This window comes from Pseudoramibacter faecis (genome assembly GCF_036289405.1).
Taxonomy (GTDB): Bacteria; Bacillota; Clostridia; order Eubacteriales; family Eubacteriaceae; genus Pseudoramibacter; species Pseudoramibacter faecis.
The window spans coordinates 1-43,560 of the sequence record NZ_JAYFFI010000018.1; the positions used below are offsets into that span (position 1 = coordinate 1).

The 43,560-nt window shown below is 54.0% G+C and carries 38 protein-coding genes, 1 tRNA gene and 3 pseudogenes; 22 read left to right on the top strand and 20 right to left on the bottom strand.

Annotated features, from left to right (window positions below; genetic code table 11):
* Positions 1-19: 19 nt before the first annotated feature.
* The 9 genes from V3C63_RS09880 to V3C63_RS09920 form a co-directional block, all read right to left on the bottom strand.
* Positions 20-1,204 carry a sensor histidine kinase gene (locus V3C63_RS09880; protein WP_329887621.1) on the bottom strand — a complete coding sequence of 395 codons (1,185 nt, stop codon included), beginning with the start codon at positions 1,202-1,204 and terminating at the stop codon, positions 20-22.
* A 94-nt stretch (positions 1,205-1,298) separates the two neighbouring features.
* Entirely contained in the window at positions 1,299-3,851 is a 2,553-nt protein-coding gene (locus V3C63_RS09885) for a glycyl radical protein (protein WP_329887622.1), read from the bottom strand.
* A 342-nt stretch (positions 3,852-4,193) separates the two neighbouring features.
* Positions 4,194-5,498 (bottom strand): MATE family efflux transporter, encoded by a 1,305-nt coding sequence (locus V3C63_RS09890; RefSeq protein WP_329887624.1) that lies wholly within the window; start codon positions 5,496-5,498, stop codon positions 4,194-4,196.
* Positions 5,499-5,545: 47 nt separating this feature from the next.
* Entirely contained in the window at positions 5,546-5,830 is a 285-nt protein-coding gene (locus V3C63_RS09895; protein ID WP_329887626.1) for a hypothetical protein, read from the bottom strand.
* Between the two features lie 133 nt (positions 5,831-5,963).
* Complete coding sequence (locus V3C63_RS09900) at positions 5,964-8,342, bottom strand: glycyl radical protein (protein WP_329887627.1); 2,379 nt, start codon at positions 8,340-8,342, stop codon at positions 5,964-5,966.
* Between the two features lie 506 nt (positions 8,343-8,848).
* Positions 8,849-9,754: a YitT family protein gene (locus tag V3C63_RS09905; protein WP_329887628.1), complete on the bottom strand. Its 906-nt coding sequence runs from the start codon at positions 9,752-9,754 to the stop codon at positions 8,849-8,851.
* Between the two features lie 152 nt (positions 9,755-9,906).
* Complete coding sequence (locus tag V3C63_RS09910; RefSeq protein ID WP_329887629.1) at positions 9,907-10,614, bottom strand: AraC family transcriptional regulator; 708 nt, start codon at positions 10,612-10,614, stop codon at positions 9,907-9,909.
* Between the two features lie 32 nt (positions 10,615-10,646).
* Complete coding sequence (locus V3C63_RS09915) at positions 10,647-11,435, bottom strand: glycyl-radical enzyme activating protein (RefSeq protein ID WP_329887631.1); 789 nt, start codon at positions 11,433-11,435, stop codon at positions 10,647-10,649.
* 388 nt (positions 11,436-11,823) lie between these two features.
* Positions 11,824-13,044, bottom strand: a complete 1,221-nt coding sequence (locus V3C63_RS09920; RefSeq protein WP_329887633.1) for an NAD/NADP octopine/nopaline dehydrogenase family protein — start codon at positions 13,042-13,044, stop codon at positions 11,824-11,826.
* Positions 13,045-13,355: 311 nt separating this feature from the next.
* Here V3C63_RS09920 and eutH (V3C63_RS09925) point away from each other — a divergent pair, with 311 nt between their 5' ends.
* Complete coding sequence (eutH, locus tag V3C63_RS09925; RefSeq protein ID WP_329887635.1) at positions 13,356-13,670, top strand: ethanolamine utilization protein EutH; 315 nt, start codon at positions 13,356-13,358, stop codon at positions 13,668-13,670.
* 65 nt (positions 13,671-13,735) lie between these two features.
* Here eutH (V3C63_RS09925) and V3C63_RS09930 read toward each other — a convergent pair whose 3' ends face one another.
* The 4 genes and pseudogenes from V3C63_RS09930 to V3C63_RS09950 form a co-directional block, all read right to left on the bottom strand.
* Positions 13,736-14,149: a phage holin family protein gene (locus tag V3C63_RS09930; protein ID WP_329887637.1), complete on the bottom strand. Its 414-nt coding sequence runs from the start codon at positions 14,147-14,149 to the stop codon at positions 13,736-13,738.
* An 88-nt stretch (positions 14,150-14,237) separates the two neighbouring features.
* A pseudogene (locus tag V3C63_RS09940) lies at positions 14,238-15,488 on the bottom strand (hypothetical protein); the annotation flags it as partial.
* 172 nt (positions 15,489-15,660) lie between these two features.
* A complete protein-coding gene (locus V3C63_RS09945) occupies positions 15,661-16,044 on the bottom strand; it encodes a VOC family protein (protein ID WP_329887638.1) in 384 nt (127 codons plus the stop codon).
* A 106-nt stretch (positions 16,045-16,150) separates the two neighbouring features.
* Positions 16,151-16,528, bottom strand: a complete 378-nt coding sequence (locus V3C63_RS09950; protein WP_329887640.1) for a winged helix-turn-helix transcriptional regulator — start codon at positions 16,526-16,528, stop codon at positions 16,151-16,153.
* A gap of 181 nt (positions 16,529-16,709) precedes the next feature.
* Between V3C63_RS09950 and V3C63_RS09955 the strand changes: the two genes are divergently transcribed.
* Complete coding sequence (locus V3C63_RS09955) at positions 16,710-17,000, top strand: hypothetical protein (protein ID WP_329887642.1); 291 nt, start codon at positions 16,710-16,712, stop codon at positions 16,998-17,000.
* 60 nt (positions 17,001-17,060) lie between these two features.
* Here V3C63_RS09955 and V3C63_RS09960 read toward each other — a convergent pair whose 3' ends face one another.
* Positions 17,061-17,540 (bottom strand): hypothetical protein, encoded by a 480-nt coding sequence (locus V3C63_RS09960; RefSeq protein ID WP_483434130.1) that lies wholly within the window; start codon positions 17,538-17,540, stop codon positions 17,061-17,063.
* A 342-nt stretch (positions 17,541-17,882) separates the two neighbouring features.
* On the opposite strand from V3C63_RS09960, the pseudogene V3C63_RS11855 reads away from it, so the two are divergent.
* A pseudogene (locus V3C63_RS11855) lies at positions 17,883-17,939 on the top strand (hypothetical protein); the annotation flags it as partial.
* A gap of 21 nt (positions 17,940-17,960) precedes the next feature.
* Here the strand turns inward: V3C63_RS11855 and V3C63_RS09970 are convergent.
* Positions 17,961-19,628: pseudogene (locus tag V3C63_RS09970) on the bottom strand (DUF4368 domain-containing protein); the annotation flags it as partial.
* A 24-nt stretch (positions 19,629-19,652) separates the two neighbouring features.
* On the opposite strand from V3C63_RS09970, the gene eutH (V3C63_RS09975) reads away from it, so the two are divergent.
* A complete protein-coding gene (gene eutH / locus V3C63_RS09975) occupies positions 19,653-19,892 on the top strand; it encodes an ethanolamine utilization protein EutH (RefSeq protein WP_329887644.1) in 240 nt (79 codons plus the stop codon).
* A 76-nt stretch (positions 19,893-19,968) separates the two neighbouring features.
* Here eutH (V3C63_RS09975) and V3C63_RS09980 read toward each other — a convergent pair whose 3' ends face one another.
* Positions 19,969-21,162 carry a hypothetical protein gene (locus tag V3C63_RS09980; protein ID WP_329887645.1) on the bottom strand — a complete coding sequence of 398 codons (1,194 nt, stop codon included), beginning with the start codon at positions 21,160-21,162 and terminating at the stop codon, positions 19,969-19,971.
* Between the two features lie 174 nt (positions 21,163-21,336).
* Here V3C63_RS09980 and V3C63_RS09985 point away from each other — a divergent pair, with 174 nt between their 5' ends.
* On the top strand, positions 21,337-22,182 hold the full coding sequence (locus V3C63_RS09985) for a Cof-type HAD-IIB family hydrolase (protein ID WP_329887646.1): 846 nt from the start codon (positions 21,337-21,339) through the stop codon (positions 22,180-22,182).
* Positions 22,183-22,246: 64 nt separating this feature from the next.
* Here the strand turns inward: V3C63_RS09985 and V3C63_RS09990 are convergent, their stop codons facing one another.
* On the bottom strand, positions 22,247-22,684 hold the full coding sequence (locus V3C63_RS09990; RefSeq protein ID WP_329887648.1) for an Rrf2 family transcriptional regulator: 438 nt from the start codon (positions 22,682-22,684) through the stop codon (positions 22,247-22,249).
* Positions 22,685-22,782: 98 nt separating this feature from the next.
* Positions 22,783-23,682, bottom strand: a complete 900-nt coding sequence (locus tag V3C63_RS09995; RefSeq protein ID WP_329887650.1) for a LysR family transcriptional regulator — start codon at positions 23,680-23,682, stop codon at positions 22,783-22,785.
* Positions 23,683-23,866: 184 nt separating this feature from the next.
* On the opposite strand from V3C63_RS09995, the gene V3C63_RS10000 reads away from it, so the two are divergent.
* From V3C63_RS10000 to V3C63_RS10025, 6 genes are all read left to right on the top strand, one after another.
* Positions 23,867-24,892, top strand: a complete 1,026-nt coding sequence (locus V3C63_RS10000; protein ID WP_329887652.1) for a YeiH family protein — start codon at positions 23,867-23,869, stop codon at positions 24,890-24,892.
* A 146-nt stretch (positions 24,893-25,038) separates the two neighbouring features.
* A tRNA-Arg gene (locus V3C63_RS10005) sits at positions 25,039-25,115 on the top strand.
* A gap of 234 nt (positions 25,116-25,349) precedes the next feature.
* Positions 25,350-26,366, top strand: coding sequence for a biotin synthase BioB (gene bioB, locus V3C63_RS10010; protein WP_329887654.1), 1,017 nt, complete (start codon positions 25,350-25,352; stop codon positions 26,364-26,366).
* Between the two features lie 118 nt (positions 26,367-26,484).
* Complete coding sequence (locus tag V3C63_RS10015) at positions 26,485-27,045, top strand: biotin transporter BioY (protein ID WP_329887656.1); 561 nt, start codon at positions 26,485-26,487, stop codon at positions 27,043-27,045.
* Positions 27,046-27,403: 358 nt separating this feature from the next.
* Positions 27,404-28,471, top strand: a complete 1,068-nt coding sequence (locus V3C63_RS10020) for a P-loop NTPase fold protein (protein WP_329887658.1) — start codon at positions 27,404-27,406, stop codon at positions 28,469-28,471.
* A gap of 287 nt (positions 28,472-28,758) precedes the next feature.
* On the top strand, positions 28,759-29,184 hold the full coding sequence (locus tag V3C63_RS10025; protein ID WP_425355381.1) for an Hsp20/alpha crystallin family protein: 426 nt from the start codon (positions 28,759-28,761) through the stop codon (positions 29,182-29,184).
* Between the two features lie 466 nt (positions 29,185-29,650).
* On the opposite strand, the gene V3C63_RS10030 is transcribed toward V3C63_RS10025, so the two are convergent.
* Both V3C63_RS10030 and V3C63_RS10035 read right to left on the bottom strand, forming a co-directional pair.
* Entirely contained in the window at positions 29,651-30,715 is a 1,065-nt protein-coding gene (locus tag V3C63_RS10030) for a response regulator transcription factor (RefSeq protein ID WP_329887661.1), read from the bottom strand.
* Positions 30,716-30,722: 7 nt separating this feature from the next.
* Positions 30,723-32,000 carry a sensor histidine kinase gene (locus tag V3C63_RS10035; RefSeq protein ID WP_329887662.1) on the bottom strand — a complete coding sequence of 426 codons (1,278 nt, stop codon included), beginning with the start codon at positions 31,998-32,000 and terminating at the stop codon, positions 30,723-30,725.
* Between the two features lie 362 nt (positions 32,001-32,362).
* Here V3C63_RS10035 and V3C63_RS10040 point away from each other — a divergent pair, with 362 nt between their 5' ends.
* From V3C63_RS10040 to metK, 11 genes are all read left to right on the top strand, one after another.
* Positions 32,363-32,722 carry a cupin domain-containing protein gene (locus V3C63_RS10040; protein ID WP_329887663.1) on the top strand — a complete coding sequence of 120 codons (360 nt, stop codon included), beginning with the start codon at positions 32,363-32,365 and terminating at the stop codon, positions 32,720-32,722.
* Between the two features lies 1 nt (position 32,723).
* Positions 32,724-33,254, top strand: a complete 531-nt coding sequence (locus V3C63_RS10045; protein ID WP_329887665.1) for a flavin reductase — start codon at positions 32,724-32,726, stop codon at positions 33,252-33,254.
* Between the two features lie 23 nt (positions 33,255-33,277).
* A complete protein-coding gene (locus V3C63_RS10050) occupies positions 33,278-33,841 on the top strand; it encodes a DJ-1/PfpI family protein (protein ID WP_329887667.1) in 564 nt (187 codons plus the stop codon).
* Between the two features lie 25 nt (positions 33,842-33,866).
* A complete protein-coding gene (locus tag V3C63_RS10055) occupies positions 33,867-34,049 on the top strand; it encodes a hypothetical protein (protein WP_329887668.1) in 183 nt (60 codons plus the stop codon).
* Positions 34,050-34,400: 351 nt separating this feature from the next.
* On the top strand, positions 34,401-36,992 hold the full coding sequence (locus V3C63_RS10060; RefSeq protein WP_329887670.1) for a glycyl radical protein: 2,592 nt from the start codon (positions 34,401-34,403) through the stop codon (positions 36,990-36,992).
* A 23-nt stretch (positions 36,993-37,015) separates the two neighbouring features.
* Entirely contained in the window at positions 37,016-37,948 is a 933-nt protein-coding gene (locus V3C63_RS10065; RefSeq protein WP_329887672.1) for a glycyl-radical enzyme activating protein, read from the top strand.
* 282 nt (positions 37,949-38,230) lie between these two features.
* Entirely contained in the window at positions 38,231-38,362 is a 132-nt protein-coding gene (locus tag V3C63_RS10070; protein WP_329887674.1) for a hypothetical protein, read from the top strand.
* Entirely contained in the window at positions 38,331-39,632 is a 1,302-nt protein-coding gene (locus V3C63_RS10075) for an aldehyde dehydrogenase (RefSeq protein WP_329887676.1), read from the top strand. Before V3C63_RS10070 ends, V3C63_RS10075 begins: the two co-directional genes overlap by 32 nt.
* Before the next feature lie 213 nt (positions 39,633-39,845).
* Positions 39,846-41,066, top strand: a complete 1,221-nt coding sequence (locus tag V3C63_RS10080; RefSeq protein WP_329887678.1) for a sensor histidine kinase — start codon at positions 39,846-39,848, stop codon at positions 41,064-41,066.
* Entirely contained in the window at positions 41,059-42,084 is a 1,026-nt protein-coding gene (locus V3C63_RS10085; protein WP_329887679.1) for a response regulator, read from the top strand. The genes V3C63_RS10080 and V3C63_RS10085 overlap by 8 nt, the downstream gene beginning before the upstream one ends.
* A complete protein-coding gene (gene metK, locus V3C63_RS10090) occupies positions 42,068-43,300 on the top strand; it encodes a methionine adenosyltransferase (protein ID WP_329887680.1) in 1,233 nt (410 codons plus the stop codon). Before V3C63_RS10085 ends, metK begins: the two co-directional genes overlap by 17 nt.
* Positions 43,301-43,560: the final 260 nt, after the last annotated feature.

The following is a 43,560-nucleotide window of genomic DNA, read 5'->3' on the forward strand; positions in this document are numbered from 1 at the left end:
CTCCGTTTGCTTTTGTGCTTCAGCCATCCGTACTGCGAGAACCGCCCGACGACTGCGTTAAAAGATTGGGAACGCGAATCAGCCAGCCCTCTCCCCTTTCGAGGGAGAGCGCCTCGACTTCACAGATCCCTTCGCCAAAGATCGCTTCCAACTGCTTTTGAATCAAGCCGGCGTTTGGAAGCGGGGCTGAGGTGCATGTCGAAAGAGCCGCATAACATTGCCGGGGTTGATCCTTATAAGGCGGGGTGTGAATGCGTCTCAACACGATCTGATCCCCTGCCAGAGCCGCCTCGATGCGCAGACTGCCGCCGGCCATCAGAAGCGGCCCCGCTGTGTTGGCCATAAAGGCCAGCCAAATGCCTGCCGGGATCTGGCAGAACGCGAGATCCTCCGGAACTTGCAGATCAATCTGCAGCCTATCCCCCAGGCGGACACCCTGCAATTTGAGAAAATCGGCAATATGCGCGGTTTCTCTTTCCACGGTCCAATAGGTTTCGTCGCCGAAAATGGCCGTTTTGATAAAATCCGACAGCTGCACCAGATACGCATTGGTTTCCACGGCCCCTTCGATAATCGCCAGATTTGCCGCGGATATCAGGCTGTCTAAAATCATTTGCCGCATCGCCGGCTGCTCCGGGTGCGACTTGCTACTGCGCGGTTGTGCTTTGGCGCCTTGTCTTGCCGGTTTCAAACAGACCTGCTGACAAAATTGCGAGATCAGCTTCTCAATTATTTTGGCCAGCGCGCTACACTGGGCATAGCCCATGGTCGGTATTTTGCTGCAGAGTGCTTGTTCCGCTGCCGTCAGCGCCAGGGTTGGGCTTTGGGTCAGGCGGTTCACCCGGATCATCTCCGAGGGCGCATCCGGGCAGTGAACCTGCCCGGTGATAAAACCGCCCAGATACCGGTTGTCGACCACAATGGGAACGGCGATTTCCAAAAGCCCCACGTGGCAGAGATAAAGGTGACTTTGCAGGTCAATGCTGCCTTGAACACAGCCGTAGGCGTCGGAGGCCATGCAGCTGGTCAGTCCGTCCCGGCGTTTGCGCATTTCGCAGCAGAAGGGACAGAAGCCTACCAGCTCGGATACCGGCTTGCCCTGCGCGTTAACAATGACGTTGGCCATGCCTGTCGCATCAGAAATGAGCTGCTGCAGCACCAACAGTTCTTCGCCCCGCTCTGTCATCAGTTGGGTGATTTCCATGACATGATCCCTCGTTTCATTTTGATGTTTTCATCATATCATGGTCCGGCGAGGATGTAAAATCGCCCAATCGTTTTTGCCGGCGCTTGCCGCCTTAGAAGGACTGCTCTGTCCGGTGGATGATATCGTTCTGCACTTCCTTGGCCAGTTCGACAAACATGGCGCTGTAACCGGCGACGCGGACCACGAGATCTCGATATGCTTCCGGATGTTCCTGAGCATCCAGCAATTTGTCGCGGTTGACGACGTTAAACTGAATGTGCTGACCTTTGTGGGCAAAGTAACTGCGCACCAGCCCGGCGAAGTTCTTGAGGCCCTGATCTCCATCGACGCTTTCCGGCAGTAATTTCATATTGTAAAGGCTCCCGTTAGAAACCAGCTCGTGTTCCAGCTTGGCCACGGAGTTCGCCGCAGCCGTCGGGCCGTTGGTGTCCATTCCCGCTCTTGGCGAGCAGCCGTCGGCCAGAGGCTTTGTCGCCAGGCGGCCGTCGGCCATGGCACCGACATCCTTCCCGAAGAGCACATTGGCCGAGACCGGATAAATCCCCGCCTGGAACTGACCGCCTCTTGGGTTCTTGTATTTTTGAACCTCGTAGCAATAGGCCTGTCCCACCTGCCGCGCGACCATATCCGCCGCGTCGATATCGTTGCCGTACCAGTCGGTGTTTTCCATGATGCGCTTGATCCGTTCGTATGGATTGTCACCGGCCGCCGCCGCGGGTTCGGATTTTATGGCGCCGCCTGCATCGATGGTGCCGCCTGCATCGCCGATCACCTTGATGATCGTGTCGTAAATCGTCTGCTGGAGGTCGGCCGGCGCCTGGGTGGTGATGGTTTTGACGTTCGGGCAGCAGGCGATCGGTGTCAGCTCGCTGCTCACCGGATAACCGAAGTTGTGATCCAGCGCATCTTTGAGCTCTTCAAAGGTGACGTCTTTCTGCTCGAAGACGTGTTTTTTGATCGCGCAGAGAGAATCCCCGGCATCGGCCACCCCGAAGGCCTGCGGACCGCTGAAGTTATACTTCGCGCCGCCGGCGTTGATATCCGTTCCCCGGGCAATGCAGTCGGCCACAAAACCGGAGAGGAAGGGCAACGGCACCCGTTCCCGATGGGCGTAGTCCATCGAGTTGATGGCGTTGACCACCTGGCGGACGAAAAAGGCCAGCTGTGCTTTGAAGGCGGCGACAAAGGACTCGTAGGTTTTAAAGTCGCTCACTTCCCCGGTTTTCGGACCGATCTGATCGCCGCCGACCCGGCCGTTGTTCATGGTGATCTCGAGCACCTTGGCCACGTTGAAGAATCCGGCGTCGTGCCAGCCCTGTTCTTTTCCGGGAACCGAAGGCTCTACACAACCGATCAGACCGAAGTTTCTGGCGTCGTAAAGGTCGATGCCCCGGTTGACCAGCGCCGGGATGATAACCTCGTCGTTATACATGGCCGGCAGGCCGTAGCCCAGGCGGCAGAGCTCGCAGGCGCGGTATAAGAATTCGTCCGGGGTGCCCTCCCACACGCGGATAGAGAACGACGGCGCGCTCAGCCGCAGATGGGCCACCGTTTCGATCATCATGTAGGAAATGTCGTTGGTCGCGTCCTGGCCGTCTGCCGTCTGTCCGCCGGCGCCGATGTTCTGGAATACCTGATATCCGGCGAAAGCCTGAGCCGAGACCGCGTCGCGGACCTTGTTCAGATCGTTCAGCTTGACAAAAACGCAGTCGAGCAGCTCCTGGGCCTGATCGCGGGTCAGGCTCTGGTCGGCTTTAAAATACGGATACATATACTGGTCGAAGCGCCCCGGCGAGACAGAGTGTCCGCTGGATTCAAGCTGCACGATCATCTGGGTGAAGATGAAGGCCTGGCAGGCTTCCCAGAAGTTTTCCGCCGGATATTCCGGAACGCGGCGGCAGTTGGCGGCGATACGTTCGAGTTCCGCCTTGCGGGCCGGATCCGAACAGCCGGCCGCCAGGCTCTGCGCTTTGTCCGCATAGCGGTGGGCAAATTTGATGGCCGCCGAGAAAATAATGATTTCCGCCTTCAGGAAGGCCGCCTTTTTCTGATAATCTGGATCCTGGGCTTCCAGCTGCTGCAGCACGGCCGCCGCTTCTTCGACGATGGCCCGGTAGCCCATGCCGATGGCTTTGGCGTAATCGATGATGATGTGACCGATTCCCGTGAACCAGTAGTTGCCGATGTTAAAGACCGAATGGTTCATGCTGTTTTTGCTGTCTTCTTCCATGTAACTGAGGGTCAGGTCATTGATCGTCTTGCCGTCCCAATAGGGCAGCACGTCGCGCAGAATCTGCTTATCCGCTTCTTCAATGACGAATTTGTCCGTCATTCGGTCGGCAATGGTGTCGAATTCTTCGATCAGCCATTTGTATGAGAATTCCGGATAAACCTGGCAGGAGCGGGTATGGCGGGTCAGCGTTCCGACGAGGAGTTCGTCGTCGCGGATGACCACCGGCAAATGGGTCAGGATGTGATCCATCGCCTTGGCCCGGCGCAGCACCATGGGCTCGTTTTCCGTGCGCCTGTAAGATTCCGTCAGCAGTTTTGCCCGATCGGATTCGATATGCGGGACCGCATCGATAATTTGGTTTCTCAGCCGTTCAATACGTTCTGTGGGCTTACTGAAGCCTTTTGCAATCATACTATTACCTCCTCAAATGTGTCTGACACACCGATTATTTTGTATGATCATTATAGAAAGTCCGTCGGCAGTCATACAGACACAATAAAGACTAAATTCTTGCCAATTCGTCGACAGCGGCTGTCGTAAAATCGGTACGATCGAATACCGTCAGGTTTGAAAGCGATGGTTTCCGGGATCAGTTGTGTTGTCCCAGATCAAGCTGTTCAATCCAAACCATTCATTGACGGGAAGATAGTTTGGATTTTATCGAGCTTCGGCGTTTTTTGTCCCCCTTTCGCCAGGCTCGGTTCGTTCCAACACAAAAAAAGCACGGCGTATCCGTGCTTTTTTCGCGGAGAATTATCGGAGATCCGACGGGGAAGCGGCGGCCTGAAAGGTTTTGTTGCGTTTCCACAGTCCGCTGAAATAATAGATCGCAAAGCTCGTGGCGGCGATGCCCCAGGTGGCGGGGAAGACGATGCCGACAATTTGATTCAGGGTGTGCAGATAACGCAGGGCGATGTTGAGAATGAGCACTCTAAAGCCGCAGAGAGTCACCATCGTAATGACCATTGGCGAAGTGGTGGTGCCCGATCCGCGGATGGCTCCGGCGAGGACCTTCACAATGGCATAGAGGAAATACAGGCCATAGGCCGCGCGGCCGGTGCGCACGGAAAGCTCGATCACCCAGGGATCGGCCGAAAAGGCGCGAAAGATCGGATAGGCGGCGAGCATCGCGATGCCGGAGGTGATCAGCGTGATGCCGATGCCCATCGCCAAGGCGACCTTGGTGCTGCGCTCGGCGCGTTTTAAATTGCCGGCGCCGAGATTTTGACTGACAAAGGTGGTGTTGGCCTGCCCGACGGACCATTGGGGGAAATAAATGAAGCCCTCCACCTTGCCATAGGCGGCGTAGGCGGCCATGCTGGAGACGCCGAGACCGTTGATCCCCGTTTGAATCAGGATGTTGGCGAAGGTCATGAGCATGCTGCGGATGGCCTCGGGAACGGCCAGCTCCATGATACGCTTTGCCAGCGTGCGGTCGATGGTGATTCTGCGAGCTTCCAATTTCCATTGATCCGGCAAGTGGATGAGGTAGCGCAGGGCGAGCATCGCGGAAAGACCCTGGGAGAGCACGGTGGCCAGCGCCGCGCCGGCGATGCCCCAACGCAGGCCGAGCATAAAAAGGGCATCGGCGCCGATATTCACAAGTCCGCCGATAATCGCGTAGATCAGCGGGGAGCGGGCGTTGCCCAGCGCCCGGATGATGCCGGTGGCCACGTTGTAGCAGACGATGGGAAACATCCCCAAAAGATAAATGCGGATATAGGTCAAGGCCAGATCCATGATGCGCTGGGGCACCTGCATCCAGCGCAAAAACAGCGAACAGCCCAGAAGGCCGATGGCCATGGCGACGACCGACAAGATGATGACCAGTCCTATGGCGGTGTGGATGATGGCTTTGAGTTCTTCATCCTGCTTGGCGCCAAAAGCGTGGGCGGAAAGGACGCCGACGCCGACGCCCATCCCCATGAAAAAGCCGAGAATGCATACCGTGAGCAGGCTGGTGGAGCCGACGGCCGCGGAAGCCCCTTTGCCGACGATGTTGCCGACGAACATTAAATCGACGGTGTTGTAAAGCTGTTGGATCAGGCTGCTGCCCAAAAGCGGTAGGGAAAAGAAAAAAAGACCTTTAAAGATGGATCCCTGGGTCAGGTTTTTGCTTTGGTTGGCGATGGCGGGACCTCCTTTGGGATTTTTCGGCAGACGCCGCGGCGGGCGGCGCCGTCGGTGATGTAAATCAGATGGCGGGTATTCAGAGCGGATACGTCTGCACAGCAGACCTGGCATCCGCAGATCACATAAACGACGTCATAGGGGACGCCGGGTGCGGCGATTTCGACGGGATCGGGCAGACGGGCCATGAGCTGTTCGGCGCAGGCCTTGCGATCGTATTGCGGATTGCAACCGCCGCAGAATTTGATACCGGTTGTCATAAGGGCCTCTTTTTGTCGTTGCGGAATACACGAAAGAACAGCCAGAAAACAACGGTCATTTTCTGGCTGTTCTTCAAGAAGGAGCGCGGAGATGTCCGGCACCATCTTTCGCGCATGGGCTTAAAGCTGCAGATTACCAGGAGCCGATTTCGGTTCGCTGGATGATATCGTCTTGAATGTCTTTGCCCAGTTCGACAAAGAAAGCCGAGTAGCCGGCCACGCGGACAAGCAGATCCTTGTGGTCTTCTGGATGTTTCTGGGCATCGATCAAGATATCGCGATCGATGATGTTGTACTGGGTGTGATAAATATCCAGGGTGCACTGGGTCTTTAACAGGTAGGCCATGTTGTTGAGCCCGGCTTCGCCTTCGAGCATTTCCGGTTCGATTTTCAGGTTCATCTGGGTGCCCTGGGTGAAGCGCGAGTGCGGCAGGTGGGAGATGGACTTGAGCAAGGCGGTGGCGCCTTTCACATCGGTGCCGCCGGTGGCGCCGATTCCATCGGCCAGCGGGGCCCAAGCATTGCGGCCGGAGGGCAGCGCGCCGACGGATTTGCCGATCGGCACATTTCCGGAGACCGGCAGCATGCCGGCGGTCAGACGGCCAAATTTGGAGCCGTGGGCTTCAATGCAGTCGACGAGGTAGTTATAGATTTCGCCGACGCAGAAGTCCGCGCGTTCGTCGTCGTTGCCGTATTTCGGCGCGTCCATGCACAGCTGGTGAATGTCTTCATAGCCTTCAAAGTTGGCATCGAGGGCTTTGAGCATGTCGTCCATCGTGACTTTCTTTTCGTCGTAAACCAAATATTTGATGTCGGCCGCCGAGTTGATGATGTCGGCCTGGCCGATGATATTGATCCCGTTGCCGACATTGTATTGCGCGCCGCCGTTGGCGTAGTCCTTCCCGACAACCATGCAGTTCGGATAAGTCAGGGAGAGGGCGGGCACCGGGCGATAGCGTTCGCTCAGATAGTCGAGATAGGAGTTCATGGACGCCATGACATCGACGAAATAGGCGATCTGCTTTTTAATGGCGGCCATGAAATCGCCGAAGGTTTTGAAGTCGCGGGGGTCGCCAGTTTGAATGGAGACCTGTTCGCCGGTGAGCCGGCTTTTACCGTTGGTCATGACCATGTCGACCACGCCGCCCATGCTGATTTCGCCGATATCGGTGTAGGATTTGAGCCGGCCTTCCAAATTGGTTTCCACACAGCCGCAGGGCGTCCAGTCCCAGGCTTCCGACAGCGGAATGCCTTTGTTGAGCAGCATGCGGATTCCGGCATCGTCGTGATAGATGGCCGGCATGGTGCGGCCCATGCGGATGCACTCGGCCGCCTTGCGCAGGAAGCTGTCCGGATTCTTGGCGATGTTGTAGCGCACCGTCATGTTGGGTTCTTTAAGCGCGGTGTCTTCGGTGGCCTGAATGGTCATATAGGACAATTCGTTGACGGCGTCGTTGCCGTATCGGTCGATCCCGCCGGCGCAAACCTGGACGGTCATATTGTAGCCCGCGGAGAATTCGGCAGAGGCCGCATCCTGGAAGAGGCCCATTTCGGCGATCTTGATCCAGAAGCAGTCCATCAGTTCCTGGGCTTCGTCGTCGGTCAGGATGCCGGCGGCCAGGTCGTTTTTGTAGAAGTCATAGAGGTATTGGTCCATCCGCCCCAGGTTGTAGGACGAGGCGTTTTGTTCCATAAAGATGCCGTATTCATAGGTGAGCATGCACTGCAAGGCTTCATAGAAGGTGCGCGGGGCGTTTTCCGGCACGGCGCGGTTGACTTCGGCGATTTTGATCAGTTCGGCCTTGCGGGTCGGGTCGCTTTCTTCGGCGGCCATCTTTTCGGCAAGGTCGGCGTGGCGGTTGGCCAGCGCGATGATCCCTTCCGCGACGATGATTTCCGATCGATAGAAGATCATCTGTTCGACAGCATCTTCGCCGGCAGCGTCGTCGAGGGCCGCGAGCCTGGCTTCGGCTTCGGCCTTGATGCCGCCGACGCCTTTCGCGAGCAGGGTGGTCCAGCCCGGGGTGTTTTCGCCGTAGCCGCGGACAAATTTCTTATCGACATAGAGCATGCCGCCGTCGCGCATGGTGCGCACGTCGTCGGGCATCATGGCGTTCCAGCGGTCGAGCACGCATTTGCCGCGCCAATAGGGGGCGATTTTATCCATAAAGACTTGCTTCGCGTCTTCGGAAAGGTAGAAGGGATCGTAGGGGCGGGTGCTGATGGTGTCGAGTTCCTTTTCGATGACCGAGCAGGCAGAGTCCGGATTTAAAATCCCGCAGCGGGGTTTGAAGCCGACGCCGCCGATGAGCAGTTCGTGGTCCTGAATGTAGATGTCCTTCTTTTCGCAGACGTTTTTGTAACCGGTGGCCTTCTGAATGGCCCAGGGCTGACCTTCGGACGCCTGGAAGCCTTCTGTCATGTACAGCGCGTCCCAAACATCCATATCGACGCGGGTGCTCAGATACTGCTGCCTTAACGCTTCGATGCGTTTCATATAATCCTTTGCCATAGTGATACCTCCTTCAAAATCGATGCACGATACATCGGGCCCGCGGGATGCGAGCTGCTTTGCTTATTTATATACGCAAGCTTCGTGCCAAAAAGAAAAAAGTTACGAAAAATTTTTTATTTTGAAAAGCGTTTGTTTATCGCCCTTTTCGGAAGGGGATTAATCCTTTGCAGATAAGGCGGAAGGCCGACTTTTTTAAAACAGCAAAAAATTATTCGCTTTTAACGAAAGGCATGCAAAAAAATATGCGCCCAGCGGCTGAAGCGCGGCAAACCAGGACATTGAAAAAGCAGCGAAGAGCGATCATTCGCCGGCCGGTTCGAAGGTCAAGCCGGGAATAAAGCTCGGACAGGACTCTAAAGGGCGCCGGCCGGGATCACCGAGCAGATGCCGTCCGCGATTCTTTAAAAGGTTTCCGTTTTCAGCGGCTGGTCCAGATATTGGTCGAGCGCTTCTAAAGAAGACGTTTAATGCCGCATCTTCTTAGTCATTTTTCGTCTGGCCGGTCATTCGGAGGGCTTTTGATAAAAGAAACCGCGGACCTGTTCGGTTCGAATGGAGTTGATAAAGGCTTCAGGATCCACCAGCTTAACGGCGTTCATCACCGCAGAAACTTCCCCGCGGGAGACGATGGAGTAAACCACTTCCCGCTCTTCGTTTTCGTAGGAACCGATGCCTCGAAGCAAGGTGGCGCCGTGGCAGCTGACGCTGTAAATGGCGCGGCTGACCTCGTGGGGAAGCTTGGTCACTACAAAAATGGTCTGCTGCTGATATTTGTGGTACATGGCCTTGACCACCTGGGTGAAGGTGAATTGGAAGATAATGGAATATAGCGCCTGGTTCCAGCCAAAGAGCAGGCCGGCAACTATCAGAATGACGATGTTAAAGGTGAGAATGATGTTCCAGGCATCAATACCCTTGCGGACTGAGAGAAAAATAGAAATAAAATCCGTGCCGCCGGCTGTCGCGTCCACCCAGAGGCAGAGCACGGTGGCCACTCCGCCGATCACGCCGCCAAACACCGAAAGCAGGAGCACATCCTTGGTGATCACATAGGATGGGATCAGATCTGTGATGATGGAAGCGAGCACGATGGTGTAGCAGGAGTAGGCTGTGAATTTTTTCCCCAGAAAGCGAAAGCCGATCCACACCGGAACGCCGTTGAGCAGGATGTTAATGGGCGCGTAGGGAATAGAACGATGAAAAAAAGTCCGGGCGATGCGCTGGAGAAGCAAGGTCACGCCGCCGACACCGCCGGGGTACAGATGGCCGGCATTGAGAAATATTTGGGTGTTAATACCCGTGAGCACGGCAGATAGGGTTAAAAAGAAAATGCGGATTGCAGGGTTGTGCAGATTGAAAAACCGGCGTTCCGTAACGACGCATTCATTGCCGACTTTTTTGACTTTCAATGGGATATCCTCCAGGGTATAGGCATTCGAAAAGCAGTCCGAGCCGCTTTCCGTTCATGATGGATGGTCGACAGCTCTTTTGCTGCCGACGGTCACATATTAGCGAATGACGGGCAGGAAGTCAACGCAAAATTGTATCAATCCCACAGCGGTTATTGGGCCAGGGGCATTGCTCGCTTACGGTAGGCCTTGGGGGTCATGCCGGTGATGTTGCGAAAGGCGCGGGTAAAGGTGGAATTGCAGCTGTAGCCCACCATCACGGCGACGTGGGTCACGCTGAAAGAAGTGTTCTGGAGCAATTCCTTGGCTTTTTCGACCCGGGTGCGCCGGAGATAGATCCCTGGGGAGACGCCGGTCTGGTGTTTGAACCAGTCGTTGTAGTAGGTTACGTTGTAGCGCTCGATCTCCGCAAGTTGATCCACGGTGATGGGCAGATCGTAATGCTCGGCGATGTAGCGGATGGATGGCGGCTCGTGATTTTCGAGCAGTTTGCTATAGAGGAAATTATAAAGGTAGTGGACCGAGCTGCTGTTCGGGTTTTGCTTGAGCTCCGTTTGGATCAGCTCGACCAGTTGCATGATCTGGCCGCGCATGGAGACGATGATGGGTTCACCGAGCAGGGCCTTGTCCTTGTCGTCCGGAGCTTCGGTGAGGTTGAGCACGAGCATGCGCCCGCTGAAGTCGCATTCGTGGGGCATCTTTTGGGGTACCAGGCAAAGTTCCTGCGGGGTCACATCGTAGATCCGGTCGGCAATGTTGAGGCGCAGGGTCTTTTCCAGGGGCACCATGATTTGAATATAGGGGTGGGCGTGTTCGCCCCGGCATTCGTGAAACATGCGAATATCAATGACTTTTTTCATTTCTCAAAGTCCTCCTTCGGTTGATATTTTTATTACCACACGACGCGTTCGAGGTGCTGGGCGACAATATCGCGGCAGGTCTCCATATGTTCCGGAGAAGGTGTGTCGATATCGCCCAGCGCATAGGGGATGCCGAGTTTGCGGTAAGTGTCGGTGCCCAATTTGTGATAGGGCAAAAGCTGAATCCAGTCGAGCTTTTCGAGCCGGGTGCAAAATTCGCCAATGCGGTGAAGCTCCGCTTCGGAGTCGTTGAGGCCGGGGATTAGCGGGGTGCGAACGATTAGGCGGAAGCGATGCTTCAGGCTGTTGGTCCGCAGCAAATTATCGAGAATGGGTTTGTTGTCGACGCCGCAAAACCGGCGGTGCAGCTCAGGATCGGCGAATTTAATATCGATATAGGCCGTATCGACATACTGAAGGATGCTTTCGACCACTGCCCATTTGGCAAAAAGCGCCGTCTCGATGGCGGTGTTGATGCCCTCCTTTCTGGCTTGCTGCAGCAGGCAGCGCGCGAAATCCGGCTGGGCCATCATCTCGCCGCCGGAGACGGTCATGCCGCCGCCGGAGTGAAAATAAAAGGGAATGTCCTTGCGGACTTCCTTCAGGACTTCTTCGACGGTCATCACCTCGCCGTAGGTCTGACCTTCATCGGTGGTCTGGATTTCAAAGGGCTGGCTTTCCGGCGTCGAGCACCAGGCGCAGCGCAAATGACAGCCCTTCATGAAAACAACGGTCCGAAAGCCGGCGCCGTCGTGAATCGAGCTGCGCTCCAGACGCAGCACAATGCCCTTGTTATCTTTCCCCTCGTATTGAAAATTCATAGCGTGCAAGTGCTCCTTCGTTGTGATGATTGATGCAATTTCTTTGCTGTTTAATCATCGCAAGTTTGATGCCAAAATGAGGAAATAATCGGGCGAAAAAGCAGCAAAGCGCGCCATCGCCCCGTCTAAGCCATTTAAATCACGGGTAAATTTTTGCCGTTTCTCAGGTGACGGACAAAATGGTGGCAGCGCAAAAAAATGAACGAGAATACCGCAAAAATATTGGCACTCATGCGGGAGAGAATGCAAAATAATGGTCGGTTTTTGCCGTCTTTCGAAGCCGGTGCATCGGGAGGATCGGAACGACACGGGAAAGGACGGCGGCAAATCGCCGAGAAAAAAAGCACACACCCAAGATCGGGTGTGTGCGGTGATGATAGGGCCTCACTTATTTGGTGGTGAAGTTGCCGTTCAGGATGTAGTCTTTTAACTGAGCGTCGTCCATGTGGCCGATTTCGAGATAATCCAGAGTAAATTTGCTGTCGCCGGTCAGATCGCGGTCGAGCATGGTGCTGGCGAGCAGGATCATGGAGTCGACGATCGGGGTCGGGACGTCGTATTTGTCGCCGAGCTGTTGAATGAAGTAGCAGCCGACCGGCACGTCTTCCGTGATGTAGCGGTCTTCCAGGGAGAAAGGACCGTCGCCGAAGAAGTTTTCGTATTTTTCTTCAAACGGAACGGCGAAATCCGGCCCCATGTATTCTTTCCCATACATGGTGGTGCGGGAGAAGAAATCTTCGTAGTTCACGGTGGTCAGGCCGACGTTCATGGCCTTGGCAAGGGCCTTTTCTTCTTCCCAGAACACGGACTGAACCTGAGCGATGGCCGGGCACAGCGCGAAGCCGTAGAGCGAATAGTTCTTCATTTCCTGGCCGAGCACGGTATCGAAGTTCTGCATGGTGGAAACGCCGAGAACGGTTCCGGGAACGTGGATCACCGGGTTGACGTTGCCGAGGTTAACATCGATAACGTCGGTCCCCTTTACAAAGCCGTCGCCGGTGCGGATGGCATCGAAGGCGCCGATGCAGTCAGCGGCGGCGATGAAGTCGTCGCTGTCGGATGCCGGCAGGGCAGCCCCGCGGATAAAGGTGATACGGTCTTCGACTTTGCATTCGTTGGTGGTGACACCGCCGCGGCGGACGATGCGCACGCCGTAGGGAGCGGTGTACCAGGCGCCGACGATGACTTTGGCGGTGCAGCCGAGTTCGCGCATGATCTTTCTGAATTCAAAGGTTCCGAGGTTATCCGGAATGATGTGAACCACCTGACCGTCTTCCAACAACGGAATCAGTTCGCGAAAAACCGTCTCGTGTGCACCGGCGATGGTGGTCACGATGATGTTGCCTGCGCCTTTAACAGCTTCTGCCATATTAGTGGTGGCCATGTTCAGGCGGCCGATGCCCTTTCTTTCGAAGCCATAGGTGCTGAACTGGTTGCCGGACAGCTTAATGCCGGTTCTCATGATGTTAGTCAGATTCTTTTTAAAGCCTTCCTGTTCCCACAGGTTGACCTTCTGCCCCGCCAGCGCGCAGTCGCCGGCCATGGTTTTGCCAACGCCGCCGGCCCCAATGATCGCAATCGGTTTGTCCTTCAGATAACTCATATCCATTGTTCATTCCTCCTTGAATTTGATGCCGGTCCGCCGGCATGCTGACGAAATTATTAATATTGATGACTACAACTCATTGACTTAGATTCATTATAGAGCCTTGCCGGTTGTTTGTAAAGGACGAATTTGAAATTTTTTTAAATGCTTTTCTTACACGATCTTTGCTTTCATAATTATATAGGGGGCCAAAAATAGCGCGCTTCCAAGCGCGCTGTATTTCGTTTATTTTAAGGTTTTCATCCAATTTGCCGAATGTCGCTTTTTTTTGACTGTCTTTCGCCTTTGGTTGCCAGACGCTTGATTGAGAAAAAGTGCTGCGCTACGATGAAGGTGTTTATAGCAAGGCCTTAACGATTTTGATTTTAGAATGGAGAAAATCATCATGCGCACTATTGCCGCGGTCTTTTTCTGTCTGGGTGCAGGTTGATTATCTGCCGGGCAATCGTTTCGGGATTGGAGAATCCTTTTGCAAAGAGGTCAATGCCATCGTCGAGTTATTGTTTTTAATGACGGGGTTTATCGCTCTGGCATCTTGGATCAAAGCAGTGCCTGGGTCGGCCATTGCGCCATTTTTTATGCGTGATCCATCGCTTTTTGCCGGGATGCTGCTCTCCGACCAGCATTAACATGGTGGGCTTATTTCCATATCTTCATTTCTGCCGCCTGATTTTTTAAAATAGTGCTTGACTTTTTATTTAGTAGGCTTTTCATTTCTGTCATGCAGCTGCTCCAGCACGCTCTTCAGCTGCGTGGGAATCGGCAGTCCCAGATGCGCCGCGTTCTCCGTGAGGGAAAGCCCCTCGTTCGAGATGTAGAAAAAGATGATCGCCGTGCGGAGCACTCCGGGCTGTCCCAGAACCTGCACGTCGATGATGTTGACGATGTCGACCAGGATGAAGATCAGCACCTTCCGGCAGATGCCCTTGAAGCCGACCGCAGAGGACAGCTTCTTGTCGCTGACGGCGCAGAGGATGCCCGTGATGTAGTCGCAGACCACGAACACGATCAGCGCGATCAGCAGCCCGTCACAGCCTCCGAGGAAGTAGCCGAGCCACCCTCCGAGGACCGTGAAGATGAATTGAATGGTGTTCCAGAATTCCTTCATGATGTTGTTTCTCCCTTTTTGTGCAAAAATAAAAGCCGCCTGCGTGATTGCAGACAGCTTTGGCAACTGAATGAATATGAAGTTGTGCTTATGTCTGTTCCGGCAGCGACTCCCAGAGCCGCATATCCTCCTGTCCGAGCGACCAGACGGCGATGCCGCGGAGTCCCCACTTGTACGCCGCCTGGTTCGCCCAATAGACAAGCGAGTCCACATCCTGATAGTAGAGGATGGAAAAGCCGTCAGCGTCTCCGAGGAACAGGCGGGAAATTCAGATGTCGATGTCTATCGGCGTGACCGTCACGGTATCACGGTATCGGTCGATGTCAAGGGCGTACAGTTTTACGGTTTCCGCATCTGCGACTCCTTCTCGGAAGAGCCGTCCGCGGGGAAAGCGACATTCACGCTGTGCCCCCGCAGTCAGGCCGACTCCTATGGCAGGCGCCGTCCAGAAAGCGCTCCTCCAATACGGCCACCAGAGCCTTGATTCCGTGAAGTGCGTCTGCGTCCCGTCAAGCGAGATATATACTCCGTTCTTGTCCCAGAAGGGATAACAGAGCCGCACCGCCACGTCGTAGGTTCCCGCCGTTCCGACGGTAAAGCTATATGTGATCGAGGCATTATCGCCGAGCGTGGCCACGCCGTCATCGACGGATATGATGCCGGACGCGCTGTCGTAGTTGTCCCCGTCGTGGTCGATGAGGATGTTGGTGAAGCTCGCCGCCTGCTGCTGGCCGTATGCCGTCAGGTATTTCCTGCGTTTGTATGTGCCGCTCGCAAGAGGGTAGTCATGGCTTGTGGCGTCCTGCCCTTCCATGAAGTCATAAATCTGCGGGAAGGCATACGGCACTTTGTTGTAGTCGTCCCAGTAGGCGAGGATCGGGATGAACGGCTGCGGCGCTACGTCGTTCGTGAAGTTGTACTTCCCGGTCATCCAGTTCTTTGCCGCGTATTCCCGCACATCCAGTTCTTTGCCGCGTAGTAGGTGTTCGACGTCCCGCGATAGGTCCTGTCGAGGTTGGAGGGCGTGTCGTAAATCTGCCAGTTCCATCCGTAAGCGGGCAAACCGAGAAAAATTTTCTCCGGCATCATGGCGGTCACGGCGTAGTCGTAGATGCCGTCCAGCCAGTCCTTCGGAGAGACAGGTCCCGGCGCAGAGCCCGACCACGCCATGCCGTAGCTCATGATGGCCGCCGTGCCGCAGTAATTGTCGAGGTCTGCGTACACGCACCAGTTCTCGCCGCCGACAGAGCCGTTGACAGAGGTCATTCTCGGAAGGGTAGATATTGACGCATTTTGTGCTGTCATAAGCCTTGACCGCGTTGTAGACCAACCTGACTAAGCCGGTCCCCGTAGCTTCTCAAAGCGGCGTGCATCCTCGCATTTCTCATGAACGTCCAGACACCATGCATTTGCGGCCTTTCAGATAGTCCCTGCTCAAATTGCCTCACCTCCTGTGAGCATAAAAAAAGCGCCTCCGAAGAGACGTTTGAAATAAGGCCGATTTCCCCGCCTTAAACTGTCAATTCAATCTGGTTTCCTTCTATTCCCACAAAGCAGCTTTCATAATATCCATCACCAGTAGTCCGTGGCCCTGAAACAACAGTAAATCCGTCTGTTTTCAACTGTGCTGTCAGTTCATCAACTTTCTCCTTGCTGCCAAGGCTGAACGCTATATGGATATATCCAGTCCTAGTCAGACTTTTCTCCAGATCTTCCATTTGCGGCTTATTCATGATTTCAAGTCTCGCACCACTGTCAAAAGTGAGAAAATATGAGCGAAATCCGGTTTTTATGTTGTAATAACCATCATTAGATTCAGCGTTCAGATATTTTCTGAAAAACTGCCTTGCCGCCTCGAGATCATTGACGTACATCGCCACATGCTCAATTTTCATGCCATCCTCCATTTTCTGAAACTCCACATACACCCGAGCCGATTTCTTGTCCTCGACCGTGACCGAGTGCTTGCTGTCTCCCGCAGCGGAGTATTCAATCTTCGGTCTACCTGTTGTAATCGCATTTCTGGCATTGTGTCATAACATTTTCGCTGCTTTCCTTATGGAAAATCCCGGACCACTTGCAGATGCTCTGCAGGATCGGCACGACCGATTTCCCTTTGTCGGTCAGGGAATATTCCACCCTCGGCGGTATTTCGTCGTACTGCTTGCGATCCACAAGGTTATCAGCTATCAGTTCTTTCAGCGTTGAAGCCAGCACCGCGTCGGTAATGTTCATCATTTCCTTACGGATGCCACTGTATCTGAGGACGCCTTTTTCGTTCAGCACGCAGATCACGCGGGATTTCCATTTGCCGCCGAATATCTTCAGACCATATTCCAAAGGGCAGCGGATATCTGCCTCCAGTTTCTTTTGATACATGCTAATGCGCCTCCAATTTCTGATTTCCATTATATCGCGATCACTCTGATTTTAATAGCCACTATTTAATTTATTAGTGACTCATAAATTTCTTTATATCTTCCATTCATTTAGCGAGGCTGCTATCATAAGACTGCATCAAGGAGATGCCCGACAAAAACAATCATACGGAGGTATTCACATGAACGTAAAGGCTTATCTTGAAATCACTATGACCATCAATCCGGAAAACCGTCCCGCTGCCGCCAAGGTCTACACCGACTACCGTCAGCCGTTCCTTGACACCATCGAAGGCGCGCTGACAAAGGAACTGCTCATCCGTGACGAGGATGTGCAGGTCATCCACGGCTTCGACAGCATGGAACACGCAAAGGCGTATCTTGACACCGACCTGTTCAAGAATGACGTTGTCGCAGGACTTCAGCCGACATGGGCTGCCGATCCTGACATCCGCTTCTATAAGGTTGCGTAAATCCGATCATAGTACCACGGCGTCCTGCTCCGTTGTCCTTTTATGGATAGCGGAGCATTTTTATATTGCGTCATCTCCGTTCTCCATCTCCTGAAACTCCACATACACACGAGCGGATTTCTTGTCCTCGACCGTGACCGGGTGCTTGCTGTCGCCCGCGGCAGAGTATTGGAAAAATCCGTCCTTGTCCATCGCCGCGCTGTTTTTCAGGCACTCCCCCGTGGATGCCAGAAGGTCGAGCCCGTCTCCTGCGGACACGGCAGATTTGAACGTCGCCTTATGCGCGCCCGCGCCGAGAGCAAGCGTCACACTGCCCGCCGCCATGCTGTGGTTCGGGTAGATTTTCCAGTCAAGCCCCGTGGATGTCTTTCCGAGGTTGAAGATGACGAATGTGGCGCTGCCCCGGACGATTCCGTTAAAGAACCGCTTTCCGTTGACAGAGTAATCGTCGTTTGTGTCGTACTCTTCGAGGGTGGTTTCCGTATTGATGACATAGCGGAGAGCCGGTCGCCTTCCTGTAGCATGAGGTCGGTAAACCAAAACGTCCCCTTACAGTCAGCTATCACAGGCTTCACGGTCAGGCTGACCGCCCGCTTGTCCTGCTTTTTCGTTATCGTGTCTGTAAAGCGCGTAAAATCAGCCATGTCAGTTACCGTCCAGCGTCCACTTTATCTCGGAAACGTGTCCTACTCGGCTGGAGGAACGGTAAGCTGCAAAAAGAAGGATGTGTTAGCCCTGCAGTTGACCACATACAAAGATTACTCCGATGATTTGTGCAAGGGGTTCTCCATAGCCGAAAAGCTGCTTCAGGAGGAGCGAATTTTCTCAAGCCGCGACCTTCCCTGCAGTACCATACCGGGCATCGGTCCCATCAATGGTTGAATGATCCTCGGAGAGATCGGTGACATTAACCACTTCTCAAAGCCTCGCAAGTTGCTTGCCTTTGCGGGTCTTGATCCATTCGTCTACCGATCCGGCAAATTTCCCGATATCGTTGAAATAGACTTCGATACGCTGAACGGCATATTTTGCTCTTTTGACATCTCGCTCATGCACAACGATTTTACTGATAAACTCATTGATGGCGGTGGGGGTCAGTTCTTTAAAGTCTGAATAGCTTTCTGCCAGTTTGATAAAGTTCTTTGCTCTTTGGTTGGCGTTTTCAAATTCGGATAAGCGTTCCTCGATTTTCTCTTGCTCTGCTTTCAAAGTGTAATATTCTTCTGCATATTTCCCCGATAGCAGTTCATAGCGTTTTGGCTCGATATTTCCCAGTGCATTATCTTCATACAACTTATTCATCACTCTTTCTATCTGTTCCATTCTATCTGTGATTTGTGGAATACGCTTTTGCTGTTTCTTGATTTCTTCCGTCTGTTCTTTAGCAAGACTGCTTTTTACCAATGCTTCAAATTCTTCTTTATTTGCTAATGAATACTGTGCTATTTTTCGCAAAACCTCTGTTAGATTTTCCATCACATCATCGACATCAATGCGGTGGGGAGAATGGCATTTAGGATGTTTTGCTTTTCCTTTGACATATTCACTGCAATAGGTTACATGCTGTACCTTATTGTTCTTGTGTATGGTGCGTATGTGCATTTTTGTACCGCAATCTTTACAGTACATCAACCCCGATAGTGCGTGAATTTCTCCATCTCCGTTTGGTCTTTTGACAGGTGCGTTTTTTAATATCCGCTGTACATTTTCATAGGTGGCTCGGTCTATGATTGGTTCGTGTACATCAGGGATTATTTGCCACTTATCTTTATCTACATAGTGATTTCTTTTATCTTTATAATGCTTCTCGGTTTTGAAGTTAACTACATCGCCACAATACTCCTGCCTTTTCAGTATGTGTGTTAGGGTTGCTTTGTTCCAGTTATAGCGGTTTTCTTCATTGAGCGGTCTGCTTTTTGCCGTTCCTCTGTCTTGCTGTTTCACATAAAAGGTCGGGGTGAGTATTTCTTTCTCTTTCAAGTGAACAGCTATCTGATTGCGGTTTTTCCCCTCCATAAAGAGCGTAAAAATGAGTTTTACAACTTCGGCAGCTTCTTTATCGACGATCCAAAAATCTTTGTCATCAGGGTCTTTGATATAACCATAGGGGGCTTCTGTTGCGACGGGCTTTCCGCTTGCTCCTTTGGTCTTAATTCCCGTTTTAACTTTCTTGCTGATGTCCCTTGCATATCACTCCGACATAATATTGATAAAGGGAGCAAACGCCAATGTATTTTGATCTTTGCTGTCGATCCCGTTGTTGATGGCAATAAAGCGTACATTGTTTCTTCGGAATATCTCCATCGCGTTTCCAACTTGAAGATAATCTCGTCCCCATCTTGTCATATCTTTCATAATGACAATGCCGATTTTTCCGTTTTCTACATCGCTTATCATCTGTGTGTAAGCACTGCGGTCAAAGAACCTGCCGCTTTCATCATCGTCGATATAGCGGCGAATGTTCATCAGCTTATGCCCTCTTGCATATCTCTCTAAAAATGCCTTTTGATTGACGATACTGTTGCTCTCGCCGCCGTCCCTGTCCTCATCACCAACTGAAAGGCGGGAGTATAGCGCAGTGATTTTGGTTGCATATTCTATCATGGCGTTATCCTCCTTTGCGTCCATATATTCGTCCTTACAGTTGATAATATGTACCCCCGGCGAAAAGCCGGATATCCGGGGCTGTTTTACAACGCCGCGTTCCTGACGGCGGCCTGCTTTGCCGTCGGGGATTTCTTCGCCTTTTCGATGCAATTTCATCCGGCGATCGCCGTGCCGCTGATGGTGGGCAAGCTGATCACCGGATTGGTCAGTCTGGCGATCGCCATTGCGATTTCCCAGGGCGATCAAATGGAAGCGGTGCCCGAAGCGGCTTTGCCGACCGACTGAAACCGCCGATTGATTTATTTGATTGCAAAAAAAGCGCCGTTTTCCCCTTTGGGAAAGCGGCGCTTTTGGGTCAGATTTAAAGATCGGACGGATCGCTGGATGCTTTCGGCGCGTCAGGCGACTGTTTGCGCAGGCGATGGGCCCACAGCCAAAGCAGGACCGTGCCGGCGAGATAAGCGCAGGATGCAAAGATCAGCACGGGACCGATCACGGGAATCTGCTCGAACAGGGAGAGCGCACAGGCGCCGAGAATCGCCGTGAGCCAATGGTTTTGCCTCGGGAAGATAAGTCGGCCGAAGGCGGCGCCGGTAAAGGCGTTGGCCGGCAAGGCCAGCGCCGCGAAGCTCAGCAGCGCAAAGGCGGCCACCGGAAGGCCGATGAAGGTCAGGCAGGCAATGAGCGCGGCCGGCACGATGAGCAGCAAAGCGACGAGGCCCGGCACGATGGGCTGCCATTTCTTTTCCCGGGTGAGGCGGGCGGCATTATCTAATGCTGGGGTGGCAAACACCACAATCAAAACGGCCATCAAAGCCGAGGCCAAAAGCCAGTACACGATGGAGCGGCCCTTCTTGGCGGCGGCTGCGTGGGCAAGCTGCTGTGCGCTGCGGTCGTTATCCGCCTTGTGGAAGGTCATGCTGCCCACTGCGGCGCCCTTGGGAATCGCGGGGCGTTGCTTGGCAGTTACCTTCAGGGTGCCGGTGATTTTGGCGTCGGCGCCGATGATCACCGTGCTGGCATCCAGGGTGACGTCGCCGTCGACCTGACCGTTAAAGGTGACGGTTTCGCCGGCGAGGTTAGCAGCCTGGGCTTTGCCGGAAAAAGTAACGCGTTGACCGCTGGCATAAAGACCGGCGGTTTTGGTCTTGCGGTCAATGGCGATGCTTTGCCCGCCGACAGTGATGTTGCGGCGGACGGTCAGCTGACGCAGACTCAGATTTTGACCGGCGGCACGCAGACTGCCGCCGATGCGGGTGTTCGTCAGGGCGATGGTGCTGCCGGCAACAAAGGCCGAGCCGCCAATGCGGGCGCTGTCGGCACTGATCGATTGGCCGGCAGCGAAAAAATCACCGCCGACCTGCCGATCGGTCAGGGTGACATCGGCGTCGGCCGATAACAAATCGCTGCGAACATCGGTTGTCAGTTGGCTGCTGAAGACATTGCCGGCGCTGTCGGTGGTGTTGGCCGCCGCGAAAACCGGCATGGCAAGGGTGAGGCCAATAGCCAAAATGGCCAAGCCAGCTAAAATCGGACGGGGTTTTAAAAGTTTCATAAGACCTCCTCTGAATCCATAATTTAAATTAAAGAAATTTAGTTAAGCTTAGCACGACAAACGGAAGAAGTCAAATGCGATTAAGCTGGCGCCGTTGCACTTTGGCGCCCGATTTTGCTATAATAGAGAGCGTTCTGCCGCGGAGCAGAAAATTTGAAATGAAAGAGGCGAATCATGCGTCATAAAATTTTATTTTTTGATGTCGACGGCACCCTGGTGAATTTTGATCGGCAGCTGCCGGCGTCAGCGGCGAAGGCGCTGCACGCGGCCCGGGCGGCGGGGCATCGCTTGATTCTTTGCACCGGGCGCAGCCAGTCTCAGATTTATCCCTTTCTGAAGACCTTTGGCTTTGACGGTATGGTCGGTGCGGCGGGCAGCCACATTATTTTGGACGGCAGGGAGGTGGCTCACCACACCTTCGGGGAGCAGCGGCTGGCGCCGCTGGTGGCCATGCTCAACGAGAAGGGTGTGCCCATGCTGCTGCAGACGGCCGGAGGCGGCGTTTTGACGCCGGATGCTGTGACGGCTCTGGGACAGTTTCGCCTGTTCCAAACGGATCCCGCCCGCCCGCTGGCGGCGGCGATTCGCGAGGCTATCGGTCCGATGCGCATCGATCCCGACCGAGCGGCCTATGCGGCGCATTACGGCGAGACGGAGTGTCTGGTGTATTGCAACGCGCCGATGGATCACCGGGCGATGGATGCGGCGCTGGCGCCATTGGGACTGGCGGCGACGCCCAGCAGCTTGGAGCCGGCGGACGAGCACACCGGTGAGATCACTCTGCGCGATGTGAGCAAGGCGGTGGGGATGCAGGAGCTTTTGACGGCGATGGACGCCGACGCGGCGGACACGATTGCTTTTGGAGACGGCCCCAACGATCTTGAGATGCTGGCTTTTGCCGGCATCGGGGTGGCTATGGGCAACGGCGTGGCGGCGGCCAAAGAGGCCGCCGATATGGTTACGGCTGACATCGATGACGACGGACTGGCCAGGGCCATGGCCCGGCTGAGATTGGTATAACGCACCAAAAAACCGGAACATCCGTGGTGAGATGTTCCGGTTTTTTGGTGCGTTGCGCTGCCGATCAGGCATGTGCGGCGAGTCGGGTCTCCAAATCGGCCAGCAGATCGGCCAAGGTGGTCGCGGCCAGGCTTGCCGCCATGGCCCGAGCGGCTGCCGTCAGTTTATCGTCGAGGACTGCGTGCACATTGCGTCCCACCGGGCAGTCGGGGTTGGGATTTTTGTGAAAGTGAAACAGCGGTTTGTCGCGGCCTTCCACAGCGTTAAAAATGTCCAGCAGGGTGATGGTTTCCGGCGCCTTTAAAAGACGGGCGCCGCCGATCCCGGCTTCCACCTGCACCAGGCCCGCGCGCTTGAGCTGGCCTAAAATATTGCGGATGATCACCGGATTGACGTTGACGCTGCCAGCAAGAAAGCGGGAGGTGGTTTTGGCTTGGCCTTCAAAGGTAACGATCGCCAGCAGGATATGGGTGGCGATGGTGGTTCGGGATGAAAAGGGCATAGCGTTCTCCTTTGCGCCGGCAGTGCCGGCGACCGTGCTTATTGACGGGATTTATTGTATCAAAAGGGAGCTGTTGCCGCAATGGTTACAGGGAAAAATCAATCCGGGAGCGCATTGGAGGCGGTGACCAGTTCGACGCTGACGGCCTCGATCTGATCCGAGAGCACGGAGTGGCGGTTCCACAGGATGGTGAAATCGTGGTTGACTTTAAAGTCTGTCAGGGGAATGGTGCGCAGCGTGCCGCGGGCCAGGGCCTCTTCCGCCGCGGTCTGATAGAGAAAGGAGATGCCGCAGTCCCGTTCGAGCAGGGCGATGATGGCGTGCATATTGCCAACCTCGACAAAATGAGTGAAGTCGGTGACGGCCAGCCCCATGACGGCCAGGCTGCGCTCCAGAATGGCACGGGTACCGGAGCCCGTCTCCCGGATCAGAATGCGTTCGCCGAGCAGATCCCGGGTGGTGCGAATGGGCCGGGTAAAGCGATGGCCGGCGGCGCACACGGGGATATAAGGCACACTGCGGTAGACGCGCTTTTCATAATAGCCGGGATCGTGATATCCCTCTACCACGGCGAAGTCGATGCGGCCGTGATTCAGATCGGCGAGGAGCTTTTGCGTGTTGCCGTAGCGCACCCGCAGGTCTGTGCGGGGATGGCGGCGAATAAAGGCGGCCATGGGCGCAATGAGATCAAACTCGCCGATGGTCATCGTCACGCCGAAGGTCAGCCGGTGGCGGCCCGGGCGGCTTTCGCGGATCCGGGTGCGGATCCGGGCCTCGTCGTTGCACATGGTTGTCATCGCATCGCGCAGAATGCGTCCGGCGGCGGTCAGCTGCAGTTTTTTCCCTTCCCGGGAAAAGAGCGTCTCGCCGAATTCGGCCTCGAGGGCGTGGATTTGCTGAGAGACGGCCGGCTGGGTGATGTGCATGGTTTCGGCGGTTTTGGAAAAATTCAGCGTCTCGCAGGCGGTTAAGAAGGTGTAAATTTTAAAATCGAGCACGGTATCCTCCGATATAATAGGGTGTCATCGGTCTGTTTGAGCCGATGCCCGGGGATGCAGCCAAAGGGGCTGTAATGATTATCATAAATTTTATTGATGATTGAATCAATATTTATTATTTTATCTTTTGAAAAATTGTGATTATACTGGATTTAAAACAACGAGAAAGTTTGGAGGGACAACGATGGATTGGATTCGAGAATATATTCGTGGCGTTTTGCTTTGTCTGGTGATCGCGCTGCCAAGCTGGTTTCTGGGGCAGGCCTTTCCGATTGTGGGCGGCCCGGTCATCGGGATTTTGCTGGGGATGATCGTTACGCTGCTGATCAAAGATAAATCGGCTTTGAACGCGGGGATCGGCTTCGTGTCGAAAAAGGTGCTGCAGTACGCGGTGATTTTGCTGGGCTTCGGTCTGAACCTGAGCGTGGTACTCGAGACCGGGCGTCAGTCGCTGCCGATCATCGCGGTGACCATCGCCACGTCACTGGTGCTGGCCTTTGCGCTCAGTCGGGCTTTTTACATCCCCGGCAAGATTGCGACGCTGATCGGCGTGGGCTCTTCCATCTGCGGGGGATCGGCCATTGCGGCGACGGCGCCGGTGATCGACGCCGACGACGAGCAGGTGGCCCAGGCGATTTCCGTGATCTTTTTATTTAACCTGATCGCGGCGCTGATTTTCCCGACGCTGGGCAATCTCATCGGTTTTGCCCATGGCAGCGAAGCCTTCGGCATTTTCGCGGGGACCGCGGTGAACGACACCTCCTCGGTGACGGCGACGGCCTCCGTTTGGGACAGCATGCATCATCTGGGCAGCGCCACGCTGGACAAAGCCGTCACGGTGAAGCTCACGCGAACACTGGCCATCATCCCGATCACCCTGGTGCTGGCGCTGCATCGGGCGCGCAGGGAGCAAAACGAAGATAATAGCTTCAGTTTTAAACGGGCGTTTCCGATGTTCATTTTGTATTTTGTGATCGCCTCGCTCATCACGACCATCTGTGTGCATTTCGGCGTGGACGCGGCGGTTTTCAACCCGCTGAAGACCTTGAGCAAATTCTTTATCGTGCTGGCGATGACGGCGATCGGTTTGAATACTGATATTGTGAAGCTGGTGAAAAGCGGCGGCAAGCCAATTCTGCTGGGGTTTTGCTGTTGGGTGGGCATTGCCGTCATGAGTCTGATCATGCAGCATGTTACCGGGCTTTGGTAAATCGGGCGAGGAGGCAAAGGCCGGAAGGCGATGCGTCTGTGCGCGTTTTCCGGCCCTTGAAATTAAAAGAAGTTAGAATTGGATTTTTTTGAGATTTTTCTTGATTTATCGCAATTACCTGCTATAATAGGTCAAGTAAGGTTGATGCGCCAATAGCTCAGCTGGATAGAGCGTTCGGCTACGAACCGAAAGGGCAGGGGTTCGAATCCCTTTTGGCGCACCACTTTGTAAGGTATTATGCAGGTCTGAGGACCTGCTTTTTTAATGCCGTGTTTGATGTCATAATCCCGTTATTCTGAAGAAGATGAGCGGTGAGAGTAGACATTATGCGTTGACCTGAAAAATAAATACCTCCCGAAACGGGATGAAAAAGTTATCAGCTTTATGGTTAGTATGGGCCGGCGGCGGATTTTAGAGATATAATTAAAACCGACACTGCAATTTGGGAGGTGGTATTTTGACATTAGATCAACTGACGGACGAGGTCATAGCGGGACGGCGTTTAAAAACGGCATCGGCAGTGCTCGGCAAAGAGGGCGGAACGCCGAATCTTTTGCAGGCGGAGATTGGAGAGCTGGCGGCCGGCGCGGATCGGATTCGCGAGGCGCTCTGCGGCGATAATGCGGATCTTTGTTCCATTGTCAACGGCAAGAGCGGCCGGTGCGGCGAGGATTGCAAGTTCTGTGCGCAATCTCGTCACAATCACACCGGAATTGACGAGCATGGTTTTCTGGCGCTGGACAAGATTGTAAAAGATTGTGAAATTTATAATGAAAAGGGCGTGAATCGTTATTCGATTGTGACCGCGGGCAGAACGCTGGCAGGCAATGATCTGGATGCGGCGGCGACGGCTTATGCCACGCTTCATGAAAAATTTTCGGAGATGAAACTTTGCGGTTCCCACGGATTGATGAGCCAGGAAGCCTTTGCCCGCCTGAGGGAAGCCGGCGTCGAGATGGTGCACTGCAATATAGAAACGTCCAGAAGGTATTTTCCGTCTGTGTGTTCAACGCACACCTTCGATGAAAAACTGCAGGCGATTGCCGCCGCCCAGAAGCTTGGGCTCAAGATTTGTTGCGGCGGGATCATCGGCATGGGAGAAACGTGGGTTGACCGGATAGAAATGGCGCTCACAACGGCCGAGCTGGGCGTCGCGTCCATTCCCATCAATACGCTGATTCCAATTCCGGGAACGCCCTTTGCCGATCGGGCAAGGCTATCGCCGGAGGATGTGCTGCGCACGGTTGCGCTTTTTCGCTGGATCAATCCGGAGGCATCGATCCGGATTGCGGCGGGAAGATTTCTGTTTGAGGATGGCGGAAGCGCGCTTTTCAGAGCCGGCGCCAATGCCACTATTACTGGGGATATGTTAACGACGGTGGGCAATAATACAAAGGAAGACAGAGCCATGCTCGCGAATCTTGGGTTTTCCCTCAGGCCTTCAAAACGGCGTGAGGCAACGCGGAGGCTCTGATCGATCAATTCGAAAATATCGCGAAAGGCGATGCCGATAATGCAAGACTCAAAGGCGCCATTGAATAAATTGAATATATAGTGATGAAATGACATTTAGATATTTGAAAGGAAATAAGATGAAAATCACTGATAACACGAAAAATCTTACGTTTATTGCGCTGATGACGGCGTTCATCTGCATTCTCGGGCCATTATCCATCCCGATCGGACCGGTCCCGGTTTCGCTGCAGAATTTCGCCATCTACCTCGTGCTGTATATCGTGGGAATGAAGCGGGGAACGATCGCCTTTTTACTTTATATGCTTTTGGGGCTTGTGGGGCTTCCCGTCTTTGCAGGATTCACAGGCGGGCTTCAAAAGATTGTGGGGCCGACCGGGGGATACCTTGTAGGATTTATATTCATGACGGTTTTGGCAGGATGGGTTTTGGACAATTATTATCAAAATAGGATTCTATGCGTTGCGGGAATGTTTTTAGCGACCTGTATTCCATATCTTCTCGGAACGTTATGGCTTTCACACAGTGCCGGGATGCGTTTGGCCTCGGCGTTCGCCGTCGGCGTGATGCCGTTCGTCCTGGAGGATTTGGCAAAGATGGTGGTTGCGGCTATCGTCGGCCCGCGGCTTAGAGAAAGATTGGACAAGGCCGGCATCATCACGTACGCGAAGAAATCATAAGCCGAAAAGGGCAGGCGTCGGCTGCCGCAGATTGACGCGATCGTTGCGCTGCCCGGAGATGAAGGGCGGGATATCGCTGATCCGGCACTCGGGACTATTCGCAAGCACATACATTATTCAAAAAATGATTATTTAGCGTATAAACAGCAGGGGCGCGCCGCCTCAGCAGCTTTATGGCGCGTATCGATCGGTTTGATTAAGCCTATTCAGATGTCGGGAGCCCGAGATCCGGATGGGTTATTTTTGTGTTGAAAAAAGTTATAAAAACCTATAAAATAATGGTAAAGTTATAAAAATAATAAAAACTTATAAAAACTTTGGAAAGCTATAAAAGCTATATTAAAGAAAGGAGCTTTAAATGGCGACTTATCAAAAAAATCCATTCACGTTGTCCTTCGGGCGCAAACCCGCCCATTATATTTCCCGGCTGAATCAGTCGCAGAAAATCATCAAGACCTTCACGCTGGCGCCGGTGACCGAGCAATTGTTTGTTATTACGGGGGTGCGCGGCTCCGGGAAGACGGTGCTGATGGCCGGCATTGCCAATGAATTGGATCGCAAAGACGAATGGCTTGTCATTCGCCTCAGTCCGGATGAGGATGATCTTGTGGCGACGCTGTGCGCCAATCTGTATCATCATAAAAAGGTGCATCAGTCATTTTTAAAAGCCGACGTGGCCGTTCATGTTCTCGGCATCGGCGTGACCGTCGAAAATCAGTCGCCGGCCATGACCGCGCTCAACGTCATTGAGGAGATGCTGACGGCGATCGCATCGCGTCACCAAAAGGTGCTCATCGCCATCGACGAAGTGACCAACACCAAACAGATCCGAAAGTTGGCCAGCGCCTTTCAGCTGCTCATTGGAAATGAACAGCCGATCTTTTTATTAATGACCGGCTTATACGAAAATATCAAAAATCTCCAGGATCAGAAAAATCTGACCTTTCTTTACCGGGCGCCGAAGATCTTCTTAGATCCGCTGGATCTCGGCGCCATCCGGGATGCCTACCGCCGAGTTTTTAATATTGACGAGGCCACGGCGATTCAGATGGCGAAGATGACCAAGGGATATCCCTTTGCCTTTCAGGTGTTGGGGTATATCTGCTGGGAGCTCGGGGAGATTGACATCCGCCGCCTGCCGGAAATTTGGTCGCGTTACGATCAGATTTTGAGCGAGGCCGTTTATAGTAAAATCTGGAGTGAACTCTCCAATGAAGACCGGAAGATTCTCGGCGCCATTGCGGAACAGGATGACGCTGATAACATCAAGGTGCAGGCCATCCGGCAGGCCAGCGGGATGCCGTCTAATAAATTTTCGGTCTATCGCCAAAGACTGAAAGAGAGGGGCCTCCTGGATACCCGGAAGTATGGCTATGTGTCGCTGGCCCTGCCGCGCTTTGCCGCTTTTGTGAAAGTGAATGCATGAATATCAAAAAACACCAGGGCCGCTTTTGAAATGGCGCTGGCACAGTTGACCAATGCGATTGATCATTATTTGCCTCATGAGTAGTGACAGAAAGGGAAAACATCAAAAATCGTCGTTAGAAATATATAAACAAAACGTCAAAAATATTAAAAGGAACTTAAATTCAAAACAGAATTAGCACTCACCTCTTGACACTGCTAATAAAACGATCTATAATGATCTCGCAATCAGGAAAGAAGTCCTGAAGGCCAATGCGATAACACCATTCTAAAGGAGGTTTGATGACCATGTTACCGACAATTTTTGGTGAAAATATTTTTGATAATCTGATGAACACATTTGATCGTGACTTTTTCAGCCACTGGGATTCATCGAAGCTCATGAGAACGGACGTTAAGGAAAATGACGACAGCTATGAACTGAAGGTGAATCTGCCGGGCCTTAAAAAAGAAGATGTCCACATCGAATTGAATCAGGATTATCTGACGATTTCCGCCAAGGCTCAAAATGCCAACGACGAAAAGGATGACAGCGGCAAGTACGTTCGCAGAGAACGCTACTATGGCAGTTATCAGCGCCAGTTTTACCTGGGCGAAGGGGTCAAACAGGAAGATATCCACGCCAGCATGGCCGATGGGGTTTTGACCCTGACCATTCCGAAAGTGGATCAACAGCAGATTGAAACCGCCCATAGGATCGAGATTGAAGGCTGAGACTTTCTCCTCTCCTCCACGGAAAAATCCCAACGCAATCGCGTTGGGATTTTTTATTTGGCGGCCGCTGCGGCGGCATGCGGATGATAAAAATATTCGCGCCGAAAAAATGACATTGATTGAAACTCTTTCAAAAAGATCCGTTGACCGCTTGGGTCGGCAACCGTATCCGGGCGATCAACCTTAGCATTCAGAAAGAAGGTAACACAGTGACTTGCAAAGATTCAGAACTCAAACGTCTATATCGGAAACCGGCCCGTGTGCGCGAAATGCTGGGCGCAGCCGAAAGCTTAAAGCGGCTGAATCGTGATCCGAAAAATGTCTGGATCCTCGGCCGCCGAACTAGTGACTCATGAAAAAGTCCTCCATGCACATCATACACTCAACACTCAAAAAGACCGCGAAAGCGGTTTTTTGAGTGTTGATTAAATTTTTGGATTAAATTTGATGATAACCCCCTGTTCGGTCACGCCTCTCGGCTCTGAGCCTCTTTTTTGCGGAATTTCCGGCGGAAGGCTGTCGGGGTCATGCCGACGTTTTTCTTGAAAACTTTGCTGAAATAATTAGGTTCGTGATAAGAAAGGTCCAACGCAATGTTGATAATGGGAATATCGGTGTTGATGAGCATGTCCTTGGCGATCTCGATTTTTTGATTGGTCAGGTAGGTCACAAAGTTCATGCCCGTTTCCTTCTTGAAGATTTTGGAGAGATAGTAGGAGCTCATGTTGGCGTATTCGCCGACCTGCTCGAGGGAAACGTCGTTTTGGGCGTTGCGGTCGATGTAATTGAGAATATCGTCGATGGTGTTTTTGTGTTCCGGGCTGTTTTCCGTCATCTTGTCAAAAATCTTGTCGATAGCCTTCATGATCTCGATTTTCAGATCGTAGCGGTTTTGGTAGCTTTGCACAAAATGCTGGTGGCCGGTACCACCGCTGAGGGGCGAGATGATGTCGTAGTTACAGCTGTCCTTGGCGATGCGGTCCAGCTCGTTCATAAAGTGGCGGATTTCGTCCTGCACCGAAAGCAAATCGAAGCCATAGTGATTGTAAAGCAGATCCAGATAAGCTGTCAGCGCCTGGCGGCACCGGGCATATTTTTGGTGGACGACGGTGTAAATCACTTCGTTGAGCTTCTCGTCGATGGCGCTGCGGGTATTGGCCTGCAGTGCCTTGATGGCCTGGTTGATGGATTCGAGCAACTGCTCGGCGCGGATGGGCTTGAGCAGCAAATCATCGACCTTGGCCTTGATGGCCTGATGGGCAAAATCAAACTCATTGAAGGCGGTGATAAGAATCACTTTTTTGGCGGGATCGGCTTTTTTTACCCGGCGCAGTACCTCGATACCGTTGATCTCCGGAATATTGATATCCATTAAAATGATCTGCGGATTGGTCTCAGCGATGCCTTCAAGGGCGACTTTCCCGGAGGAAGCCGAACCGACGATTTCAACATCAGGAGCTTGGTTGTCTAAGATCATTTTAAGGGCTTCTCGTTCAAGGTGTTCGTCCTCGACGATATAAACTTTATACATGGTTACCTCATTTCTTTGGTGCAGTTCCCGGCATGCGCTTCTGGGGAATGGTGATGATCACATCCGTCCCGGACGCGATGTTTTTATTGAAAGTGACCCCGTAATCGGGGCCGTAATAATATTTCAGGCGTTTGTTGGTGTTGCGGATGCCGATACCCATGCCCTTTTTGCTCTCGATGTGACGCTCTTCGTCGAGGAGCTCGTCGATGCGCTCGCTGGCGATGCCGACGCCGTTGTCGATGACGTGAATTTCCACATCGCCGTCGACCGGATGGGCGGAGACGCGGATATGGGCGCCGTTTTCCTGAGCTTCCACCGCGTATTTAATGGCATTCTCAACAAAGGGCTGAATAGACATGAAAGGACAGAGCACCGTTTTGAGTTCCTTACTGATGTCGAAGTCGTAGGTCAGACGGTCGCCTTGGCGTACCTTTTGGATGTGCAGATAGTTGCGCACATGGTGGATTTCCTCCTGGAGGGTGACAAAATCGTTTTCATCCCGGCGCATGGTGTAACGCAGCAAATCGGAGAAACGATAGACCATATCCTGGGTTTGGCTTGCCCCCTCGATCATGGCCAGACGGCCGATGGTGTTGAGCACGTTAAAAAAGAAATGGGGATTGATCTGGGCTTGCAGCGCTTTGAGGTTGGCCTTTTGCAAAGCGCTTTCCATGTTGCTGCGGCGGTTGATTTCTTCCATGAGCTCCATGTTGGCCTCGTTAAGTTCCCGCTGCATGACGACGATCAGCTGGCGCTCTACCAGGTAATTGGCAATAGTAAAAAGCAGATCGGCGGCGGCCTGCACCCGATCGAGAGTGGTCATGGTCACCTGGCTGCGCATGCGGGCAAGATCCTGCCGGCCGTAAAGGTTGGTGAGCTTGCCGGGGGAGCCCATGGGCAATTTGGCCATTTCCTCTTTGGGAATCTGCACCTGTCCGGCGAGGATGGCGCCGATGTAGTTGCCTTTGGCCATGATGGGCACGGCCATGTCCACCAGACCGCCGTGACAAACATAGATGGCCGGCTTGCCGGTGCGCACCGATTCAATCCCGCCGTCGGCGTCAGAGCGCATGCAGTGTTCGTAGCATTCGGGAATTTTGCGGATATTGGTGCAAAAGTCCGTAAAATTGCTGTACTCCAAAACGGGGTTGCCTTTGCAGTCGACGATGATCGCGGCCACGCCGGTCGCCGCCGAAAAGGCGTCCTGAATTTTCTGAAGCACCTCCATATCAAAAACATCTGAAATGCTCAAAATGGAAGAAGATTTGGTTTGCGTCTTCGCCATGATGATAACGTCTCCTACTTTTAATCTTAATTCATTATAGCATAGTTGACAAAAAATTCCAGTTGCTCAGTAAAAAACAGACAAAAAAATGGCAAAATTCTATCAATTCCTGTAAAAATTTTAAATGAATGGTAAAAAATTAAGGTTTTAAAAGCTAAAAATTATCTTTAGGGATAAAATCAGCGGAAAAAATGTAAAAACAGGGCGCGTTTGAAATTCACTGGCCGACGGTTTGGAATCTGCATCTTTGAAGAAGGCGCGCGTGATAAAATAAAATCATAGGCGATCGGCAGCCGATCATTGGTTAAAGCAAGACAAAAGGCGCGACTGATAACGCTGTCGCGCAGGGAAAGGGGGAGACCATGATTCGAAAGACACAGCGGGAGGCGGTGACCGAGTTGGCCGGCGGCAAAGGCACGATTTATATCGATCACATCGCGAGCGAGCAGGAGCTCATGGGCCACGCGAAGATGTATGCCCAGGTGACGCTGCCGCCGGGAACGTCCATCGGTGTCCATACCCATACCGGTGAAACGGAGCCCTATTTTATCGTGGAGGGCGTCGGCGACTTTACCGATAACGACGGATCGGTAACGCCGGTGGTGCCCGGGGACTGTTGCGTGATCGTGCCGGGGCAGTGCCACGGCATCGCCAATCCCTATAATGGAAATCTGGTGTTTATGGCGCTGATTTATTATGATGATCAGCCGAGGCAGGTGTAAGATGCGACATTCTCAGGATTTTAAAGCGCTGAAGATCAATCCGTTTAAATTGTTCGACGAGGATTGGGGATTGGTGACGGCAGGCGCGCCGGCAGATTTTAACACCATGACCATCGGCTGGGGGACCATGGGCTCTATCTGGGGCAAGCCCGGCCAGACCAGGCCTGTCGTGACGGTATATGTGAAGCCCGTCCGGCACACCTTCGGCTATCTCAACGCGAGCGAGGTCTTCACGGTCAGCTTTTTTGACGCGGCATATCACAAGGATCTGATGATCCTTGGCACCCTCAGCGGTCGGGACGGCGATAAGGTGGCGGCGACGCAGCTCACGCCGGCGGCGGTGAATCTGTCGACCGGCAGCCAGACGGTAACGTTCCGGGAGGCGAAACTGACCCTGGTGTGCCAAAAGTTGTACGCTCAGGATTTAGACATCAACCGAATTCCCGTCGATGTGGTCGCCGGGTTTTATGCGGAGGAGGCGCCCCACCGCCAATACATCGGTCAGGTGACGGATATGCTGCTGCCGGATTGAAAACAGCCGATAAGGAAGGGAAAATGAAAAAAATTTTAATGCTCGCCGGCGATTTTGCCGAGGATTACGAAGTGATGGTGCCCTACCAGGCATTAAGCGTTTGCGGTTTTGCGGTGGATGTGATTTGTCCGGACAAAAAAGCGGGGGAAACCATAAAAACGGCGGTCCACGATTTTCTCGGCGATCAGACCTATGTGGAGATGCCGGGGCATCGGTTTGCGCTGAACAAAGATTTCGATGCGGTGCGCTGCGCTGATTATGACGGGCTCTATCTCACCGGCGGCCGCGCGCCGGAGTATCTGCGCTTGGATGCGCGGGTCATCGAGATTGTCCGGTATTTCATGGCGCATAATCTGCCGGTGGCGGCTATTTGCCACGGCATTCAGATTTTAACGGCCGCTGACGTTCTCGGCGGGCGCAGGCTCACGGCCTACCCGGCGGTGGCGCCGGAGATCGTCCTGGCCGGCGGCACCTATATCGAGGTGGCGGCAGACGAGGCCGTGACCGACGGCAATTTGGTGACATCGCCGGCCTGGCCGGGCAATACGGCGATTTTAAAAGCTTTTATTGCAAAATTCGGCGCATGAGCGCAGCGGAAAGAGAGGAAGATCGATGGATGAAGTGACGTTCAGGCGCCTGATGCGGGAGAGCGGCATCCCTCAGGCCGAAACCGAGCGGACCATTCGCATGGCGGAAGCGGTGCGCGCCGGCGATTCGGCGGCGGATCCCAATATTCCCATCGATTATACCCGGGTGTTTGAAGGGATGTGTGTGACCCGGGAAAAGCGCGGATGACCAGCGGCCGCGATGTGCGGCACAGATAAGCCGACCGTTACAGGCAACGGCCAATGCGAAAGCTCCCCGGCGGATCGTGTCGGGGAGCTTTTTGCATGGCGAAAAATGCCGTTGGCCGGCATCGCGCGGCCAAAAGGATCGGAAAAAAGGAAAAGTGCAAAAAAGTTTCGGCGTGGGTCATAAAAATACAGAAAGGGTCTTAAAAATGCAAAAAAATGGTTTGAAGGGTGTTCGCCGCCCTTTTCGCTCCCGTCGTATAATGAAAACAGAAATGACGACCTGCGTGGATGGCGTTTTTTCTCAAGCAAAAAAGCTTGACCAAAAATCAATTTTTTTATTGAGGAGGCTAATATGGCTATTGCAAAAGGATTCAGCGAACCGACTGATCGCATCAAAAAGCTTAAAGCGCGCATCATCGACGCGACGCCGACGGTCGAAGCGGACCGTGCGGAGCTGCTCACCGAAGCGTACAAAAAGTATGAAGGTGCGACGCCGGCGATTCGTAACGCCCGCGCGAATGAAGCGATCTTTAACGGCATTCCGGTGACGATTCGTCCGGGGGAACTGATCGTCGGCGCGCTGACCGTCACAGACCGCGGCTGCCAGATTTATCCTGAATTTTCTTACGACTGGATCGAAGCCGAATTTGACACCATGGCAACCCGCAAATGCGACCCGTTTGAAATTCCGGAGGACACCAAGCGCCGTCTGACAGAAGTGTTCAAATACTGGCCGGGCAAAACCAACTCAGATCTCGCCCATTCGCTGATGTCTGATAAGGCGCTCGAATGTCAGGCGGAAGGGGTTTTCACCGTCGGCAACTATTACTTTGGGGGGATCGGCCACGTCTGCGTCGATTATGGCAAGGTGCTGAGAGTCGGTTTTTCCGGCATCGTCAAGGAAGCGGCTGAAAAGAAAGCGGCCCTCGATCCGGAAGATCCGGAAACCATCGTCAAGACTCAATTCTACGACGCGGTGATCATCACCTATAACGCGGCGATCAATCTCGCGCACCGCTACGCGGCAAAGGCTCTCGAAATGGCCCAGACCGAAATCAACCCGCAGCGCAAGAAAGAGCTTTTGCAGATCGCTCAGAACTGTGCGAACGTGCCGGAAAAACCGGCGCAGAACTTCTGGGAAGCCTGCCAGGCCTTCTGGTTTGTGCAACTGATCATGCATCTCGAATCCTCCGGACACTCCATTTCGCCGGGGCGCTTCGACCAGTATATGTATCCCTATTACGAAAAAGACACCATCGACCGCGACTTCGCCCAGGAACTGGTGGACTGCATCTTTATCAAGCTCAACGACCTGAACAAAACCCGCGACGCCATTTCCGACGAGCTCTTTGCCGGATACGCGATCTTCCAGAATATGTGCGCCGGCGGTCAGACGCCGGAAGGGCTCGACGCCACCAACGACGTTTCCTACATGCAGCTGGATGCCATTGCCCACGTCGGGCTGCCCCAGCCCTCGATGTCCATTCGTTACTGGGACGGCACGCCGGATGAATTCCTGCTCCGCGCCTGCGAAGTGGTTCGTCTGGGGCACGGGCTGCCGGCGATGTACTCCGACGAAGTCGCGATCCCGATGCTCGAAAACGACGGTGTTTGCCTCGAGGATGCCCGCGACTGGCTGCCGATCGGCTGTGTCGAGCCGCAGCCCCAGCACAAGACCGACGGCTGGCACGACGCCGCTTTCTTCAACTGCTGCAAGGTGCTCGATATCACTCTGCATAACGGGAAGAGCCGCGGCAAGCAGCTCGGGCCGAAGACCGGCGAAATGACCGAAATGCAAACCTTCGAGGATTTTGTCAAGGCCTATGAAGAACAGATGAAATTCTTCGTGCATTACCTGGTCGAATCTGACAACTGTGTGGACTACGCCCACATGATGAATATGCCGATGCCCTTCGAATCGGCGCTGGTGGACGGCTGCCTCGACAAGGGGAAATCCGTTCAGGAAGGGGCCGCGAAATATAACTTCACCGGGCCGCAGGCCTTTGGGACCGCGGACGTCATCGACTCCTTCGTCGCCGTGAAGCAAAACGTCTTTGAAGATCACAAATACACCATGGCGGAAATGATGGACGCCATCGACAATAACTTTGGCTACACCGTCGATCCGAACTTCAACCCGACGGGCTCCGACCGGCAGCAGGGCGGCGGCACCGCTCCGGCATCCGCCGGCGGCAGCAGCACCCGCTCCGCGATGGAACAGAAAGTCTGGGAAGTGGTTCAATCGGTGCTGGGCGAAAGCAATGCGATTGATCTATCGGCGCTGAACGGCGGCGAGTCGGTGGTCACCGGCGCATCCGCCGGCAGTGATCAGCTCGCCAAGTGGAACAAGATTCATAAGCAAATGCTGAGCGCGCCGCATTTCGGTAACGATATTCCGGAAGTCGACCTGCTCGGACGCCGCGTCACCAAGATTTATTCCAGCGAAGTCCACGGCCAGAAGAACCCCCGCGGCGGAATCTATCACGCCGGCTGCTACACTGTCTCTGCCAACGTCGGGATGGGCCGCGATGTCGATGCCCTGCCGGACGGCCGCCTGGCACAGTCGGCGCTATCCGACAACATTTCGCCGCGTCACGGCTTTGACGTCAGCGGGCCGACCGCAGCCAATGCGTCCTCCGCGACCATCGATGCCCTGGACTTTGGGAACGGGACCCTGCTCAACCAGAAGCTTCTGCCGTCGGCTGTCGCCGGCGACGAAGGTCTCAAGCGCTTCGCTGCACTGGTTCGCGCCTACTTTGATCACAAGGGTTATCACATCCAGTTCAACATCGTCAATAGAAAGTCCCTGCTTGAAGCGCAGGCGCATCCGGAACAGCATAAGGATTTGATCGTCCGCGTCGCCGGCTATTCGGCACAATTCGTCGTGCTGGCCAAGGACGTTCAAGATGACATCATCGCTCGGACAGAACAGACATTCGAATAAGTAAAACGATAGGAGGCGCCGCGTTGAGGTCCGTGAATATTGACTATGCATTAGAAGGGGACGTATTTAATATACAACGCTTCTCCCTCAATGACGGTCCCGGTATCCGAACGATCGTATTTCTGAAAGGTTGTCCGCTGCGCTGTTGGTGGTGCTGCAATCCGGAATCTCAAAAACTGCGCCCGGTCATTTTTTACGATGTGGTGAGCTGTATCCATTGCGGCTCCTGCCTAAAAGTGTGTCCGGAGCCGGGGGCCCTGTCCCCGGAAAACCCCGCCTTTGTCGATTATCAAAAATGTACGGGCTGCGGCGAATGCGTCGCCGTCTGCCCGGCGGGGGCCTTGGCGCAGAAGGGCGAGAAAATGACGGTGCAGCAGGTGATTCGCGAAGTGAAAAAAGATGCCGCATATTATCGTCGAACCGGCGGCGGCATCACCATTTCCGGCGGAGAGCCGCTGATGCAGTACCGCTTTACGGCGGAGATTTTAAAAGCCGGACAGGCCCAGGGCTGGAACACGGCGGTCGAAACCACCGGATACACCTATGAAGAGGAGGCGCTCGATGCCGTGCTGCCGTATTTGGATCTCGCACTGCTGGACGCGAAAGCGCCCAATGATGAGCTCCACAAAAAAGTTACCGGCGTCAGCAACGAGGTGATCAAAAAGAATGCCCGGCGCATCGCGAAGGAGGCGGGGAATACCATCATCCGCGTTCCGACCATTCCGGGCGTCAACGCATCCGCGGAAACCATCCGCGAGATCGCGGACTTTACGAAGGATCTCGGTGTGAAGGAAGTGCATCTGTTGCCCTATCACAAGTTGGGTGAAAATAAATACCATCTGATGGGGCTGGAATATAAAATGCCGGAGGATACCAAGACGCCAAACAGAGAAGAGATGGCCGCTTTAAAAAAAGTGGTTGAATCGGCAGGACTCACTTGCAAGATCGGGGGGTAAACCGGTCGCGCAAGCGCACGCTGCCAAAAGATGGTTAAAAACATGAATGGATCAGGCTGGCGCGCTTGCTGGCGCGCAGTCTGTGGCTAACCAACCGGTTTTAAATTGTTGAACACAGCTGAAAGGCTGGTTCAAATAAAGCAGGAAGGAAAGCTGATTTCGCTTGAGGCGCCAAATGTGGGAACCCTTCGGGGATTTTGACGATTCAAGTCGGACGGCAATACCAGAGCTTCCTGATTTTTGGTCTCGTGGGGTCCTGGCTGCTTTGCTGGGATCCCATTTTTGCATGAAGCATTGAATAAAAGCATTTTAAAAAAGCAGCAAGATAAAAATATTGGTCAAGGCATCGCGACGATGCCGGAGAAGAAAGGGGGAAGTATTGATGGAATCAACCGTTGGCAACCTGGCGCTTAAGGCCCGGGAGGCCTTTAAGCAATTTGCGGGTAAACCCCTGAAAGACAGGGAGGCGGTGATCCGGGCCATTCGGATGGTGCTGGCGAGGGAGGCAGAGGATCTGGCCCGCCGCGCTTTTAACGAAACGGGCATGGGCATCGTTGCCGACAAGCAGGCCAAAATTGCGCTCGCCATCCATCAAACGCCGGGCACGGAGGATCTCGTTACGGAAGTGGTGACCAACGACGACGGCATGGTTCTTTACGAGCTGTCGGCTTTCGGGGTGGTGTGTGCGGTGCATCCGGCGACCAATCCGGCGGCAACGCTCATCAACATCACGATTTCGGCACTGGCGGCGGGCAACGCGGTGATCCACTGCGCCCATCCGAGGGCGATCGAAACGAGCAAGCATATCGTCGCATTGATGAACGAAACCGCCAGGCGCGTTCTGGGTATCGATCATTTGATTGGCATCCTGCCCACCGGCGGCATGCAGGCCATCCAGGAGGTGATGAACCATCCGGATGTGGACATGATCGTGATGACAGGCTCGCACACGGCGGTGAGCCGCGCCTGCAGTGCCGACAAAAAGGTCATCGGCGCGGGACCGGCCAACCCGCCGGTGATCGTCGACGAAACGGCCAACGTGATCAAGGCGGCGGAGGACATTGTGAAATCCGCGTCCTTTGACAATAATTTGATGTGCGTAACGGAAAAGGCCATTGTCGCGGTGAACGCCGTTGCGGATACCCTGGCGAGAGAAATGGAAGCCTGCGGCGCGCAATACATTGAGGCGCCGGAGGATATCGAAAAGCTGACCCGCGCCATCATCGATGGCGACATGCAGCCTCGCAAGGTTTTTGACGGCCGCAATGCAGGAGATATCCTTGAATCGGCGGACATTCCAGCAAAACCCGGGGTGAAGCTCGTCGTCGTGCGCGCGGCGCCGGAGCATCCCTTTGTCACGAAAGAGCTCAAGATGCCGGTGGTGCCGATGGTGCGCACCGCCAATTTTGACGAGGCCATGACGGCGGCGCTGGCTATTGAGCAGGGCTGTCATCACACGGCGATGCTCCACAGCCAATCCATTGAACGCCTCAACTATGCGGCTAAGATCATGCAGACGTCGGTCTTTGTGAAGAACGGGCCGGGATATGCGGGAATCGGCTATCAAATGGACGCGCCCTGTTCCTTTGCCGTCGCCACGAAAACGGGAGAAGGCACCGTCACGGCCAGGCACTTCGGTCGCCGCCGTCGCTGCTTCCTGACAGAGGCCTTTACCATTCGCTGACGCCGCGCCCGCCTGTAAAGTGTAAAAAACAAACCTTTTAAAGCAGCCGGAATATTGAAACGTGCATCGCATTTCTGTTAAAATAAAACTGGCCGTCGGCAAACGGCCGAGAATTTCCCAAAGGGGCACTGACAGGTGTTTTAAAGGGAGATATTTGGTTCGGGAACGATTGAAGAAAGATTGAAGAATGTGCGAAGAAAAAGAGGGAATGCGATGAAAATGATAACGGGCCAGTTAACGGAAGAAACCCTGCTGGATATTCAGCGGACGCTGTCCGCGGCGACAACACTGCCCTTTTATATTGTCGATTATAAAGGCGAGGTGGTGCTGCCGCCGGTCGACGAGTCAGATTTCATGAAGGAAGTGCACCAATGGGCCGCGGTGAGCGATGCCATGCGCGTGGCCGATGCGGCCGGCGGCATCCGGGCGGCCGCTAAGGGCGAGCCGTTGATTTACAAGATTCCCTGTGCGCTGTATAAGCTGGCAGTACCTATCGTTGCGGACAACCAATTTTGGGGCAGCCTGATCGGCGGACCGGTGCGTCTGGATGCGGCGCCTGCTGTTTTCTTCGAACAGGACGGCGAGGCCCGGGAAGAAAGCGAAACCTTTCTTGCGGTGCACCACCATCTCTGGGAGCAGATCGTTTGTCTTCCGGAAGCGGCGCTTTTGCGGGATGCGGACCTTGCGGGCACCATCACCGAGAAAGTTGTGACACTGGCAGCGGGCTGGCAGCGCGAAAAGGAGCAGCGGGAAGCGGCAGAGCAGATCATCGACAAACAATATCGCCAACTCGAGGCCTACAAGCGCAGCGAGTCGCTGCCGCGCAAAGAGCATCTGGTGGATCGGCTTAACATGCATTTCTGGTTTAACGCGCTGACCTCGGCAGCCAATTTGTCCATTTTGGAGGGGGCGTTGCGCACCAACGAAATGGTAACGTTAATTTCCGAGTTTTTGCGGGATACCTTGTTTAACAACCGCGATTTTTGGAACCTGAAGCAGGAAATCGAAGCCATCGAATGTTTTTTGCGCATCCAGGCGGTGCGCTTCGGCGACCGGATCCAATATAAAATCGACGTGCCGCGCAATCTGATGAAAACCCGGATGCCGAAGATGATGACGATGCCCTTTGTGGAATTTGCCATGAGCGGACTGACCGGTCAGCGGGAAGGCGGCAGCCTTTTGGTGAAGATCACGCGGCAGGACAGCTGGATCAACGTGCTGCTGGAAGACAACGCTCAGCGGCGGGAACCGGCGCCGGAAGATCAGGTTGTCAAGGAGCGGAGCAGTTATTTTTCGCTGGCCGACAATATCGGCGCGGTGAAAGAACGGCTGAACCGCGTGTACGGCACCGGCTACCGCGTAGTGGAAGAACGTGCCGACGGGCTCAACCGCTGCATTATCCGCATTCCGGAAGAGGAGGCGGCCGATGTTTAAGGTGCTCATTGCCGACGACGAATATCTGATGCGCGAAGCGCTCAAGCGCATGGTGGAAATGGTTGACGGGTTCGAAGTCTGTGCGACGGTGAATACCGGGCAGGAAGCGGTGGACCAGGTGGCGGCGCTGTCGCCGGACATCATCTTTATCGATGTGGTGATGCCGGATCTGGGCGGAATTGAGGCGGCCAAACGCATCAAAGACAGCGGCAATCGCGCGCCGATTTATCTGATCTCGGCCTATAACGAATTTCAATTTGCGAAGGAAGCCATCTATATCGGGGTGGCGGAATATCTGACGAAGCCTCTGGGCTATACCGACGTGAAGCGGGTGCTCGAGACCTACCGCGGGCTGAACACCAAGCGCGATGAGACTTTTGAGAACATCTGCCGATGTGTGGACGCGAAGCATTACGGCGATATGTATTATCGGCTGCCGGATCTGATTGCCAATATCCGCGAGGAGAGCTGGGATTCGCCGGAAGAAATTGTCGAATATTATTATGACATTGAAAGCCGATTGTTTGAACGTTACGCGTGTTCGCTGGAAACGAACTATGTCAACCGGCCGGCGGGAAAGATGCTGCCGATCGTGCGCTGGCTGGAGTTTAGGCTCTACGCCACCCTGGATTTGATCTATCGGCACAACGCCGTGGCCCAATACCCGGTGATGGCCCGCTCGTTTACCTATATCGATCAGCACACCGGCGACAATATCGGCCTGCGGGAAGTCCGGGACGACAGCGGCCTGTCTCAGGGGTACCTCAGCCGCATTTTCAAAAAGACCCTGGGCATCTCGGTGATGTCCTATATCCATCTGTGCCGCATGATGCAGGCCAAGTGGTATTTCTGCACGGAGGATGCCAATGTCACCGATGTGGCGTATCAACTGGGCTATAACGAAAGCTCTTATTTCAGCAAGCTCTTTAAAAAATACGAACACACCACCATTTCGCAATATAAAAAGATGATTAAACAGGAAAGGAGAGAAAAACATCAAGATGAAACGAACAGCTGAATCTGTGACGGAAGGCCATCCGGACAAAGTCTGCGATCAAATCGCCGACGGCATTCTGGACGCCTGCCTGAAACGGGATCCGGACGCGCATACCGCCATCGAGGTGATGGTCTCGAAAAACACGTTGATGATCGCCGGCGAGCTCTCACAAGACGTCCGCGAGAGCGGCGCCGTGAATCCGGTGACCATCGCTCGTCAGGTCGTCCGTGAAATCGGCTACATATCAGAGGAAGCCGGCCTGGACGCCGATCGCTGCAATGTGCTGACCAATGTGAATGTACAGTCGTCGGATATCGCCGGGGCCGTCAGTAAGGCGGCGACGAGCGAGACGGCCAAATGGCAGGCCGGAAAGGTGCGCTGCAAATGGCTGCCGCCGGAAGGCGTCGACCCTGGCGAGCATCGGCGCGTCCCGCACGTGGGCGCCGGCGACCAGGGCGTGATGATCGGCTACGCGACGGACGAAACGCCGGAGTTGATGCCGATGCCCTTTGTGCTGGCGACAAAATTGGCGCAGCGCCTGGCAGCGGTGCGCAAAAACGGCACCTTACCCTGGCTGCGCCCCGACGGCAAGTCCCAGGTGACCATGGCCTACGACGATGCCGGCTGTCCGGAGCGCATCGACAGCGTTGTACTTTCGGCCCAGCACGATCCGGCCGTCGATTTGCCGGAGCTTCAGCAGGCGCTGATGGAGGCCGTGGTGCTGCCGGTGATCGATGCCGAACGCATCACGGCGACCACGGCGCTGCGCATCAACCCATCCGGCCGGTTTGTGATCGGCGGGCCGCTGGGTGATACCGGGCTCACCGGGCGTAAGCTCATGGTGGATACCTACGGCTCGATCGCCCGTCACGGCGGCGGTGCGTTTTCCGGGAAGGATCCGACCAAGGTCGATCGATCCGGCGCTTATATGGCGCGCTACGTGGCGAAAAACATCGTGGGCTGCGGGCTGGCGAAGCGCTGCGAGGTTTCGCTGGCCTATGCCATCGGACTGGAGCAGCCGGAAATGGTCGCCATCAATACCTTTGGCACGGCCCGGGTGGCAGAGCGCAAAATTGCCCGCATGGTGGAGGAGGTGGTCTCCTTCTCGGTGGCGGATATTATCGAAGGGCTTAAGTTGCGTCAGCCGATTTATCGTCAGACGGCAGCCTACGGCCATTTCGGCCGGGACGCGTTCCCCTGGGAAAAGGTTGATGAATTGGCATCCGTCCAGAAATAGAGAACGACATGGATGAATTATCGAGGAAAAGGTATTTGAATCCGCTTTTAAGGGCGCTTGAGACCGGGGTGAAATGCGTTGTTTGAATGCCCGGAAACGGGGTTTGTGGCTGAAAAATTGCAAACACATGAAAAATAATCAGCCCTTGAAAAAGCTGCCTGTAAAGCGTAAAAAACCGTATTTTTTGCTCAAACAGCGCAATTAATTACCCCACGAAATGGTTTAAAATAAGGACAGTAACAATAATACCCATACAAGGA

What these genes read in the sequence shown, in the direction of transcription:
- V3C63_RS10020 (WP_329887658.1), top strand. Translation starts at nt 27,404, where the DNA reads ATGGCGACTTATCAAAAAAATCCATTCACGTTGTCCTTCGGGCGCAAA.
- V3C63_RS10085 (WP_329887679.1), top strand. Translation starts at nt 41,059, where the DNA reads ATGTTTAAGGTGCTCATTGCCGACGACGAATATCTGATGCGCGAAGCG.
- V3C63_RS10060 (WP_329887670.1), top strand. Translation starts at nt 34,401, where the DNA reads ATGGCTATTGCAAAAGGATTCAGCGAACCGACTGATCGCATCAAAAAG.
- V3C63_RS09915 (WP_329887631.1), bottom strand. Translation starts at nt 11,435, where the DNA reads ATGAATTTTCAATACGAGGGGAAAGATAACAAGGGCATTGTGCTGCGT.
- V3C63_RS10000 (WP_329887652.1), top strand. Translation starts at nt 23,867, where the DNA reads ATGGATTGGATTCGAGAATATATTCGTGGCGTTTTGCTTTGTCTGGTG.
- V3C63_RS09990 (WP_329887648.1), bottom strand. Translation starts at nt 22,684, where the DNA reads ATGCCCTTTTCATCCCGAACCACCATCGCCACCCATATCCTGCTGGCG.
- V3C63_RS09945 (WP_329887638.1), bottom strand. Translation starts at nt 16,044, where the DNA reads ATGAAAATTGAGCATGTGGCGATGTACGTCAATGATCTCGAGGCGGCA.
- V3C63_RS09955 (WP_329887642.1), top strand. Translation starts at nt 16,710, where the DNA reads ATGAACGTAAAGGCTTATCTTGAAATCACTATGACCATCAATCCGGAA.
- metK (WP_329887680.1), top strand. Translation starts at nt 42,068, where the DNA reads ATGAAACGAACAGCTGAATCTGTGACGGAAGGCCATCCGGACAAAGTC.
- V3C63_RS09980 (WP_329887645.1), bottom strand. Translation starts at nt 21,162, where the DNA reads ATGAAACTTTTAAAACCCCGTCCGATTTTAGCTGGCTTGGCCATTTTG.
- V3C63_RS10080 (WP_329887678.1), top strand. Translation starts at nt 39,846, where the DNA reads ATGAAAATGATAACGGGCCAGTTAACGGAAGAAACCCTGCTGGATATT.
- V3C63_RS10025 (WP_425355381.1), top strand. Translation starts at nt 28,759, where the DNA reads ATGTTACCGACAATTTTTGGTGAAAATATTTTTGATAATCTGATGAAC.
- V3C63_RS09895 (WP_329887626.1), bottom strand. Translation starts at nt 5,830, where the DNA reads ATGACAACCGGTATCAAATTCTGCGGCGGTTGCAATCCGCAATACGAT.
- V3C63_RS09900 (WP_329887627.1), bottom strand. Translation starts at nt 8,342, where the DNA reads ATGGCAAAGGATTATATGAAACGCATCGAAGCGTTAAGGCAGCAGTAT.
- V3C63_RS09910 (WP_329887629.1), bottom strand. Translation starts at nt 10,614, where the DNA reads ATGAAAAAAGTCATTGATATTCGCATGTTTCACGAATGCCGGGGCGAA.
- V3C63_RS09920 (WP_329887633.1), bottom strand. Translation starts at nt 13,044, where the DNA reads ATGGATATGAGTTATCTGAAGGACAAACCGATTGCGATCATTGGGGCC.
- eutH (WP_329887644.1), top strand. Translation starts at nt 19,653, where the DNA reads ATGTACCCCCGGCGAAAAGCCGGATATCCGGGGCTGTTTTACAACGCC.
- V3C63_RS09880 (WP_329887621.1), bottom strand. Translation starts at nt 1,204, where the DNA reads ATGGAAATCACCCAACTGATGACAGAGCGGGGCGAAGAACTGTTGGTG.
- V3C63_RS09885 (WP_329887622.1), bottom strand. Translation starts at nt 3,851, where the DNA reads ATGATTGCAAAAGGCTTCAGTAAGCCCACAGAACGTATTGAACGGCTG.
- V3C63_RS09950 (WP_329887640.1), bottom strand. Translation starts at nt 16,528, where the DNA reads ATGTATCAAAAGAAACTGGAGGCAGATATCCGCTGCCCTTTGGAATAT.
- V3C63_RS09930 (WP_329887637.1), bottom strand. Translation starts at nt 14,149, where the DNA reads ATGAAGGAATTCTGGAACACCATTCAATTCATCTTCACGGTCCTCGGA.
- V3C63_RS10050 (WP_329887667.1), top strand. Translation starts at nt 33,278, where the DNA reads ATGAAAAAAATTTTAATGCTCGCCGGCGATTTTGCCGAGGATTACGAA.
- V3C63_RS10075 (WP_329887676.1), top strand. Translation starts at nt 38,331, where the DNA reads ATGGAATCAACCGTTGGCAACCTGGCGCTTAAGGCCCGGGAGGCCTTT.
- V3C63_RS10045 (WP_329887665.1), top strand. Translation starts at nt 32,724, where the DNA reads ATGCGACATTCTCAGGATTTTAAAGCGCTGAAGATCAATCCGTTTAAA.
- V3C63_RS10035 (WP_329887662.1), bottom strand. Translation starts at nt 32,000, where the DNA reads ATGGCGAAGACGCAAACCAAATCTTCTTCCATTTTGAGCATTTCAGAT.
- V3C63_RS10040 (WP_329887663.1), top strand. Translation starts at nt 32,363, where the DNA reads ATGATTCGAAAGACACAGCGGGAGGCGGTGACCGAGTTGGCCGGCGGC.
- V3C63_RS10055 (WP_329887668.1), top strand. Translation starts at nt 33,867, where the DNA reads ATGGATGAAGTGACGTTCAGGCGCCTGATGCGGGAGAGCGGCATCCCT.
- V3C63_RS10015 (WP_329887656.1), top strand. Translation starts at nt 26,485, where the DNA reads ATGAAAATCACTGATAACACGAAAAATCTTACGTTTATTGCGCTGATG.
- V3C63_RS09985 (WP_329887646.1), top strand. Translation starts at nt 21,337, where the DNA reads ATGCGTCATAAAATTTTATTTTTTGATGTCGACGGCACCCTGGTGAAT.
- V3C63_RS10030 (WP_329887661.1), bottom strand. Translation starts at nt 30,715, where the DNA reads ATGTATAAAGTTTATATCGTCGAGGACGAACACCTTGAACGAGAAGCC.